This window comes from Algoriphagus winogradskyi, from assembly GCF_900182815.1.
GTDB classification, from domain to species: domain Bacteria; phylum Bacteroidota; class Bacteroidia; order Cytophagales; family Cyclobacteriaceae; genus Algoriphagus; species Algoriphagus winogradskyi.
Map to the genome: position 1 here is coordinate 115,344 of NZ_FXUA01000001.1, position 57,671 is coordinate 173,014.

The 57,671-nt window shown below is 40.1% G+C and carries 56 protein-coding genes (2 of these 56 cut by a window edge); 34 read left to right on the forward strand and 22 right to left on the reverse strand.

Annotated features, from left to right (window positions below; genetic code table 11):
- The 6 genes from QOL76_RS00515 to QOL76_RS00540 form a co-directional block, all read left to right on the forward strand.
- Nucleotides 1-888, forward strand: the 3' portion of a protein-coding gene (locus QOL76_RS00515; RefSeq protein ID WP_283411059.1) for a serine hydrolase domain-containing protein. The gene continues 195 nt to the left of window position 1, outside the view; 888 of the gene's 1,083 nt are visible here — the last part of the coding sequence; its start codon lies beyond the left edge, outside the window; the stop codon is at nucleotides 886-888.
- 136 nt (nucleotides 889-1,024) lie between these two features.
- Nucleotides 1,025-1,957 (forward strand): aldo/keto reductase, encoded by a 933-nt coding sequence (locus tag QOL76_RS00520; protein WP_283411060.1) that lies wholly within the window; start codon nucleotides 1,025-1,027, stop codon nucleotides 1,955-1,957.
- A 295-nt stretch (nucleotides 1,958-2,252) separates the two neighbouring features.
- A complete protein-coding gene (locus QOL76_RS00525) occupies nucleotides 2,253-3,272 on the forward strand; it encodes a zinc-binding alcohol dehydrogenase family protein (RefSeq protein ID WP_283411061.1) in 1,020 nt (339 codons plus the stop codon).
- Between the two features lie 4 nt (nucleotides 3,273-3,276).
- Nucleotides 3,277-4,092, forward strand: a complete 816-nt coding sequence (locus QOL76_RS00530) for a sugar phosphate isomerase/epimerase family protein (RefSeq protein ID WP_283411062.1) — start codon at nucleotides 3,277-3,279, stop codon at nucleotides 4,090-4,092.
- Between the two features lie 239 nt (nucleotides 4,093-4,331).
- On the forward strand, nucleotides 4,332-4,673 hold the full coding sequence (locus tag QOL76_RS00535; RefSeq protein ID WP_283411063.1) for an L-rhamnose mutarotase: 342 nt from the start codon (nucleotides 4,332-4,334) through the stop codon (nucleotides 4,671-4,673).
- Nucleotides 4,674-4,741: 68 nt separating this feature from the next.
- Nucleotides 4,742-5,302 carry a mycothiol transferase gene (locus QOL76_RS00540; protein WP_283411064.1) on the forward strand — a complete coding sequence of 187 codons (561 nt, stop codon included), beginning with the start codon at nucleotides 4,742-4,744 and terminating at the stop codon, nucleotides 5,300-5,302.
- A 62-nt stretch (nucleotides 5,303-5,364) separates the two neighbouring features.
- Here QOL76_RS00540 and QOL76_RS00545 read toward each other — a convergent pair whose 3' ends face one another.
- The 3 genes from QOL76_RS00545 to QOL76_RS00555 form a co-directional block, all read right to left on the reverse strand.
- On the reverse strand, nucleotides 5,365-6,750 hold the full coding sequence (locus QOL76_RS00545; RefSeq protein WP_283411065.1) for an arginine decarboxylase: 1,386 nt from the start codon (nucleotides 6,748-6,750) through the stop codon (nucleotides 5,365-5,367).
- Nucleotides 6,751-6,868: 118 nt separating this feature from the next.
- Nucleotides 6,869-7,303, reverse strand: coding sequence for a hypothetical protein (locus QOL76_RS00550; protein WP_283411066.1), 435 nt, complete (start codon nucleotides 7,301-7,303; stop codon nucleotides 6,869-6,871).
- Nucleotides 7,304-7,435: 132 nt separating this feature from the next.
- On the reverse strand, nucleotides 7,436-8,584 hold the full coding sequence (locus QOL76_RS00555; protein WP_283411067.1) for a methionine aminotransferase: 1,149 nt from the start codon (nucleotides 8,582-8,584) through the stop codon (nucleotides 7,436-7,438).
- A gap of 326 nt (nucleotides 8,585-8,910) precedes the next feature.
- Between QOL76_RS00555 and rocF the strand changes: the two genes are divergently transcribed.
- The 7 genes from rocF to QOL76_RS00590 all read left to right on the forward strand — a co-directional run bounded on the left by rocF (nucleotide 8,911) and on the right by QOL76_RS00590 (nucleotide 15,036).
- Nucleotides 8,911-9,861 (forward strand): arginase, encoded by a 951-nt coding sequence (gene rocF, locus QOL76_RS00560; RefSeq protein ID WP_283411068.1) that lies wholly within the window; start codon nucleotides 8,911-8,913, stop codon nucleotides 9,859-9,861.
- Nucleotides 9,862-9,919: 58 nt separating this feature from the next.
- Nucleotides 9,920-10,324, forward strand: coding sequence for a GxxExxY protein (locus QOL76_RS00565; RefSeq protein ID WP_283411069.1), 405 nt, complete (start codon nucleotides 9,920-9,922; stop codon nucleotides 10,322-10,324).
- A 67-nt stretch (nucleotides 10,325-10,391) separates the two neighbouring features.
- On the forward strand, nucleotides 10,392-12,182 hold the full coding sequence (gene argS, locus QOL76_RS00570) for an arginine--tRNA ligase (RefSeq protein WP_283411070.1): 1,791 nt from the start codon (nucleotides 10,392-10,394) through the stop codon (nucleotides 12,180-12,182).
- Nucleotides 12,183-12,184: 2 nt separating this feature from the next.
- The gene (locus tag QOL76_RS00575) at nucleotides 12,185-12,772 is read left to right on the forward strand and encodes a glutathione peroxidase (RefSeq protein WP_283411071.1); all 588 of its coding nucleotides are present in this window, start codon (nucleotides 12,185-12,187) and stop codon (nucleotides 12,770-12,772) included.
- Nucleotides 12,773-12,791: 19 nt separating this feature from the next.
- Complete coding sequence (locus QOL76_RS00580) at nucleotides 12,792-13,712, forward strand: 1,4-dihydroxy-2-naphthoate polyprenyltransferase (RefSeq protein ID WP_283411072.1); 921 nt, start codon at nucleotides 12,792-12,794, stop codon at nucleotides 13,710-13,712.
- A 64-nt stretch (nucleotides 13,713-13,776) separates the two neighbouring features.
- Nucleotides 13,777-14,628 carry a universal stress protein gene (locus QOL76_RS00585; RefSeq protein ID WP_283411073.1) on the forward strand — a complete coding sequence of 284 codons (852 nt, stop codon included), beginning with the start codon at nucleotides 13,777-13,779 and terminating at the stop codon, nucleotides 14,626-14,628.
- Nucleotides 14,629-14,682: 54 nt separating this feature from the next.
- A complete protein-coding gene (locus tag QOL76_RS00590; protein WP_283411074.1) occupies nucleotides 14,683-15,036 on the forward strand; it encodes a translation initiation factor in 354 nt (117 codons plus the stop codon).
- On the opposite strand, the gene QOL76_RS00595 is transcribed toward QOL76_RS00590, so the two are convergent.
- The 3 genes from QOL76_RS00595 to QOL76_RS00605 all read right to left on the reverse strand — a co-directional run bounded on the left by QOL76_RS00595 (nucleotide 15,037) and on the right by QOL76_RS00605 (nucleotide 21,969).
- Complete coding sequence (locus tag QOL76_RS00595) at nucleotides 15,037-15,930, reverse strand: transglutaminase family protein (protein ID WP_283411075.1); 894 nt, start codon at nucleotides 15,928-15,930, stop codon at nucleotides 15,037-15,039. It abuts the gene before it with no gap.
- 113 nt (nucleotides 15,931-16,043) lie between these two features.
- Nucleotides 16,044-18,584 carry a circularly permuted type 2 ATP-grasp protein gene (locus QOL76_RS00600; protein WP_283411076.1) on the reverse strand — a complete coding sequence of 847 codons (2,541 nt, stop codon included), beginning with the start codon at nucleotides 18,582-18,584 and terminating at the stop codon, nucleotides 16,044-16,046.
- A gap of 40 nt (nucleotides 18,585-18,624) precedes the next feature.
- Nucleotides 18,625-21,969, reverse strand: coding sequence for a transglutaminase family protein (locus tag QOL76_RS00605; RefSeq protein WP_283411077.1), 3,345 nt, complete (start codon nucleotides 21,967-21,969; stop codon nucleotides 18,625-18,627).
- A gap of 249 nt (nucleotides 21,970-22,218) precedes the next feature.
- Between QOL76_RS00605 and QOL76_RS00610 the strand changes: the two genes are divergently transcribed.
- From QOL76_RS00610 to QOL76_RS00630, 5 genes are all read left to right on the forward strand, one after another.
- Nucleotides 22,219-22,893, forward strand: a complete 675-nt coding sequence (locus QOL76_RS00610; RefSeq protein ID WP_283411078.1) for an ROK family protein — start codon at nucleotides 22,219-22,221, stop codon at nucleotides 22,891-22,893.
- Between the two features lie 194 nt (nucleotides 22,894-23,087).
- Entirely contained in the window at nucleotides 23,088-24,365 is a 1,278-nt protein-coding gene (locus tag QOL76_RS00615) for a serine hydrolase domain-containing protein (protein WP_283411079.1), read from the forward strand.
- A 235-nt stretch (nucleotides 24,366-24,600) separates the two neighbouring features.
- A complete protein-coding gene (gene mnmA / locus QOL76_RS00620; RefSeq protein WP_283411080.1) occupies nucleotides 24,601-25,815 on the forward strand; it encodes a tRNA 2-thiouridine(34) synthase MnmA in 1,215 nt (404 codons plus the stop codon).
- 203 nt (nucleotides 25,816-26,018) lie between these two features.
- Nucleotides 26,019-26,726, forward strand: a complete 708-nt coding sequence (locus QOL76_RS00625; protein ID WP_283411081.1) for a pseudouridine synthase — start codon at nucleotides 26,019-26,021, stop codon at nucleotides 26,724-26,726.
- A 53-nt stretch (nucleotides 26,727-26,779) separates the two neighbouring features.
- A complete protein-coding gene (locus QOL76_RS00630; RefSeq protein ID WP_283411082.1) occupies nucleotides 26,780-28,252 on the forward strand; it encodes a M28 family peptidase in 1,473 nt (490 codons plus the stop codon).
- Between the two features lie 532 nt (nucleotides 28,253-28,784).
- On the opposite strand, the gene QOL76_RS00635 is transcribed toward QOL76_RS00630, so the two are convergent.
- The 5 genes from QOL76_RS00635 to QOL76_RS00655 form a co-directional block, all read right to left on the reverse strand.
- Nucleotides 28,785-29,318, reverse strand: a complete 534-nt coding sequence (locus QOL76_RS00635; protein WP_283411083.1) for a hypothetical protein — start codon at nucleotides 29,316-29,318, stop codon at nucleotides 28,785-28,787.
- Nucleotides 29,319-29,463: 145 nt separating this feature from the next.
- On the reverse strand, nucleotides 29,464-30,750 hold the full coding sequence (locus QOL76_RS00640; RefSeq protein WP_283411084.1) for a NupC/NupG family nucleoside CNT transporter: 1,287 nt from the start codon (nucleotides 30,748-30,750) through the stop codon (nucleotides 29,464-29,466).
- A 289-nt stretch (nucleotides 30,751-31,039) separates the two neighbouring features.
- Complete coding sequence (locus QOL76_RS00645) at nucleotides 31,040-31,636, reverse strand: bifunctional nuclease family protein (RefSeq protein ID WP_283411085.1); 597 nt, start codon at nucleotides 31,634-31,636, stop codon at nucleotides 31,040-31,042.
- A 6-nt stretch (nucleotides 31,637-31,642) separates the two neighbouring features.
- Nucleotides 31,643-32,611: an electron transfer flavoprotein subunit alpha/FixB family protein gene (locus QOL76_RS00650; RefSeq protein ID WP_283411086.1), complete on the reverse strand. Its 969-nt coding sequence runs from the start codon at nucleotides 32,609-32,611 to the stop codon at nucleotides 31,643-31,645.
- A 34-nt stretch (nucleotides 32,612-32,645) separates the two neighbouring features.
- Complete coding sequence (locus QOL76_RS00655) at nucleotides 32,646-33,383, reverse strand: electron transfer flavoprotein subunit beta/FixA family protein (RefSeq protein ID WP_283411087.1); 738 nt, start codon at nucleotides 33,381-33,383, stop codon at nucleotides 32,646-32,648.
- A gap of 74 nt (nucleotides 33,384-33,457) precedes the next feature.
- Here QOL76_RS00655 and QOL76_RS00660 point away from each other — a divergent pair, with 74 nt between their 5' ends.
- Both QOL76_RS00660 and QOL76_RS00665 read left to right on the forward strand, forming a co-directional pair.
- Nucleotides 33,458-33,790 (forward strand): tetratricopeptide repeat protein, encoded by a 333-nt coding sequence (locus tag QOL76_RS00660; protein ID WP_283411088.1) that lies wholly within the window; start codon nucleotides 33,458-33,460, stop codon nucleotides 33,788-33,790.
- Between the two features lie 111 nt (nucleotides 33,791-33,901).
- Nucleotides 33,902-34,387, forward strand: a complete 486-nt coding sequence (locus QOL76_RS00665) for a hypothetical protein (RefSeq protein ID WP_283411089.1) — start codon at nucleotides 33,902-33,904, stop codon at nucleotides 34,385-34,387.
- Here QOL76_RS00665 and QOL76_RS00670 read toward each other — a convergent pair.
- Nucleotides 34,384-35,382, reverse strand: coding sequence for a zinc-binding dehydrogenase (locus QOL76_RS00670; RefSeq protein WP_283411090.1), 999 nt, complete (start codon nucleotides 35,380-35,382; stop codon nucleotides 34,384-34,386). The genes QOL76_RS00665 and QOL76_RS00670 overlap by 4 nt on opposite strands.
- Before the next feature lie 121 nt (nucleotides 35,383-35,503).
- Complete coding sequence (gene dnaB, locus QOL76_RS00675; RefSeq protein ID WP_283411091.1) at nucleotides 35,504-37,084, reverse strand: replicative DNA helicase; 1,581 nt, start codon at nucleotides 37,082-37,084, stop codon at nucleotides 35,504-35,506.
- Nucleotides 37,085-37,409: 325 nt separating this feature from the next.
- Between dnaB and QOL76_RS00680 the strand changes: the two genes are divergently transcribed.
- Nucleotides 37,410-38,765, forward strand: coding sequence for a UDP-N-acetylmuramate--L-alanine ligase (locus QOL76_RS00680; RefSeq protein WP_283411092.1), 1,356 nt, complete (start codon nucleotides 37,410-37,412; stop codon nucleotides 38,763-38,765).
- 2 nt (nucleotides 38,766-38,767) lie between these two features.
- Nucleotides 38,768-39,571, forward strand: a complete 804-nt coding sequence (locus QOL76_RS00685) for a 3'-5' exonuclease (RefSeq protein ID WP_283411093.1) — start codon at nucleotides 38,768-38,770, stop codon at nucleotides 39,569-39,571.
- A gap of 32 nt (nucleotides 39,572-39,603) precedes the next feature.
- Here the strand turns inward: QOL76_RS00685 and QOL76_RS00690 are convergent, their stop codons facing one another.
- On the reverse strand, nucleotides 39,604-39,969 hold the full coding sequence (locus QOL76_RS00690) for a hypothetical protein (protein ID WP_283411094.1): 366 nt from the start codon (nucleotides 39,967-39,969) through the stop codon (nucleotides 39,604-39,606).
- 102 nt (nucleotides 39,970-40,071) lie between these two features.
- Entirely contained in the window at nucleotides 40,072-40,863 is a 792-nt protein-coding gene (locus QOL76_RS00695) for a M48 family metallopeptidase (RefSeq protein ID WP_283411095.1), read from the reverse strand.
- 82 nt (nucleotides 40,864-40,945) lie between these two features.
- Here QOL76_RS00695 and QOL76_RS00700 point away from each other — a divergent pair, with 82 nt between their 5' ends.
- On the forward strand, nucleotides 40,946-41,452 hold the full coding sequence (locus QOL76_RS00700; protein ID WP_283411096.1) for a DUF4442 domain-containing protein: 507 nt from the start codon (nucleotides 40,946-40,948) through the stop codon (nucleotides 41,450-41,452).
- Between the two features lie 64 nt (nucleotides 41,453-41,516).
- Here QOL76_RS00700 and QOL76_RS00705 read toward each other — a convergent pair whose 3' ends face one another.
- Entirely contained in the window at nucleotides 41,517-42,248 is a 732-nt protein-coding gene (locus QOL76_RS00705) for a carboxypeptidase-like regulatory domain-containing protein (protein ID WP_283411097.1), read from the reverse strand.
- Nucleotides 42,249-42,380: 132 nt separating this feature from the next.
- Between QOL76_RS00705 and QOL76_RS00710 the strand changes: the two genes are divergently transcribed.
- Nucleotides 42,381-43,259: a glutamate--tRNA ligase family protein gene (locus tag QOL76_RS00710; RefSeq protein WP_283411098.1), complete on the forward strand. Its 879-nt coding sequence runs from the start codon at nucleotides 42,381-42,383 to the stop codon at nucleotides 43,257-43,259.
- Nucleotides 43,260-43,410: 151 nt separating this feature from the next.
- Here QOL76_RS00710 and QOL76_RS00715 read toward each other — a convergent pair whose 3' ends face one another.
- The 4 genes from QOL76_RS00715 to QOL76_RS00730 form a co-directional block, all read right to left on the reverse strand.
- Nucleotides 43,411-44,892, reverse strand: a complete 1,482-nt coding sequence (locus tag QOL76_RS00715; protein ID WP_283411099.1) for a S10 family peptidase — start codon at nucleotides 44,890-44,892, stop codon at nucleotides 43,411-43,413.
- A gap of 85 nt (nucleotides 44,893-44,977) precedes the next feature.
- Complete coding sequence (locus tag QOL76_RS00720; protein ID WP_283411100.1) at nucleotides 44,978-45,679, reverse strand: potassium channel family protein; 702 nt, start codon at nucleotides 45,677-45,679, stop codon at nucleotides 44,978-44,980.
- Nucleotides 45,680-46,474 (reverse strand): PhzF family phenazine biosynthesis protein, encoded by a 795-nt coding sequence (locus QOL76_RS00725; RefSeq protein ID WP_283411101.1) that lies wholly within the window; start codon nucleotides 46,472-46,474, stop codon nucleotides 45,680-45,682.
- Between the two features lie 2 nt (nucleotides 46,475-46,476).
- On the reverse strand, nucleotides 46,477-46,983 hold the full coding sequence (locus tag QOL76_RS00730; protein WP_283411102.1) for a DinB family protein: 507 nt from the start codon (nucleotides 46,981-46,983) through the stop codon (nucleotides 46,477-46,479).
- A gap of 77 nt (nucleotides 46,984-47,060) precedes the next feature.
- Between QOL76_RS00730 and QOL76_RS00735 the strand changes: the two genes are divergently transcribed.
- The 4 genes from QOL76_RS00735 (at nucleotide 47,061) to QOL76_RS00750 (ending at nucleotide 51,429) form a co-directional block, all read left to right on the forward strand.
- The gene (locus QOL76_RS00735; protein ID WP_283411103.1) at nucleotides 47,061-48,407 is read left to right on the forward strand and encodes a M20/M25/M40 family metallo-hydrolase; all 1,347 of its coding nucleotides are present in this window, start codon (nucleotides 47,061-47,063) and stop codon (nucleotides 48,405-48,407) included.
- Nucleotides 48,408-48,505: 98 nt separating this feature from the next.
- Nucleotides 48,506-49,048, forward strand: a complete 543-nt coding sequence (locus tag QOL76_RS00740; protein WP_283411104.1) for a ferritin — start codon at nucleotides 48,506-48,508, stop codon at nucleotides 49,046-49,048.
- A 200-nt stretch (nucleotides 49,049-49,248) separates the two neighbouring features.
- Nucleotides 49,249-50,259 (forward strand): hypothetical protein, encoded by a 1,011-nt coding sequence (locus QOL76_RS00745; RefSeq protein WP_283411105.1) that lies wholly within the window; start codon nucleotides 49,249-49,251, stop codon nucleotides 50,257-50,259.
- 72 nt (nucleotides 50,260-50,331) lie between these two features.
- Nucleotides 50,332-51,429, forward strand: a complete 1,098-nt coding sequence (locus tag QOL76_RS00750) for a formylglycine-generating enzyme family protein (protein WP_283411106.1) — start codon at nucleotides 50,332-50,334, stop codon at nucleotides 51,427-51,429.
- Between the two features lie 71 nt (nucleotides 51,430-51,500).
- Here the strand turns inward: QOL76_RS00750 and QOL76_RS00755 are convergent, their stop codons facing one another.
- Entirely contained in the window at nucleotides 51,501-52,091 is a 591-nt protein-coding gene (locus tag QOL76_RS00755) for a riboflavin synthase (RefSeq protein ID WP_283411107.1), read from the reverse strand.
- A 111-nt stretch (nucleotides 52,092-52,202) separates the two neighbouring features.
- On the opposite strand from QOL76_RS00755, the gene QOL76_RS00760 reads away from it, so the two are divergent.
- The 5 genes from QOL76_RS00760 to QOL76_RS00780 all read left to right on the forward strand — a co-directional run bounded on the left by QOL76_RS00760 (nucleotide 52,203) and on the right by QOL76_RS00780 (nucleotide 55,526).
- The gene (locus tag QOL76_RS00760) at nucleotides 52,203-52,865 is read left to right on the forward strand and encodes a protein-L-isoaspartate(D-aspartate) O-methyltransferase (protein ID WP_283411108.1); all 663 of its coding nucleotides are present in this window, start codon (nucleotides 52,203-52,205) and stop codon (nucleotides 52,863-52,865) included.
- 133 nt (nucleotides 52,866-52,998) lie between these two features.
- Nucleotides 52,999-53,517, forward strand: coding sequence for an acyl-CoA thioesterase (locus QOL76_RS00765; protein WP_091696788.1), 519 nt, complete (start codon nucleotides 52,999-53,001; stop codon nucleotides 53,515-53,517).
- A 99-nt stretch (nucleotides 53,518-53,616) separates the two neighbouring features.
- Nucleotides 53,617-54,183: a hypothetical protein gene (locus tag QOL76_RS00770; RefSeq protein WP_283411109.1), complete on the forward strand. Its 567-nt coding sequence runs from the start codon at nucleotides 53,617-53,619 to the stop codon at nucleotides 54,181-54,183.
- Nucleotides 54,183-54,500 carry a DUF3817 domain-containing protein gene (locus QOL76_RS00775; protein ID WP_283411110.1) on the forward strand — a complete coding sequence of 106 codons (318 nt, stop codon included), beginning with the start codon at nucleotides 54,183-54,185 and terminating at the stop codon, nucleotides 54,498-54,500. The genes QOL76_RS00770 and QOL76_RS00775 overlap by 1 nt, the downstream gene beginning before the upstream one ends.
- Before the next feature lie 3 nt (nucleotides 54,501-54,503).
- Nucleotides 54,504-55,526 carry a hypothetical protein gene (locus QOL76_RS00780; RefSeq protein ID WP_283411111.1) on the forward strand — a complete coding sequence of 341 codons (1,023 nt, stop codon included), beginning with the start codon at nucleotides 54,504-54,506 and terminating at the stop codon, nucleotides 55,524-55,526.
- Between the two features lie 6 nt (nucleotides 55,527-55,532).
- Here the strand turns inward: QOL76_RS00780 and rfbA are convergent, their stop codons facing one another.
- Nucleotides 55,533-56,393: a glucose-1-phosphate thymidylyltransferase RfbA gene (gene rfbA, locus QOL76_RS00785; RefSeq protein ID WP_283411112.1), complete on the reverse strand. Its 861-nt coding sequence runs from the start codon at nucleotides 56,391-56,393 to the stop codon at nucleotides 55,533-55,535.
- 205 nt (nucleotides 56,394-56,598) lie between these two features.
- Here rfbA and QOL76_RS00790 point away from each other — a divergent pair, with 205 nt between their 5' ends.
- Nucleotides 56,599-57,671, forward strand: partial view of a glycosyltransferase gene (locus tag QOL76_RS00790; protein WP_283411113.1) — the 5' portion only. Its footprint extends 208 nt past the window's final position; only the first 1,073 of its 1,281 coding nucleotides appear in the window; the start codon lies at nucleotides 56,599-56,601; the stop codon falls past the right edge of the window.

Here is a 57,671-nt window from a genome sequence, read left to right on the forward strand (position 1 = left end):
GGGAAGGCAAACTTAGAACTCAATGTCTCCATGACTCCCGCAAATGTCTTTGAAATTGGTTCCATGACTAAGCAGTTTACTGCCATTTCTATTTTGATGCTACTGGAGCAAGGAAAGCTTCAGCTTGATGATGAAATCACGAAATTTATCCCAGACTACCCTACTCAAGGCAAAAGAATCACAGTCCATCATCTGCTAACTCACACATCTGGAATAAAAAGCTTCACCAGTATGAAGTCTTTAAGAGCTATCGAAAGGCAAGATCTTACTCCTACCGAACTGGTGGATTTCTTCAAAAACCAACCGATGGATTTTGAGCCCGGAGAGGAGTTCAAATACAACAACTCAGGCTATGTGGTTTTGGGATATATCATCGAAAAGCTATCAGGAAAAACTTTTGCTGATTTTGTCCAAGACAATATTTTTCAAAAACTCGGAATGAATTCTTCCCAATACGCCAGCCATTCCCAGGTCATAGAAAACCGAGCCTATGGTTATCATCAAAAAGACAATTATGTAAATAAGAATTACATCAGTTTGAGTTTGCCGTATTCTTCCGGCTCGCTGATGTCCACCGTAGATGACATGCTCAAATGGAATGAAGCGCTCAAAAAGAATTCGCTTATCAAAGCAGAAACCAAGGCCAACGCTTTTGAAAATCACACCTTGAACAACGGCGACAAGATCAATTACGGCTACGGCTGGCATATCAGCAATATAGATGACTCCCCAAGTTTAGAGCATGGTGGAAGTATTTTCGGCTTCAAATCCATGGGAGTCTATTTACCCGAAGAAGATATTTATGTGATCGGATTTAGCAATTGCGACTGCAATTCGCCTACTACTTTGACTAGAGATATTGCTCACCTTACCTTGGAGAATTTTTAGCTACCAGATTAATTTATATGTTCTATTGAGATCATCTCTGCAACAATCTCCTGATCCTTATGAATTGAATTTCCCTCCTCACAAAATCTCCATATATTGGATTTGTAAAGTAAAAAACCCTACTATAACCTTATTTATGGAATACAGAAAGTTAGGAAACACTGGTTTGGACCTTTCCATTCTAGGATTTGGAGCGTCGCCTATGGGAGATGTTTTTAATGTTTCTGACGAAAAAGACGGTTACCGAGCCGTAGCCTATGCGATCGACCATGGTGTGAATTTTTTCGATGTCTCTCCATTTTATGGCCTTACCCTGGCAGAAAAGCGACTTGGAAATGCTTTAGAAGGAAAGCGAGACAAAGTAATTTTAGCAACTAAATGTGGGAGATATGACTTAAAGGAATTTGATTTCTCCGAAAAGCGAATTCTCAAAAGTGTGGATGAATCTCTTGCCAGACTGAAAACAGACTATATAGATGTACTTCAGCTCCACGACATTGAGTTTGTGGAAAAAGAACAAATTCTTAATGAAGCCTGGCCAACCTTAGTCAAACTCAAAGAATCCGGAAAAGCACGATTCATAGGGATCACAGGTTTACCGGTAAACTACCTTGCTGAAATCACGAGAAACATAGACGTGGACACAGTTCTATCCTGGGCACATTATAATTTGCTGGAGGATGAAATTAACCGTGAACTCGTGCCACTTTCCAAGAAGAAAGGCTTCGGTCTGATGAACGCTGCACCTTTGATGCAACGCATTCTATCGGATGCTCCATTGCCAGAATGGCATCGTTCTCCGCAAGCAATGAAGGATATGCAATCCAAACTCTTGGCTCTTTGCGCTAGCTATGGAGTGAAGCTAAGCGATGTGGCTATTCGCTACGCCTTGGATCATCCTGATATTTCTACCACAATCGTAGGGATGTGTGATTTAGCCACCATCACCCAGAACGTAGGCGTGATTGATTTCCGAATTCCTGATGGACTTTTGGAAGAAATCGAAACGCTTGTCGCTCCAGTCAAAAACCAAATGTGGTACGAAGGGAAACTTGAGAATAATATATAAGCTGGGAGACCGAAGACGGGAGACGGAAGTGGCGTTCATCGCAAACAACGGAGAGCCTGTCCCGATTCGTCGGGAAGTGAAGCGATCTTAATGAGCTAATGAAATTGCTTCGTACCTCGCAATGACGGAAGAGTAAGACAATCTGATTGTAAAAAGTAAAATATGTCAAGACAAATCAGGTATGGTTACCATTCCTTCGGTCTTCGGTCTCCCGTCTTCCTGCCTGTCAATCAAATAATAGAAGGTTAATATTATAATATAAGTCAAATACAAAAACCTATTAAAACCAAACCTCATGAAAGCATTAGTACTTACAGATATCGGAAAAACTGAACTCCGTGAAGTAGCAAAACCAAGCCCAAATGCTGGACAGGTTCTCCTAAAAGTCGGCATGGTTGGCTTTTGCGGAGGTGATCTGAATAGTTACAGAGGTCTTTTTCCGCTACAGGAATATCCAAATATCCTCGGACATGAAGTGGGGGGAACTATAGAAGAACTGGGAGATGATGTGCCTGAAAGTATAAAAGTCGGAATGAAAGTGACGGTTTACCCTTACTTGAATTGCGAAAAATGCATCGCTTGCCGTAAGGGAGCCCGCAATGCCTGCAAGGAAAATAAGACCATGGGCGTACGTCGCCCTGGTGCCATGTGCCGATACATTGCCTTGCCTTGGCAAGATGTGTTTCCTTCGGAAAAATTATCTCTTCGGGAATTAGCTTTAGCGGAGCCGCTAACAGTTGGTTTTCACTCTGTGAATCGCGCAAAGGTTACAGCTCAGGATCGAGTGGCAGTGATTGGTTGTGGAATTGTAGGATTAGGCGCAATAGCATCAGCCGTGAATATAGGAGCTGAAGTGATCGCCATTGATCTGGACGACGCAAAGCTAGAAATCGCAAAAAAAATCGGTGTAAGCCACACCATTAATCCCAAGAAGGTGGATCTGCACCAAACATTGCAGGAAGTGACTACGAACGATGGTCCAGATGTAATCATTGAAGCTGTGGGCAGTCCGATCACTTATCGACAAGCTGTAGAAGAAGTTGCTTTTACTGGTCGGGTTGTCTGCATTGGCTACGCAAAAGCACCCGTGGAATTCAATACTTCCCTATTCGTTCAAAAAGAAATAGAAATTCTTGGTTCAAGAAACTGTACCACCGAATTCCCTGAAGTTATCAACTATTTGGAACAAGGAAAATTCCCAGTGGATGAAGTAATCAGCAAAGTGGTGACCATCGACGAGTCTGAAAAAGCGCTGGCAGACTGGGCTCAGGACCAACAAGGGATAATTAAAATAATGATTGATTTTGACAAATAAGAAAATGATAAAATCCTGCGTAACGATTGCTCTAGTACCTGAAATTAAAAGTGGACCTTGGATTTTTTGGGAAGACCTGGAAACTGGAATGGAAAAAGCTTCCCGACTTGGATTCGATGCAATAGAACTTTTCACAGCTTCGGCGGACGCGATTGCAATTCCAAGACTAAAAGAACTTCTTGAAAAATATAACTTAGAACTCGCTGCTGTAGGAACTGGCGCCGGAAAGGTAATTCATGGCCTGACCCTAACTGACCCGGATTCAAAAATTAGAGAAAAAGCCATTTCATTCATCTCTGATATGATTGACTTCGGAGCAACTTTCGGAGCTCCAGCAATTATTGGCTCAATGCAGGGAAACATCTTACCCGGAAACGAACGGGAAGAAACCATGTCTTGGTTGGCAGAAGGCTTGAATCAATTAGGCAAGCAAGCCGAATCCAAAGGAGTTACACTGATCTACGAACCCCTAAATCGCTACGAAACCAACTTGCTCAACACCATTGAAGATGGTTCAAAATTCCTAGAAAGTCTGGAAACCAAGTCTATAAAACTTCTGGCCGATCTATTTCACATGAATATTGAAGAAGGGAACTTAGAAGAAAGCATCCTGAATTGGGGCAAATACATTGGGCATGTTCACTTTGCAGATAGCAATAGAAGACCTATTGGTTTTGGACATACTTCGATGAAGGAAATAGCCGAGGCGCTGAAAGCAGTTGGTTACACTGGATATGCTTCGGCAGAAGCTTTTCCCTACCCTAATCCTGATGAAGCTGCCGAGCAGACGATAAAGGAGTTTAGGAAATGGTTTAGGTGATTTGAGATTTGAGATTTGAGATTTTTGAACCTCCATCCTATAATAAATGGTATGAACTAGAAATCCCCCTTGCCCCCTTTGACTAAGGTTTCGATTCCAAATACGACAAGAAGTCCAAGGGGGAGCCACCTAAATCCTGATTTTAGTTTCAATCTCTAATCTCCTTTCTCAAATCTCTTGATTCTAGATTCTTGAATCTAATATCTTAAGTCTAAAGTCTTAAATCTAAAACATAAAAAATGAAACGTTTCGCACTAACACTAGACCTCATTGATGACGAGGAATCTATCAAAGAATACGAGCAGCATCACGCTCCAGGCGCTGCCTGGCCCGAAGTGACACAGCACGATATAGATGCTGGAATTCTGAATATTGAGATTTTCCGCACGGGCAATCGCATGTTTATGCTGCTGGAAACGGTGGATGAGTTTGATTTCGAAGAAAAAGCAAGGTTTGATGCTACAAATCCCAAAATAGCTGAATGGGAAGCTTTTATGTGGAAATACCAGCAACCGATTCCTTGGGCTAAGCCTGGAGAAAAGTGGGTGCTGATGAATAGAATCTTTAAGTCTGGAGCCTAATTAACAATAATTGATTAGCTGATTTCTCATTTAATTGGCATTTTGCTGACTCACACACTTTTATCCTTATGAAAAAACTTTCTCTTTTATTCTCCCTGGTTTTGCTCAGTTCAACATTGCTCTTTGCCCAAAACACGATGAACCCTCCAAAAGGATATGATCATGATACAGGAATAATGGTTTCTATGCTAGAAAACCTTAGAGCAAGAATTATTCATAGTACCCAGGGACTCAATCAAGATCAGACAGATTTCCTCTTAGATGAGAAAGCCAACCGAATCGGAGCAATGATTATGCACTTGGCCGCTACGGAAGTTTACTACCAAGCTTACACTTTTGAAGGCAGAGGATTTAATGAGGAAGAAAAAGAGAAATGGGAAACTGCTTTGAACCTAGGCGATGAGGCAAGAGCTGAATATGTAGGAAAACCAATCCAATATTACTTGGATATATGGGCGCAGGTTCGCCAAAAATCCTTGGAAACCCTTAAAGAAAAAGACGATAAATGGTTTGCTAAACTTGCTAAAGGCGGGCAAACTGACAATCATTGGGCTTGGTTCCATGTGATGGAACATCAGGCAAATCACATGGGGCAAATCAATATGCTAAAAAGTCGATTACCTGAGTAATCCTTAAAATCTCTTATAAACAAAAACGGCTGCTAATTAAATTAACAGCCGTTTTTTTAGTTTTAGTATCCCAGAGTTTTTAACATACTCTCCTCAGTTTGGTCTTCTGCGAAAAGTCGATGGGTAACATTTCCGTCCTCATCTCTATCAATCAACACATGTTTCGGTGCTGGAATCAAACAATGCTGGATTCCACCATATCCACCGAGAGATTCCTGATAAGCACCTGTATGGAAGAAACCTAAATACTGAACTTTCTTCTCAGGTTTTGGGAGGTAAATATTGAATTGGTGAGCTTCTGAATTATAATAATCCATGCTATCACAAGTCAAGCCACCGAGATTGATGTTATGATACTCAGCATCCCAGTTATTTACGGCTAACATGATGTATTTCTGGTTAAGACCCCAGCTATCAGGCAATTGCGTAATAAATGAGCCATCTATCATATACCAAAGCTCCTTGTCGTTTTGCAGCTTTTCTTCCAAAACTGAATAGAGTACAGCTCCACTCTCTCCTACTGTATAGCTTCCAAATTCCGTGAAAATATTTGGTTCGTCCGTGTTGTTTTTACCACACATCCACTTGATATTCTTCACGATTTGCTCCGCCATGTATTGGTAGTCATAATCGAAAAAGACATTCGTCTTGATCGGCCAACCGCCTCCAATATCCATGGAATCCAATGTTGGTGAGATCTTTTTCAAATCCACATATTTCTGGATAAAGCGCGTCAGTTCAGACCAGTAATAGGCGGTATCCCGAATACCTGAATTGATAAAGAAATGCAGCATTTTCAGGCTTACATTCGGATTATCCTTGATTTTATCTTCGTAAAGCTTGATGATATCATTGTATCGCACACCTAATCTAGAAGTATAAAAACCAAACTTTGGCTCCTCATCTGCTGCGATTCTGATCCCCACCTGGAAAGGCACTTTCACATGCTCCAGGTAATAATCGATCTCTGTCAAATTATCCAAAACAGGCACGCAGTTCACGAAACCGTCATTGAGCAACTCCGTGATGTATTGCTTATAAAGCTCACGCTTGAAACCGTTACAAACGATATACGTATTCTTAGTGATTTTTCCCTGAGCATAAAGACTTCTTACCAAAGGAATATCAAAAGTCGAGGAAGTCTCGATATGAATGTCATTTTTTAGCGCTTCATTCAGCACAAAGCTGAAGTGAGAAGACTTGGTGCAATAGCAATAAGTATAATTACCCTTATAATCGTGCTGCTCCATTGCATTCTTAAAATACGTCTTTGCGTTCTGAATACTTTCAGAGATTTTGGGCAAATAAGAAAGTTTGAGCGGAGTACCATAGGTTTCTATGATCTCCATCATATTCACTCCATTGAAATGCAGTTCATTGTTTTCAACTTTAAATTCCTTGGTTGGAAAATCAAATGTCTGCTCAATCAGATCCTTGTATGTATTCATTTGCAAAAATAATTGGTGTTAAAGCCCTACAAAAATTGCTTTTTATCGGATGAATTCAAATGAAAAAGGGACAAATCCCTGAAGACTGTCCCTATTATTAATGAATTGTAATGATTTCTTAATTTACTGCTGAATCCATCATTGCATTTTGTAGCAAAAATTGTTCGGATTTAAATTGATTTCTGTTCACAATCACCTCTTTCAGTACTTTTTTGAATTTCACTTCATTTTGCAAATGCAAAATCAACTGTGAAAAGAAAAGAGACACCTCAGTCTGACTGGATATTGGATAGTGAAAATAAACCGTTTTTTCAGAAGAAGAGAACCGCAAGTTCAAACTTGCTGGCTTTCCCGCTTCACTTAAGCCCCTAAATAACGGGTATAAATACTCAAAATCCTGCTCAAAGCTGCACATCCCTTGCATTACCATTCCAGCTTTTTGATTGAAAATCTTCACGATTTCCTTCTGATTAGCTGATACTTTAGAAAATCCATTGGCCAATACATTCACCTGTTCTATTGATGAAGGTTTTATTTGTGATAATGCGCTCATTGTTTTGAGTTTTAGAATTAAACTATAAGCCAAATATAGAAGTGATTTTCGTATTATCCTATATTCCCTATAATATTTATAGGGTTATTAAATAAGGCTAATACATTCATCCATAACAGACTGATTATTAGACTATAATTTAATTTCTTTAAGTTTATCCAAAGCCACATAAAGCTCTGAATCCTTCTTTGCGAAGCAAAATCTAAGAATTTTGTGATCTTTCTTATTAGAGAAAAACACGGAGATAGGGATGCTCGCCACTCCTATTTCCTTGGTAAGGCGAACAGACAAATCATAATCTGATTCTTTGGAAAGATGTGCATAGGACACCATTTGGAAGAAGCTTCCTTGGGCTGGGGTAAACTTAAAAGGGCTTTCCTTAAGTCCTTCACAGAACAAATCCCGTTTCTGCTGGTAATAATCAGGAAGAGTCAAATAACGAGATGGCTCAGCCAAGTAATCTGCCAAAGCATATTGTAATGGAGTAGCAGTGCTGAAAGTCAAAAACTGATGAACCTTTCGGAATTCTGCGGTGAGTTGCGGTGGGGCCAAACAATAACCAATCTTCCAGCCCGTCACATGAAAAGTCTTCCCGAAAGAGCCACATACGAAAGTTCGGTCTCTCAAAGTAGGATGGGTTACTAGTGACAAATGCTTTCTTCCATCAAAGGTGATATGCTCATACACTTCATCACTAACAACTAAAATATCTGTGTCCTGAATCAAATCTGCAAGGGTATCCAAATCCTCTTGTGTCCAAACGTAGCCACTTGGATTGTGCGGGGTATTCACCATGATCAGGCGTGTTGTATCTGAGATTGCTGATTTCACCTTTTCCCAATCCACAGAAAAATCAGGCATTTCAAGCGGGACATATACAGGAATTCCTCCGTTCAATGCTATAGCTGGAGCATAAGAATCATAGGCTGGATCAAATAAAATAACTTCATCTCCCCGCCTCACAACAGCCGTCACCGCCGCATAAAGTGCTTCAGTAGCTCCAGAAACAACGGTTACTTCATTTTCTGAATTTAAGTCAACGTCATAGACCAGCTTAGTTTTATCAGCAATCCGCTCACGCAAAACAGGTATCCCACTCATCGGCGCATACTGGTTAAAACCCGCCTTCATGTATTTATTTACCAAGTCGAGTAATTCAGGATCACATTCAAAACCAGGGAAACCCTGCGAAAGATTAATAGCTCCACAATCACTTGCAAGCTTGGACATTACTGTAAAAATTGTGGTCCCTACGTTGGGAAGTTTAGATAAAATAGGCATAGTTCAAAACTATTGATTTTGAAGTAAAATCTTATAATTCGTCTTGATTTCCCGCCGATGTGCGCAACTAAATACCGCAGATTTACGCCGATTTAACTAATGGAAAATTCAGACTTACTAGATTATCAGATCTGCAGAAATCTTCTACCCTTCTCCGCGGGAATCTGCGGGAAAAACCAGAATCTAACAAATTGGCATTTCTATAATTTTAAAATTTGAACTTTGTCCATTGTCAATTGAACTTTGATTATTGATCATTTAAAGGCATTTTTAACTACTTTTGCCTTCCATTACCCAACCCACTATAACTTTAAATTCCTCTTAGAATGCGTGATATTAAATTAGTAGAAGTACGGTCAGAGATTGCCGCCGGAACCCGTGGAGCAAGCATGGGTATAGATGCTTTGAAAATTGCCAGCTTAGATAAGAAGTCTGACTTCTTCACACAGTTTGACCCTATCAACGTTCCTGACGCGAATAACTACCTATGGAAAGGCAACAATTTCCCACATGCTAAATACATCGATGGCGTTTATCAGGTTTTGAAAAATGTCTATTCCACGATCGAATCTTTACGTATGGAGAAAAAATTTCCTATCGTTTTGGCGGGAGACCACAGCACTGCGGCAGGCACTATCATGGGCATCAAAGCTGCCGATCCTGATAAGCGTTTAGGAGTGATTTGGATTGATGCACATGCTGATTTACACACACCATTCACCACTCCTTCCGGAAATATGCATGGAATGCCCTTGGCGATGGTTTCTCAATTGGATAATTTGGATTGTCAGGTGAATGAACCCTCAGAAGAGACTTTGGCTCTATGGAAACGAATCAAGGCTATCGGCGGTGAATCTCCAAAAATTGATCCCAAGGATATCGTATTCATCACGGTACGAGATACCGAAGCACCAGAAGATCATCTGATCAAAAATTACGGAATCAAAAATTTCAGTACTCAGGAAGTCCGTTCAAAGGGGATTGATCAAATCTCTGCTGAAGCGTTGGAAACGCTGAAAGATTGCGATCAAATCTATATTTCCTTTGATGTGGATAGTTTGGATAGCTCCATCTCTGTGGGTACTGGTACTCCGGTGCCAGATGGCTTGACTGTACAGGAAGCGATAGAACTTAATGTCAAACTGATTCAGGATAAGCGAGTATGCTGCTGGGAAATCGTAGAAGTGAATCCTACCCTTGACTCGGAGAATCTAATGGCCGAAAACGCATTCGAAGTTCTAGAAGCAACAGTAAAGTCTTTGGTAGATAATTTCTAGGTTTATTAACCGCAAAGTGCACGGAGTTTTGCGCAGAGTACACTGAGTAAAAACACTTATGATTGACGAAGATCTCATACTTGAAAATGAAATTGCCACACGGGTTATTGGCATAGCAATAGATGTCCATCGTCAATTAGGGCCTGGACTTTTAGAGAATGCATATAAGCAAGTTTTAGCCTTTAAACTCCAGAAAGCTGGTATTTTTGTAGAAGTAGAGAAAAAAATGCCATTAGAAATTGATGAAATTAACTTAGACGTTGGCTACATAATTGATATTTTGGTGGAAAGGAAATTAGTTTTGGAATTGAAATCAGTTGATATACTCAACGACGTTCATTTTGCCCAAACGCTTAACTACGTAAAAATCGGAAAATACAAATTGGGTCTGCTTATTAACTTTAATGTTTCCCAACTAAAATATGGAATTCAAAGAGTTGCTAATACGAAACCCAGAATATAAATAAAAACATAAAATGAATCAATTGCGCCCTCTGCGAAATCTTTGCGTGCTCTGCGGTTAAAAAAATATGAACATACAAGAATCAATACATAACGGCATACAGCTTGCCTTTCAGAATATCTTCAATCACGATCTGCCTTTGGAGCAGATCAGCCTCGCTCCTACGCGGAAGGAATTTGAAGGAACTTACACCTTCGTGGTTTTTCCCTACCTGAAAGTGTCCAAAGCAACTCCTGAGGTCACAGCAAATCTAATCGGTGAATACTTGAAAGAAAACGTAGCTGAAGTTGCTGGTTTCAATGTAGTAAAAGGCTTCCTGAATCTAGAACTGAACAACATGATCTGGGTGGATGTTTTCCAAAAGCTATTTGCCAACGAAAACATAGGCCAACTTCCTGCAAACGGTCAAAAGGTGATGGTGGAATATTCTTCTCCTAATACCAATAAACCTCTTCATCTTGGTCACCTCAGAAATAACTTTTTGGGATTTTCGGTTGCAAACATCCTGGAGGCAAATGGGTACGAAGTCATAAAAGCCAATTTGGTAAATGACCGAGGAATTCACATTTGTAAGTCTATGGTAGCATACCAGCATTTCGGGAATGAAGAAACTCCAGAATCCTCCGGATTGAAAGGTGACCACTTGGCTGGAAAATATTATGTGATTTTTGACCAGAAATACAAAGAGCAAATTGCTGAATTGAAGGAGAAAGGTCAATCTGAAGATGAGGCTAAAAAGAATGCTCCTTTATTCCTTGAAGCGCAGGAAATGCTTCGCAAATGGGAGGCAAATGACGAGGAAGTTGTCTCGCTTTGGAAGCAAATGAATACCTGGGTTTACGCTGGTTTTGAAAAGACTTACCAGCGCATGGGAGTTAGCTTTGACAAGTATTACTACGAATCTGATACGTACCTTCTAGGAAAAGACATAGTTACCGAAGGGTTAGAAAAAGGAGTATTTTTCAAAAAAGAAAATGGCTCGGTTTGGGTGGATTTAACTGATGAGGGACTGGACGAAAAACTGGTTCTTCGCGGTGATGGAACCTCTGTTTACATCACCCAAGATATGGGTACAGCTGATTTGAAGTACGATGATTTTGGAATAAGCAAGTCAGTATATGTAGTTGGTAATGAGCAAGATTACCACTTTGATGTTTTGTTTAAGATTATGCGTAAACTAGGCCGTCCATATGGAGAAGGACTTTACCATTTATCATATGGCATGGTAGATTTGCCAACAGGTAAAATGAAGTCCCGAGAGGGAACCGTAGTAGATGCTGATGACTTGATGCAAGAGATGGTGGACACTGCCGCACAGCATACCAAAGAACTTGGTAAAATTGACGGCTTCAATGAGGAACAGGCAGCTGAACTCTATGAAACTCTAGGAATGGGTGCTTTGAAATACTTCTTGCTAAAAGTGGATCCTAAAAAACGAATGTTGTTCAACCCGCAGGAATCCATAGAATTCCAAGGAAATACCGGGCCATTTATCCAATACTCCCATGCTCGAATTGCTTCAATACTAAGAAAAGCTGAACAAATTGGTGTCGAATACAAACAAGCGGACTTCTCTAAAGTTAATAAAGTAGAAGAGTCAGAATCAAGCTTGATTTACCTATTGAATGATTTTGAAAAGAAAATATCCCAGGCTGGATTGGATTATTCCCCTGCCATTTTAGCACAATACCTTTTCGATTTGGCGAAGGAATACAATAGATTCTATGCGGATCTTCCTATATTTCTTGAAAATGATCCAACCATTCTTGCTTTCCGAGTGGCGCTTTCGGCTCATACCGCAAAGACCCTCAGGAAAGGAATGCAATTACTTGGAATCGCAGTACCCGAACGAATGTAACTATGAAGAATTTACTATTTCTAGGCTGTTTTTTGTTGCTCATGAGTGCCTACTCTATAAGCAAAACTTCTGTTTTAAAAGCTAAAAACACCTCTATTGATAAAGAAGTTATGGCTCCATCATTCTATGAATTCTCCATGAAAGACCTAAATGGTGAAATGGTTGATTTTAGTTCCTTTAAAGGAAAGAAGGTGATGGTAGTCAATGTCGCTTCCAAATGCGGATATACTCCGCAATACGAAGAATTGCAGAAGCTTTATGCAGAGCATAGTGACAAAATCGTGATTTTGGGCTTCCCTGCTAACAATTTTGGAGGTCAAGAACCTGGATCAAACGAAGAAATCAAATCTTTTTGCTCTGAAAACTACGGTGTGACATTTCCAATGTTTGAGAAAGTTTCTGTAAAAGGATACGACAAGCACCCTATCTACAGATGGCTTTCGGATGCTAAGCAGAATGGCTGGAACAACGAAGAACCTAGCTGGAATTTTTGCAAGTACATCCTAAATGAGGAAGGCGAACTCATCAACTATTTTCCTTCCAAAGTATCTCCATTGGATCAGGAAATAATAGATCTTATAAATGCCTAATTAGAAGATTTCGGACTGAGTGAAACAAGCTATTCAAACAAAAAAAGAAGCCTGGCTGCATGCGGTCAGGCTTCGTACATTACCACTAGCCCTAGCAAGTATCTTTGCAGGTTCTTTTTTGGCAGTATACAAAGAGGTTTTTCGTTGGGAGATTTTATTACTCGCTTCATTGACCACTATCTTTTTGCAGATTCTGTCAAATCTTTCGAATGACTATGGAGATACTATTCATGGGGCTGATCATCAGGATCGCCAAGGCCCGATGAGAGCAGTACAATCTGGTTTGATTACTTTACCTGAAATGAAAAAAGCGATGTATCTCTTTGGGGCTTTGGCATTGATTTCAGGTCTGCTTTTGCTCTATTTTGCTGTTCAGGATTGGGTGCTTTTCGGAATATTTTTGGGATTAGGGCTGGCTTCCATCTGGGCTGCTATTTCTTACACTTCAGGAAATAATCCCTACGGATATGCAGGATTGGGAGATATTTCGGTGTTTATTTTCTTTGGTTTGCTCGGTGTTTTTGGCACCTTTTTCCTCCATAGTTTGACTTGGGATGATTCCATAATTTGGATTGGAATTGCTTTAGGGCTTTTCAGCACAGCTGTGTTAAACATCAATAACATCCGTGATATTGAGTCAGACACCACTGCTGGGAAAAAATCTATTCCAGTGAGAATCGGAAGAAAAGCTGCAAACATTTACAATTGGTTTTTGATTTTAGGGGGGAATTACTGCCTGTTGATATTTGCCTTTGTCACCAAAGAATGGACTACTTTATTGGCTTTAGCGCTTTTCCCGCTAATGATCCGAATTGGTATAAGTGTACAGAAAGGAAAGGATTCAGAAGCTATTGATCCCAATCTCAAAAAAATGGCACTTAGCACCTTGGTTTGGGTGATATTATTCGGAATTGGTTTAGTTTTTTTAGGAAAAAGCTGACAAAAGTCCTTTTCTATTCTTTTAAATAAGGGTAATTTGGGGTAAACCAATGAACTCAGCTATTATGACAAAAGTACTTGTGCCTTACGATTTTTCAGAGCAAGCAAATAACGCCCTGAATTTTGCTACCAACATATCATCCAAATTTGATCATGTGGAAATTATGGTATTACACGTAGTTGAAGTACCTAGTTCTTCGGGTATGGGAACTATGGGTGGTGGCGAAGTGATGCCTGAAATGGAAAGCCAAATGTTCTTCATTGAACTGATGGATAGACGCAAGGAGCAATTCAAAGAACTGGAAAATAAGCATGCAGGAAGCAAGTATGGCTTCAGTACAAAAATCGTATTGGGCAATGCTTTTCAAAATATTTCTTCGGCTATTATAGATGAAGATCCTGATTTGGTAATTATGGGATCAAAAGGCTCCGATGGAATAGAAGAGGTATTAATAGGAAGTAATACTGAAAAAGTGGTAAGAACTTCCCATTGCCCTGTGATGACCATAAAAGCAAATACAAATCCAGAGAAAATCAAGAAAATAGTTTTCGCAAATGATTTCAGAGAAGGTCAGGACGAATTAGCCAAACGCATAAAAAATCTTCAGGAATGGTTTGACGCAGATCTTTATTTAGTGGTGATCAATACTCCTGGAAGCTTTGAAACTACTCGGGAATCTGCTGCTAGGATTAAATATTTTGTTAACAAATACGAAATAAAACACGCAGTGGCGGAGATTTACAATTCAGATTCCGAGGAATCTGGCATTGTAGAATTTGCAGAAGATATCGATGCCGACCTGATCGCAATGGCTACTCATGGTCGTACAGGTCTTGTTCATTTATTTACCGGAAGTATTGCCGAGGACGTGGTAAACCATGCCAAGCGCCCTGTTTGGACATTTAAAGTAAAATAATTCAAAAATTTAGTAACGAATACCTACTCTTCGGGGTGGGTATTTTCATTTTATATGGCGAAAAAAAATAACGATTGGAAAAAACGCGATGGTGTCGTGTATTCTACTAGCGATGATTTTGAGTTTCAAACTGGAAATGATGAAGACGAAGATACACTGCCTGCAAATCAGCAAAACTTAAAAGTGTTACTTGACAAAAAAGCTAGAGCTGGCAAAAAAGTCACGCTAATTGAAGGTTTTATAGGTAGTGAGGAAGATTTAAAAGAGTTGGGGAAAATGCTCAAAAACAAATGTGGTGTCGGTGGATCTGCTAAAGACGGAGAAATCCTGATTCAAGGTGATCACAGAGACAAGATAGTCCAAGTCCTTCAATCCGCAGGGTACAAAGCCAAAAAGTCCGGAGGATAATCACCCATTGATTACCTCTTCCTCCAAATTCCTCACATCTACACTCACCTTCATCTCCTGCTCACTACCACTGTACACAATTCCTTTTAAGGGTGTGACATCTGCAAAATCACGCCCTACGGCAACACGAATGTGCTTATCATTAACCAGAAGGTTATTTGTTGCATCAAACTCTATCCATTCATGGCCCGGAACATAAATAGCAATCCAGGCATGAGATGCGTCGGCTCCGATCATTTTAGGCTTGCCAGGAGGTGGTAAAGTCTCAAGATACCCACTTACATACCTTGCTGACAATCCAATTGACCTCAAGCATGCTAAAGAAAAATGTGCAAAATCCTGACACACTCCCTTTTTGTGTTTAAACACTTTCTCAAGCGGGGTACTGATATCAGAAAATCCCGGAGTAAAAGCAAAGTCATTGAATATTCTTGTATTCAAATCAAGCATAGCTTCCATTATAGGACGTCCTGGAGTGAAGGATTTTAAGGTATAATCACTTATCCCATCTATGAAGTTTACATGTTTTGACTCCAAATAATATTGTCTAACATCCGTAGAAGTCTTTGTGGAATGAAGCAACTCCACCACTTTTTCCCAAGGCATAGTATCAGTAGGTTTGATTGAAACCCAAGCTGGAGAAGATAGCTCAACAACACTTTTGGAAGTCACTGTGAGATTCTTGTGCGATCGTTCTACTGAAAAATAAAGGTATTTATTTCCAAAAAAATCTACTCGCTCTATCTCCGTGCTAGGCTTTGGACTGATCTCACAAAAGTATTCTTCAACATTCTGAAAAGGGAGATCAGGCGGAATCTGAAACATCAAATTATGACATAGAACCGCTGGGAAATCATAGATATAATTAGTGATATGTGTGACCTTATATTTCATGCGTCTAGACTGAATTTCTTATTTTTTTTGCACTACCATTAACAAACTTCATTTGAGAAAAGCACACATTAATATGTTTAACCTGCAGATTAATACTGGAGTTAGGCTCGATTTCATATCTCCGGAATAACAGAAGATTGAATCATACTGTACCTGGTATCTGTATGACTAAAATATTTTTCATAAATAGAATCCGAAGTTTCATGCAATAGCCCAATGATTTCATCCAACAGCACGCGCAGCTCCACAAATTCCTGAGTAACAACATTAGGAATAGATATCACATCAATATCGCATAACCTGATTTTGGTGATAGCTTGAAGTAACTTCTTTCGCTCTATGCTAAAAAGCTCCTTTTCATCTTGATTAGGAAGGGTTTTCAAGTGATTATCAATTTCCGACAGCTGGTATATCAATGATCTGGGGTTATCCTCATGCAAAATCAATAGACTCAAAACACCATGCATTTCCAGATTAGAACGATAGCGATACCTGTAAGTCACCAAACTTTCATTGCAGCGTAGTGTATCCTCCATCAACTCTTTGTTTGACTCAGAATCAAAAGACTTGGTTAACATTCCTTTTAGGATCAGACAGTTGTTAGACGCAGACTCTATAAATCTTCCAATATTTAGCAAATGCCAAGTCGGCTCTCGGGTCATGTTATCAATATTCAATCCGTAAAAAGCCATTAATTTCACCACCATGTTATCTAAGCTTTGATAAGCTTGCATTAAGGTGGTGTCGGAATCCCGCATTTTAGTAAGTTCTTCGGAAATATTGTCCAGAATTCTCCACGTATCCAAACTCAATCTATCTCTTACAGCATATGCATTGGTAAGAAAAGACTGGATTGAATAGGCCAGGCTTCCAGGTTTCTTTACGTCGTGTACCAAAGCCAGTAACTGAGCCTCTGGATTTTTCAAATTCTTTTTAGTCGTAAACCCTGGCATTGTCCCAGTCATGACGGTGAGCGTTTGAAGCAAAGTGCTTAAAACTGGATTCTCATGAACATGAATATCTTCATCCGCTTCATTGTATGAAAGAAGCGTCATTCGCATCAAGCGTACCGAATAGGCTGAGCGTTCCAAATACCTTCCTAGCCAAAATAATCGTTCGCCAGTGCGACTTGGGAGTACATTTCTTACCAAAGGCTGGATTTTAATCGCTTTGGCAACTGGCGCAGGTACTTCTTTTCCTTTACCTAAAACCCAAGTATCCTTGCTGATTCCTCCTGTTTGATTTGAAACCAAAAAAGCCCCCTTCTCAGGAGAACTCCTCGATAAGCCACCAGGCATCACTTTATAGTTTTTATTTTCAGTGTCAGCAACTACATAACTTCGAAATACAGCATTTCTAGCTACCAGCTTATTGTTAATCCAAGAAGGTGTGGTAGAAAAATCAACCATTTCCTGCCCCACAAACATGTAAGGGCTACTTCTGATTTCCCGTTTTAAGTTTTCTATTTCCACCTTGCTAAGGTTACCACCAAAAACAGATTTCTTGTGTGTACCTCGATAGATATTTCGAATCACTAAAGATTCAATATGCTCAAACACATATTTCATCTCAGTTGGCTGACCGCACCACCAAGTTGCAACTGAAGGCAAAATCAAATCCTGCCCCAGCAAATGCCTACTAATTTTCGGCAAGAATGCCATTAAGCCAGGATTCTCTAATACCCTGCATCCTAATGGATTAATCACCAATACTTTTCGCTGTCGCACGGCCTCCATCAATCCTACTACTCCCAAGTGAGAGTCATTTTTCAACTCCAGAGGATCACAAAAAACATCATCAACTCTCCTGATAATTACATCTACTTTCTCTAGGCCTTTAATAGTCTTCAGCCACACGTAACCATCACTTACGGTGAGGTCTTCTCCAAAAGCAAGGGTAAATCCCATAAAGGAAGAAATGTAGGCATGCTCAAAAAAGGTCTCGTTAGTAGGGCCGGGCGAAAGCAAAACTACCCTAGGGTTTTCCTTATTGTTAGTAGTTAAATTACTTAGTGTGTTTTTGAAGGTTTGATAATAGGAGGTAATTTTACGGGCATGATTTTCACGGATTAGATCAGGAAAAACCCGTGTCATTGCTGCTCTATTTTCAAAAGTATATCCAGAACCAGAAGGAGCATCTGTTCTATCGTGAAGCACCCACATTTTGCCATTTGGACCACGAGCTAGATCGGAAGAGTACTGGATAAGTTGCTGCTCACCATCTAACTTGATGTTATGCGCTTGTCGCAAAAAACCTCCGTGATTATAGATCAATTCAAAAGGAATACGCCCCTCCTTTATCAAGGTCTGATCTCCATATAAATCACTTAAAATCAGATTCAAAAGTTCTGATCTCTGAAGTAAGCCTTTCTCTATTCCTTCCCACTCTTCATTACTGAATACCATAGGAACAGGATCCAACATCCACGGTCTATTCATCCCATTGGGATCACCATAGACATTGTAAGTCACGCCATTTTCACGTAATTGACGACCAACCTCCTCATGAAATTGCCCCATACGTTCAGTTCCTATCTGATCGTAATATTTGGCAATTTTCTCCCAATGAGGATGGATTTTACCTTGGTCGGTTGCCATTTCATCCAAAAATGGCGCATTATTGAACATTTTGTCAATAAGATAAGACTCAATCATATCGCAAAAATGAACTTATTGCAGGTGAAATAATAAACAATTATCGTTTTTTATACCGCCTGAGATCCATAGTATAGGGAAATTCAGGATTAATAATCTCAGCAGTCGCTTCATAGTGTCTTTGGCCTTCTGATTTAGTAATGTAACGACCCGATTTATGGTCTTCTTGTACAGCAGTCTTTGCTTCATTTGGTGTAGGCGTAATTGTATGGCCAAAATCGAAGAACCGGGAAATTCTCCGCGCTTCAGCCTCGTTGCTGTTAATCGGGAAATTATCATAACTCCTGCCTCCTGGATGCACTACATGATACTGGCAGGCTGCCACAGATTTCTTTGTCCAAGTATCATACAAGTCAATCACTAATGGAGTATCAATCCCTATTGTAGGGTGCAACGCAGAAAAAGGCTGCCAAGCCCGATAGCGGATTCCCGCTACAAACTCGCCTTGCACTCCCGTATTTTTCAGTGGAATTCTATATCCATTACAAAGCAAATGATATCTGGAATCAGTCAAGCCTGTGATTTTGACTTGTAACCTTTCCAATGAAGAATCTACATATCGAGCTGTTCCGGAGCTCGACATCTCCTCTCCCAACACATGCCAAGGCTCGATCGCCATCTTCATATCTATATGAATATCATCCGATTGAAGCTCTCCAATAAAAGGAAAACGGAAGGAGAAGAATGGGTCAAACCAAGCAATATCAAAATCATAACCAGCCACTTTTAGATCATTGACCACTTCCAGCATGTCCTTTTCACAATAGTGTGGAAGCAAGAATTTGTCATGCAATGAAGTCCCCCATCGCACGAGTTTGTGATCGTATGGCTGTTTCCAAAACCAGCTCATCAAGGCCCGGATTAACAGCAACTGCACCATGCTCATCCGATAATGCGGCGGCATATCAAAGCCTCTGAATTCCAAAATACCCAAGCGACCACTACTGGAATCGGGAGAATAAAGCTTGTCAATGCAAAACTCAGCTCGATGTGTATTTCCGGTAATATCAACCAGCAGGTTTCTGAAAATCCGATCTACCATCCAGAATGGGATCTCATTTTCAGTACCATTGGGAACTTGCTGGAAAGCCAATTCCAACTCATAAAGCATATCATCTCGTCCTTCATCTACTCTTGGAGCCTGACTAGTTGGACCAATAAATTGAGTAGAAAATAAATAGGATAATGCAGGGTGATGTTGCCAATACGTGATAAAACTCTTCAACACATCAGGCCTTCTCAGCAAAGGACTGTTTTCAGGCGAGGAACCTCCAAGCGTAATGTGATTTCCCCCACCTGTGCCGGTATGCTTTCCATCTACATTGAATTTTTCAGAAATGAGACGGGATTCACGGGCTTTTTCATAAAGCACTTCGTAATTATGTGTCACCTCTTTCCAGCTTTTTGCAGGCTGTACATTCACTTCAATTACCCCAGGATCTGGAGTAATCATCATTTTTTCTATACGCTTATCCGAAGGAGGATCGTATCCTTCGATTAGAATCGGAACTTTGAGCTTCTGAGCGGCCCTTTCTATCGCATTCACCAAATCCAGGTAATGCTCTAGGTAAGATACAGGAGGTAAGAAAACGAAAAGCTTTCCCTCTCTAACTTCCGCCACCAAAGTCGTCTTGAAAATCCGCTTGGAATTGATAGGCTTAAGTTTGGCCGCTTTAGAACGTGTTTTGGAAGGAAGTGCACCGACTTCAGCAAACAAATCATTCTGTGGCTTGATTGGCTCATCTTTTGGATCCGTATATTCAATGGAGTCCAAGGGCAATCTCAAACCTGCAGGAGAATTCCCTGGTACTAGATAAAGTTCTTTAGAACGGAATTTCCAGCGACAACTTTGCCATCTATTTTGATCATATTCCCACTCCAATGGAATCGAATAGCCCACAGGCTTTCCCAGTCCTTTTTTGAGAAGCTTGGCTAACTTTTGCCGCTCCAAAGAAGATTTGAGGTTATATTTTGCAGGGTTGATATTCACAGGGACTTTTCCCTCCTGCCAGATAAAGTAAAAAGGGTCTTCGTATAAAGGAGTAATATTGAGCGGATCTACATTTAGTTCTTTGACCAGATTATTAATGAAAGTCTTTGACTTTTTGTGGGTCAGCTTGTAATCCTTTGACAAATCAGCCATCAACGCATCATTTTTCCACATCGGAATACCATCCTTTCGCCAGAAACAAGCTAATTTCCACCTAGGCAAAGGCTCTCCGGGATACCATTTTCCTTGACCATATTGCATCAAAGCTCCGTTACCAAACTCTCCTTTTAGCTTGTGAAAAAGTATATTGGATAAACTCCGCTTGTGTTCGCCATCAGCGTCTGTATTCCATTCAGGAGCATCCTGATTATCTACAGACACAAAAGTAGGCTCACCTCCCATGGTCAGCCGCACGTCATTTGCTTCTAAATCCTCATCCACCTTATCTCCTACTGACAGTATTTTTTGCCACTGCTCTTCAGAATAAGGTTTAGTCACCCGAGGTGTTTCTTCTATTCGAGTCACTTCATTTTTGAAGAAAAACTCAGTCTCCGCAGGTTCAGCCATGCCTGTAATAGGTGCTGCATCCTGAGGACTTGGTGTACAAGCCAATGGTATATGCCCCTCCCCTGCAAACAATCCAGAAGTGGAATCCAAGCCTATCCAGCCAGCTCCCGGCACATAAACTTCCGTCCAAGCATGCAAATCGGTAAAATCCTCTTCCGGACCAGATGGACCATCCAATGATTTCTCATCCGATTTCAACTGAACTAAGTAACCAGAAGCAAATCTTGATGCCAATCCCACGTGTCGCAAAACCTGTACAAATAACCATGCAAAATCACGGCAAGAGCCTGATCCCAAAGTCAATGATTCTTCACAAGATTGCACACCTGGCTCCATTCGCACATTATAGCGCAATTCCTGGTTGATCATAGTGTTGATCGCTACCAGATAATCCACCGTGATGATATCCTTCGTCATCAAAGTTTTGGCCCTATCTACCAATTTCATCAAAAGCGGGTCCGATTCTTTGATCTCCAAATATGGGCCCAGCTGCTTCTTTACACTCTCATCGTACTCAAATGGAAACTTATCAGCATAATCTTCCACAAAAAAATCAAAGGGATTTATCACCACCATATCAGCGATTACTTCCACATCAATTTCAAAATATTTGACCTTTTCAGGAAAAACAATCCTAGCCAAGTAATTGCCAAAAGGATCCTGCTGCCAATTGATAAAGTGATTTTCTGGTTTGATATTCAAAGAATAACCTTTGATATGTGTGCGTGAGTGCGGAGCAGGTCGCAAACGGATCACCTGAGGCCCCAAACTTATATTCTTTTCGTATTCGTACTTGGTATAATGCCGTATGGCAACTTTGATAGACATAGGATAGGTTTAATATGCTGTTTCAAAAAGATTCAAATCATGACGTGGTCAAAAATGATTTGGGTTATCTGGGCGCTGGTATTACTTGTAATTTAAAGTAAGAATTGAGAGATCACAGCATTTGATTGAAGAAAAATCAAATCAGTCCAATATTTAATTTGTTTTATCAAAATGCTAATTCTTATCAAAAATTCAGAATTGAATCAATTTCTTCTTCGGTAAGTAAACATTTATATTTAGTTTCAGTGGATGAAAAAAAACAACCCGAAAACTCTTGTCATTGATATTGGCGGTTCTAATGTCAAAATACTTGCAACAGGTGCTGCAGAGCGCATAAAAATTCCTTCAGGCTCAGATTTTTCTCCTGAACAAATGGTGGAACTGGTTAAAGAAAACGCTTCAGAATGGGAATACGACAGGATCACAATGGGTTTTCCGGGAGTAGTCAAAGAAAACAAGATAGTATCCGAGCCAGTTAACCTTGGAGAGGGATGGAATAAATTTGACTTTCAGGCTGCATTTAACTGCCCTATTAAATTTATAAATGATGCAGCCATGCAGGCTCTTGGTAGTTACGAAGGTAAAAAGTTGCTCTTCTTAGGCTTCGGAACTGGATTAGGCACCGCCATGGTCATTCACAATACGATATTACCCTTAGAAGGCGGGCATCTTCCTTTCAAGAAAAAGACCTTCGAAGAATATGTTGGAAAGGAGTATCTGACGAAGAGCGGATCTAAACGATGGGAGAAAAACGTGCTAAAAACCGTGGAATATTTCAGAGCAGCATTTCAACCTGATGACGTATTATTAGGCGGGGGAAATTCAAAATTGTTAACAACAATTCCTGAGGGATGTAGATTGGGTACAAATGAAAATGCCTTCAAAGGCGGTTTCAAGTTCTGGGAAGAGGATTTTAAGTTGTAAGATTTTGACTTAACTCATAATCGCAGTATGAAAGCGCAACGCCTTACATTCTCACTCCTTGGATAAACGTGTTTTTATCAGCCTGAGCAAAATCAACAGCTATTAATTACTGTTTCGTCTGCCGTTTGTTTTTTCGTATTTTTCTATCTGATTGGATTTAAACAATCAATTACCTAATCCCAAAATCCAAACCTATGAAACATCTATTCCTCTATGCCTTTGCGATCTTAATTTTTTCAAGTTGTGAGAAAAAGAATTCACAAAACACCACTGAAACTCTCCTAGTAAATGAGCAGGTCCGGGCAAGAATTGACTCTACCCTATCCAGCTTCGTAGAAAGCGGGAATCTAGCCGGAGTCTCTGCCTTGATTTTTGAAAAAGACCAGGAGGTTTATTACAATGCATTTGGCTATGCGGATCGGGAAAATCAGGTAAAAATGGATAGAAATACGATTGTGCAGATCTATTCCATGACTAAGCCGATCACTGGCACGGCATTAATGACACTTTACGAAGAGGGTAAATTCCAGTTGGATGATCCGCTTTCTAAGTACGCACCTGAGTTTGCTGATATGAAAGTGTATGACGGTGTAGATGAAAATGGAAACATCAAACTCGTAGATGCTGACAGACCGGTTACCATCCGTGATATTACACGCCATACCGCTGGCTTTCCAAACCGAGCTGATATTCCTGGTTTGAGTGAGATTTTGGCAGAAAAAGACCCAAGAAGTTTTGAAATCGATTTGAACGCAATGGCCAAAAGAATCGGTGAAATTCCTCTTTGGTTCCAGCCAGGAACTCAATGGGAATATGGTCAATCCGTAGATGTTCAAGCTTTTTTGGTAGAAAGAATAGCTGGAGTACCCTATAAAGAATATGTACAAACTCATGTTCTTGATCCACTTAAAATGAACGACACAAGATATTTCGTTCCTGAATCGGACAGGGCAAGAATGTCTGCTTCCTATAGAAGAACCGGTGAAGGTCAACTCGAGCAAATGCCAAATGAGGAAGCACATCGATTCAATATCAATGAATGGCCTCTTACTCCAGGTGGATTTGGATTTACTTCTACTTTGGATGATTACATGACTTTTGCCAGAATGTTGGTTCGCAAAGGGGAATTTGGGGGTGCTAGAATCCTCAATCCAGAAACGGTAGAACTAATGAGCACCAATCAACTTCCTGATTCAGTTACCGAAAGATCCTGGCTTCCAAGCAAGGGGAATGTGGGGTTTGGAATTGACTTCGCAGTACGAGTTGCACCGCCAAAAAGTGCCGCGGAGATTAATGGGACGGTTGGTGAATTCTTTTGGGATGGGGCTGCCAGTACACTGTTCTGGGTGGATCCAGTGAATGAAATCACAGCTGTCCTGTTCGTCCAGCTTTTTCCTTACGATCAGATCAAGCTTCATAAGAAGTTTAAAGATGCTGTATATGGCAAATATCAGCCTAGCGTCTCTAATTAAAATCAGCTAACCCACCGTTCAAGTCATCAGGATCGTTATAAAATCTTTGCTCATTACATTTCTCTTGCCGTCGTTCGTATCATCACGAACGACTTTTTTGTTTGAGTACTTTAAACAAATCAGAGAACAGTAGATTTCCCTTAACTTTGCGCGAAGCAGAACCATTTTCTAATTAAATGTTGTTCTACACTCATTGTAACCTAATGGACCTTGAATCCATTACTTATTACAGCGCATGAAGACAAGACCAAGAGTAGTAGTCGGCCTCTCCGGAGGGGTCGATAGTTCCGTCGCCGCTCACCTACTCATCGAGCAAGGCTACGAAGTCATCGGGATGTTCATGAAGAACTGGCACGATGAATCTGTCACAATTTCCAATGAATGTCCATGGATGGAAGATTCCACCGACGCAATGCTAGTGGCAGAAAAGCTGGGAATTCCATTTCAAGCCATAGATCTCAGTGAAGAATACAAGGATAGAATCGTGGATTATATGTTTGCAGAATATAAAGCCGGCAGAACTCCCAATCCTGATATTCTTTGCAATAGAGAAATCAAATTCGATATTTTTCTAAAAGCTGCCGAAAAGCTTAAGGCTGATTTCGTGGCTACTGGTCACTATTGCCAGAAAGGCGAAACCATAGGAGCTGATGGAAAAACAGCCTATCAGCTGCTTGCAGGAGCCGATCCCAATAAGGATCAGAGTTATTTTCTGTGCCAATTGAACCAAAGTCAGTTAGCCAAAGCACTCTTCCCTATTGGGCACATGCAGAAGCCTGATGTCCGGGCAAAAGCCAAAGAAATGGACTTGATCACTGCCGATAAAAAGGACAGTCAGGGACTTTGCTTTATCGGAAAAGTACGCTTGCCAGATTTCCTTCAGCAACAACTGAAACCTAAAAAAGGTAAGATCATACAAATTCCGGAAGACTTGGCAATCTATCAAAATCAACTAATTCCTGCTGGAATTGCTCCAGAAGACTACGATCAGGAGACCTTGGATGCGATTTCTCTTCCAACTCACTATTCTCAAGATCAAGGAAAAGTTTTGGGTGAGCATAACGGTGCCCACTATTTCACTGTTGGCCAAAGAAAAGGGCTACACGTCGGTGGGACAGGAAAGCCTTTGTTTGTGATTTCAACCGATACACAAGAAAATGTGATTTACACAGGACTAGGAGAAACCCATCCCGGACTACTTCGTGATGGTTTATTTGTGAAGACTGAAGATATCCACTGGATCCGCGAGGACCTGAAACTAAACGTTGGTGAGTCTAGAAGGTATGATGCTCGCATTCGCTATCGTCAACCGCTAAGTGGAGCCACCTTGATTCAAAAAGAAAATGGCCTCTATGTCATCTTTGATCAACCTCAAAAAGGAGTAGCTTCTGGCCAGTTTGTAGCTTGGTATGATGGAGAGGAAAGTATTGGATCAGGGACGATATTTTAAGATTTAAGATTTACGATTTACGATTTACGATTTACGAGGCTAATGAAATGTGAGACCTTAAGTTCAGTTCATTAGCCTCTTTTTAACTAAAAAAAATCCCCCTAACCCCCTTTAAAAGGGGGAATAGCTAAACCTGAACCTCAATCATTACATTCAGATAGCCATTATTTTAAATTCTTCATTCATTCATTTTAAATTCCCCTGTGTTAGAAATCCTCTTTGAAGACGAATACCTTATTGCCATCAATAAACCTTCGGGTTTGCTCGTTCACCGAACTTCCATCGCAGCGGAGGAAACGGTATTTGCTTTACAAATGTTACGCGATCAAATTGGACAGCACGTTTCCCCTGTTCATCGCTTGGACAGACCGACCAGTGGAGTTTTACTATTCTCTAAGAAAGAAGAAATATTGCCTTTACTTAAAGAGCAATTTTCAAATCGATCAGTCCAAAAAACCTACTTGGCTATTGTCCGTGGAATTCCTGGAATCAAATCAGACCTGATAGATCATCCGTTGACCAGCGAGCGCTCCAATAAACTGCAGGAAGCGCAAACCCAATATAAAGTAATTGCTGAAGCGGAAATCCCATTTGATACAACAGGGAGATATCCGACTAGTCGCTATAGCTTACTGGAACTAAAACCTGAAACTGGGCGCACGCATCAGATCCGTCGTCATTTAGCTCACCTGAGGCATTATATTTTGGGGGATAAAAAACATGGTGACAATAAGCAAAACCAGTTTTTCGAGAAGCAATTTGGGATGGTGAACCTGCTATTACATGCTAAAAGACTTGAATTCATTCACCCTAATTCTAGCCAAAAAGTATCTATTGAAGCTTCACTTCCTCTTCATTTCCATGAAACCTTGAGCATTCTCGGTTTGTCACAACTTGATTTAGAGGGTTAAAAGTCAGCTTTTCCCCAAATTCAATTACTTTAGAACATAAATCGATCAAACATATGAAAAAACCCCTGTTAGGAATAAGCCTTTTACTATCAGTGACTTTTGCGGCAGAAGCGCAAAAGAAGAAAATTGATAAAAAATTCAATGAAACAGCTGCAATAGCTGACCTCACTTATTTAGCATCAGATGAATTGAAAGGAAGAGATCCAGCGGCACCAGAAATGGCAATGGCCTACAATTATATATCAATGCAGTTGCAAGATGCAGGCGCGCAACCAGTTCCAGGCGCAGATGGCTACTTTCAAAATATTCCTTTCATGATGTCTTCTCCTCCAAGTAAAGGTGAAATCAAATTGAAAGATTCGGTTTATTCCCAAGGTAAAAACATGCTTGTCATCAATGGTGATGCGATTTCCGGGAAATACGAGTTAGTGGACGTTGGTTTTGGACTTGCTGATGATTTGGAGGGGAAAGACCTGAAAGGCAAAATCCTACTGACCAATGTAGGCGCTCCAGATCGTATGAGTCCCGCTGATTTGTTTGCCTTAGGTAGCGAGAAAGCTAAACTTGCCGAAGCTGCTGGGGCGATTGGAGTCATTGAGCGCTTCAATATTCCATCTATTCCTTGGCCATTAATTGTCAACTACCTCAATCGAAGTCAGATGGTCATAGATAATGGCGAATCAAGCAAAATGCCATACATCTGGATCGAGGATGTGAAAAACACGCTTAAAAATCAATTGACTGCAGGAAAAGTTGAGGCAAATCTTTTAGTAGAAGGCAAGAATAACACTCCTGTGGAAGGTAAAAATGTACTCGCCTGGATTGAAGGATCAGACAAAACGCTGAAGGATGAATTCGTAATGCTATCTGCGCATTACGATCACGTTGGAATTGGAACACCAGATGCAAGTGGCGATTCCATCTACAACGGTACTCGTGATAATGCGGTAGGTACGGTAGCTGTGATGAATGCAGCTAAATTCTTTGCTAAAAACCCTCCAAAAAGATCTATCCTTTTAGCACTGTGGACTGCAGAGGAAAAAGGGCTTTTAGGCTCAGCATATTTTGCAGAAAACCCATTGATTCCTTTGGATAAAATCATTTACAATCTCAACATTGACGGTGCGGGCTACAATGATACCTCAGTAATTACAGTGATCGGATTGGGCAGAACTACCGCAGATGACTTAGTTTCTGAGGCTGTTGCAGATTTTGGTTTGAAAGCCATCGCAGATCCAGCTCCAGAGCAAGGACTTTACGACAGATCAGATAACGTAAATTTCGCCAAAGAAGGGATCCCTGCTCCTACTTTCAGCCTTGGGTTCACAGCTTTTGATGATGAGATCAACAAATACTATCACAAAGCTGGTGACCATGTAGATTCCATGGATTTGGATTATGTGACGCTTTATTGGAAATCATTTATCCTTGCTGCGCAAAATATCGCCAACGCCGAAAAGCAACCAGTGTGGGTTGCAGGTGATAAGTACGAGGAAGCAGGTAAAAAGCTTTATGGGGAAAAGTAAGTCCTTTTGCTTGTAAGTTGTAATTTCTGTAAGAGGTAAAAAGTGAGAGGTGGTAAGTTGGATCCTGATGGATTCAATTTACCGCCTCTTTTTATGGATTATAGACTGTTTTACGGTTCGTTCCTTTGGCACTCAGGAGAATCTTTGGATAATTTATAAACCCAGAATTTCATTCTGGGCTTTTAAAGATTGTGCCTTCAGCCCAATACTCATCATACTTTCCCAGTAATATCATTCCACTTTCAACTAATTCAGATTCCGAGAAATTGCCAAAGGCAATTACAATAAAAGCCCCGAATACAGCGAAGCGAAATTCGGGGTTTGGTCAAGAAATTAGATGCGCAAGAGTGCTAAAGGCACGATCGGTAAATAGAAAGTATATCCAAATTTAGATAAATAGCTCTTGGGGTTTTACGCTAATTTTGTATCAAAAAAAGGTTTCTACACGAATGATAAATTCTGAATGATCAAATTTGTTATTCCCTAAATCGAAAAAAAAATCTGATTTCAATGAATACAAAATTCTACCATTCTATTTTAAGATTTGATTCTGATTAAGGTTTATCACAAAAACGCGAGTATTTTCCTCATAAAAATCTCCGAATCCCAGAATTATTTCATCTTTCCAATTTTCAAAGTATTTGTTAGCCTGTTTTGACTTACTGAAATTTAAAAGCCTTAAGTAAATAAGTTTCTCACCTTCACCATTAATGAATCCGACATATTGTCTATTAAAGTTCCGGTATTGACGTTTTGTATCTGTTTCCTCGATTGCTTTTTTCCATTCATTAACCTCATCTTGAGTCAAGGGATATTTCTCACGAATAGCGGAAAACTTATCTTCCATATAATTCAACAAATTCCCATATAATATTTCTTCTGATTTTTCAACATCCTCAACTGAAGGCTCATAAAAGCCTCCCAAATTAAGCTGCAAATCTACCCTATCCTCTTCGGAAAAAATCACCCCGATTCCATTGTAAAAAGCAGGTAAACGCACGAGGTTTTGAGCTTGGCTACAAAAACTACCTACAAAAACAAATAAAAAAAACATCACATTTTTCATAAGCCTTTAAGCCCCCAACATTTGTCTGAAAATGAAATAGTTAAGAGTAGTTCATTTCAACATTAAAAAGCGTCTTTATTTCCCTAATTCTTGACTCTAGATTCTAAAGTCTTGCGTCTTGATACTTGAGTCTAATTTTATTTATCTACCCAAACAGCATCCCCGCAATCGTAGCCGTCATCAGGCAAGCAAGTGAAGCAGCAAGCAGCGATTTAAGTCCTAATCGGCTAATATTTGCTTGTTGATTTGGAGCGATGATGGCGATTCCACCTAACTGAATTGCTATAGAGCTAAAGTTAGAGAATCCGCACAGCGCATAAGTAGCGATAACTATTGACTTGGCGCTCAAGCTTCCCATTTCCTTCATTTCCGAAAGGCTGAGGTAAGCAACAAATTCATTGATCACAGTTTTTTGCCCTAGTAAACTCCCTACTTGAAGCGTATCTGCCCACTCTACTCCTATCACCCAAGCAAATACTCGGAAGACCTGGCCAAAAAGATATTCCAAAGAAAACCCCTGAAACTGGCCTCCAGTGGTTCTTACTACAAACTCATTTAATCCTGTAACATCACCTAAAATTCCCATCAACAAATAATTGACAGCTGCGATCACTGCGATAAATGCCAAAAGCATTGCTCCCACATTCAACGCAAGTTTAAGACCCTCAGAAGCGCCAATCGACATGGCATCAATCAAGTTTACACCCATCGCTTCTTCGTTTACCTCAAGCTTATCCTGCACTCTTTCCTTTTCTACCTCTGGAATAAACATCTTGGACATCACAATCGCCGCTGGAGCGTTCATGATACTTGCACCTAAAAGATAAGCTGCGAATCTACTTTGCTCCTCTAAGCTGTCACCGCCTAGAAAGGCCACATAACCAGCCAAAACTCCACCTGCAATAGTCGCCATTCCCCCTGTCATTAAGCACATCAATTCAGATTTACTCATTTGAGGGATAAATGGACGAACTAACAAAGGAGCTTCTGTTTGCCCTAGAAAGATATTTCCTGCAGCGGACAAACTTTCAGGTCCAGAAAGCCTCATAGTTCTAGCCATTACCCAAGCTATTCCGAAAACTACTTTCTGAAGTATTCCTAAGTAATACAATCCAGCAGAAACAGTGGAGAAGAAAATGATGGTGGGAAGAACCTGGAAAGCGAAAATGAAACCATAGCTATCTCCAGCTAAGTCCCCAAAAATAAATGCTGCCCCGTCACGACTAAAGCTTAGAAACTTTACAAACCCACGGCTAACCATCGCAAAAGCACTTTCCACAACAGGAACTTGGGTAATCAAAAAGCCAAAAACCAGTTGTAGCAAAATTCCGATTCCAACTAATCTCCAGTCGATTTTCTTTCTATTGCTTGAAAAAATAAAAGCCACCAAAACGATGACGGCCAGTCCAAAGACCCCTCTTAAGTAATCCATTCAGTAATTATTGCAGATAAGGCCTAAAAATAAGGAACACAGGATCATAAAACAATCCTGCATTACGAGGTTAAGCTATAAATTGAGAATTAGGGGAAAATAGTGAGCAGTGATCAGTCGCAGTTCACATTTCGCTACCTTTCAATATTAGAGAAATAAGTTGTTATGGGTACCTAATTTTGCTTAATGTCCGGCTTCTGGAGAAGCATAACAACTGTGCTCTTTGCGCAATCCGTTGCGAATACTGCAGTCAAAAAAAAAGCCCGAGCTAGCTCGGGCCATTATGGAATTAGTTTCTCTTGTTGATTTCATCCCGAATACGAGCAGCTCGCTCATAGTCCTCATTGTTTATCGCTTTATCAAGCATCTGGTTGAGCTTATCTAAGCTGAAATCTTTCAGTGAAGGCTCTTTTTTAGTTGCGAACTTTTGAGTGGAAGGTTTTGGCTCCTTTTTCTGGTCCTTACTTTCTACTTCATAATGCTCAACTGCCCCTTCGGACATAGCCTTTTCAGTACAAAATACAGGACTTCCAAATCGTATCGCAATCGCTATGGCATCAGAAGGTCTAGCATCTACATCTGTCTCAATTTTGTCTCCTTTACACTGTATCTTAGCATAATAGACACCTTCTTTCATGTCAGTTATTACGATCCTTTCAATATCGAAATTGAACCCAGATGCAAATGACTTAAATAAATCATGCGTCATGGGACGATTTGGAACAATCTTTTCGATTTCTAAGGCGATCGCCTGAGCTTCAAACATACCGATCACGATCGGCAAACGTCTTGCTCCACCAACTTCCCCTAACACCAAGGTAAATGACCCGGATTGGGAATGATTGGACGAAAGTCCTAAAATCTCAAGTTCTATGAGTTTTTCCACAAAAATTTATAATTCAGCTTTAAATGCTTCGTTTAATTTTGGCACAACCTCAAAAGCATCGCCTACGATTCCGTAATCCGCAGCTTTGAAAAAAGGAGCATCAGGATCCTTATTAATGACAACAATACACTTTGAAGAATTTACTCCTGCAAGATGTTGAATAGCTCCTGAAATTCCTATCGCTATGTACAAAGTTGGAGCGACTTTTACACCAGTTTGCCCTACGTGCTCATGGTGAGGTCTCCATTCCAAATCAGAAACAGGCTTCGAACAGGCAGTTGCTGCACCAAGAATCTTTGCCATTTCTTCTACCATTCCCCAGTTTTCTGGACCTTTCAAACCTCTACCTCCTGATACCACAATATCTGCTTCTGGAAGTAATACGTCGCCCGTAGCTCGTTCAGTAGATGTGATTTTAGAAGCAAAATCAGCGTCTTCCAGAGCCACATCAAAAGTCTCAACTTGAGCATCTGCTCCATCCTGTTTCAAATCAATTGCATTCTTCTTGATTGCAAGGATTTTATTTTCAGTCGTCACAGATGTTTCTGCAAAAGCCTTTCCTGTATAAATACTTCTTTTCACCACATATCCCCCATCAGTTTTTGGTAATTCTACCACGTTGGATACCAAGCCTGCTTTAAGTTTAATTGCAAGTCTTGCTGCAACAGCATCTCCCAGTGATGATTTAGCTAAGACCAAGGTTTTCGCTCCTATGAGATTGTAGGCCTGAGCTACTGCAGAAGCATGCGCCTGTATCACTCCAGCATCCAACTTACTTTCTGCACCGTGCATCACTTTAGCCGCACCAGCTTTACCTACTGCTGCAAGCTCTTCGTTACCGATGGTGCCAAGAGCTACTGCTACCACATCTCCTTCTCCAGTTTGTGCCGCTAAAGCATTGGCAAAAGAGACAGCCTCAAGACTCGTCTTTTTTACTTTTCCTTCAGCTTGTTCTATATATACTAAAATTGACATAATATCCTAATTTATAACAAGTTATTGGGTTTCATTAAAGCACTTTCGCTTCATTTTTCAAAAGCCTGACAAGCTCTGCTACATTGTCTTTATCGACCAATTTCACAGCTCCCTTGGCAGGTGGCAGCTCGTACTTGCTTGCTTCAGCTTGAGTCTCCTGAGATACTGGCTCCACTACATTCAAAGGCTTAGTTCTAGCAGACATGATCCCACGCATATTTGGGATTTTCCACTCTGCGATAGGCTCTTGACAGCCAGCAATCAGCGGAAGGCTTGCTTCCAACATTTCCTTACCACCTTCAATTTCTCTGGCCATTTTCACGGTAGAACCATCGACATCTAGTTTCATCACTGGCGAAAATGAAGGAATACCCAACAACTCTCCTACCATGCCATGAACCATTCCTCCGTTGAAATCAATGGATTCTCTGCCCATCAATATCAAATCATATGCTCCTTCTTTGGCGTAATGTGCAATTTGCTGCGCTACGAAATAAGAATCTTTCGGAGCAGAGTTTACTCTAATCGCTTCATCAGCCCCTATTGCTAAGGCTTTTCTTAAAGTCGGATCAGAATCCGCTTCTCCTACATTCAAAACTGTTAACTTTCCACTCGCTTGATCTCTCAATTCAACAGCACGAGCCAAGGCATAATCATCGTAAGGGCCAATAATATATTGAACTCCCGTAGAATCAAACTTGGTATTGTCGGCCGTAAACTGAATCTTGGAGGTAGTATCAGGTACGTGGGTGATACAAACAAGAATCTTCATTGGTTTAGAATTAGATTATTTTAGATTTATTTCTCGTGAAAATAACAGTAAGCACTTAATTAAAAAAACTATTGATGAGCAATCTGGACAGGATACAGTTACTAAGACAATTTACCGAAGAAGAACCTGAGAATCCATTCAACTGGTATGCTTTGGCAATTGAATTCCGTGAATCGAATCCGGAAGAAGCCCACAATCTCTTCGCAAAGTTACTTGCTGAACACCCAACTTACCTTGCTACTTACTTTCCGGCAGCTCATCTCTATGCAGAAATGGGTGATTTAGAGCAGTCTAAACTGATTTTTGAGAAAGGAATTGTGCTATCACGGGAGCAAAAAAATTTGAAGGCTCAGCAGGAATTGCAGAATGCTTACCAAAATTTTCTCTTTGAAAATGACTTGGATTAAGACTTATAAAAATTAAAAAATAGTACTAAAATCATCTTAAAAGTAAGCAATACTTAATTTGTTATTCTTAGTTTTATATGACCTATATCAAAAAAATAACCCCTCTATTCCATGATCACCCAACAAGAAATGCTGGCTCATTTTCTTCCAATTTTAGAAAAAAGCGGTAAGCGCTACAAAAAGAAGAGTTTGATTCGAGCTAAAAAAGCCAAACCGGGTCAGTTGGTAATTACCAAAACATCTGACGGGGAAGAAACTCGAAATATTGCTGGGGTGGGCGATTGGCTGGTGGAAAATCAAACAAGTGTCAATGAGCTGTATTTAGTAAAAGCAGAAACTTTTGAAAAAAAATACACTATAATACAAGCCTTAGAACAAGGATGGGGATGCTACCAGCCTAAAGGAGAAATCTTAGGCATAATAGTGAGTGAAGCGCATTTTAAAGATTTAGGAGTAAGCAAACCATTGAAGTTCCAGGCTCCTTGGAAGGACAGTATGATCGCAAAACCCGGCGATATGCTAGTAGTCCCACTTGATAAGGACGAAATCTATAGAATAGCCAAAAAGGAATTCGGCGAAACCTACGTGGAGATTTAAGGAATCAAAACGATTTTACCCATTTGCTTCCCATCTCGCATTCGATCAAAAGCCTCTTCAGCTTGATCAAACTTGAAAACCTGATCTATGATTGGTTGTATTTTTTTCTCGTTGACAAATGAAACCATATTCATAAAGTCCAGATCTGAACCCATCGTGGTTCCCATTATTTTGAGCTGGTTCCAAAAGATTTTTCGAGCTTCCAACTTAGTAGGATTGCCAAGAGTAGCTCCGTAAAAAACAATTTTCCCACCTGGTTTTGCAACTTGAATCAGATGATTTAACGTATCGCCTACAGCTCCATCTATGATCAAATCAAAGCCATCGGTATCTTCATTAGCTTTTGTTATCCAATTGTGATCCAAATAATTAAAGGTATTTGAAACACCCAAAGCTTTAGCTTTCTCTAGTTTCTCAGGACTGCTACTGCTTGTGGACACATTCGCGCCAAGAGCCATTCCAAACTGTACTGCAAACTGAGCTACTCCTCCACCAAACCCAGTAACCAATAAGTTCTCTCCGGGCTGAATCTCACCTTGGTAGGTAAGTGCCCTGAATGCTGTTAATCCTGCAAGTGGCAAAGCCGCGGCTTCTTCCCATGTCAAATGTGCTGGTTTGGAGTAAAGTCGATCTACGGGAACAATTATAGATTCAGCCAAAGTCCCATTTCTTGGCATACCCAAAATCTCAAAAGAAGCACTTTGGACCTTTTGATTATCACCCCAATTTAACGCTGGATTAATAATTACTTCTTTCTGTAAAAGCTCATAATCAACACCCTCTCCTATCTCACTCACTATTCCAGCTCCATCCGAACCTAGAATTACACCATCTCTTAGGTTTGGATATAAACCTTGCCTACACCATTCATCCCGGTGATTTAACGCAGCAGCTTTAATCAGCACCCGTGCTTCTCCCGGAAGCAAATTTCTGGTCTGAACTTCGGTCAGTAATAGTTTTGATGATTGAGAGCTATTTAGAGTTAGTGCTTTCATAGGATTATAATATGTTTTTAAGAGGTCAGACAGCCTGTCCCGATTTTTCTTCGGGAGAATCTCGCAATTATAACCACCCCAGTCTGTATGTCTTTCTCGTCGTACTCGATTTTATACGGTATTAAAATGCATCTTCTGAGTTATTTCTATTTAAAAGATCTTCACCATCATCACTGTTTGCCTTGCTTTGAAGCTTAATCGTATTCCCAGAGTCAAACTCAGAAATCCCACTTGATTGGGCAGCAAATGTAGGTCTGTAAACAGCATTTCCACCTTGTGGATCTTGCATATTACCAAACCCATCCAAATCCTGAAACTTAGTGTATCTACCGATAAACCTCAATCTTACTGTATCCAAAGAACCGTTTCTGTGCTTGGCGATAATTACTTCTCCAACTCCCTGAGTGGAATTCCCATCTTCATCCTCGGTGATCCCATAATATTCAGGACGGTAAAGGAACATAACCATATCGGCATCCTGCTCGATGGCTCCCGATTCCCTCAAATCCGAAAGCTGTGGTCTTTTATCTCCACCTCTGGTTTCCACCGCTCTGGATAGCTGTGAAAGTGCAATTACTGGAACCTCAAGCTCCTTAGCGATTTTCTTAAGGGCTCGGGAAATACTCGCAATTTCCTGCTCTCGGTTACCTCCTCCGCCACTTTTGGAGTCACCAGACATCAGTTGCAAGTAATCAATTACAATCATCTGAATATCGTGCTGAGCTTTTAGTTTTCTACATTTTGCACGAAGCTCAAGTATAGATAGCGCAGGCGTATCATCTACGAAAAGTGGCGCTTTGGAAAGCTTGGCAGTCTTGTGAACCAATTGTGCCCACTCATGGTCTGCAAGTGTTCCTTTTTTGATTTTTTCAGAGTCCAATTCAGCTTCAGATGAAATAAGACGATTCACCAACTGAACAGAGGACATCTCCAGGGAGAAAATAGCTACAGGGCGACTGTGATCCACGGCTGCATTTCTTAAAACTGAAAGTACAAAGGCCGTTTTACCCATCGCAGGTCGAGCTGCAATAATTACCAAATCTGATTTTTGCCAACCAGAAGTAACACGATCTAAGGCCGTCAAACCAGAAGGAACACCCGTCAGACCATCTTTTTGTCCTTTTCTGGCTTCCAGCTCTATAATCGCCTCGCGCATGATGGACTTCATGTCGGAGTAATTTTTCCGGATATTCTTTTCAGATATCTCAAAAAGATTTTGCTCCATTTTATCCAGTAACTCAAAAACATCCGTAGTCTCCTCGTAAGCATCTTTTTGAATATCAGAAGCGATCCGGATCATTTCACGCTTGATAGATTGCTCTGTGATAATCCTTGCGTGGTATTCAATATTGGCAGCAGAAGCTACTTTGGAGGTCAGTTCAGTCACATAAAAAGCGCCTCCGGCAATCTCCAAGGTGCCACTTTTGCGAAGCTGAGAAGTAACTGTTAGCAAATCTATAGGCTGGCTTTCTGTAAACAGATCGAGAATTGCCTGAAAAATAACCTGATGAGAGTCTTTGTAGAAACTCTCAACCTTCAAAATATCAATCACATTGGTCAACGCATCTTTCTCCAGCATCAGCGCACCAAGTACAGCCTCCTCAAGATCAATGGCTTGCGGCGGAACTTTCCCTAGCATAGAAGAATTTTGATGAGTTGGCTTATTTCTGGTGATACGGGGATTGCTGCTTTTCTCGGTCATAGAACAAATGTATTGTGAAAAAGGCAAGAGTTTTGAACAACTTCTGCCAGAGTTATCAACATTTAAACTCCTCAATAACCAAGCCTCGAAGAGAAAATCAACCTATTATTTATTCCAGAAATCCCGCCTCATTTCCGATTATTAGAGATTAATTCAGACTCTCAGGTAGTTGCATTCATTGGAATAATAAACCCAAAATCTGTTTAATTAACCCGTCAAAATTCAATAACCAAATAAAATCTTTTGAATTAGAATTGCTATGCCCCTAAGCTGCCAATAATTATTTTTAAGTTTGGAGTGTAATTCCCACTCCTTATTTTACCCAATGAATAAATATCACTTTATAGCCGTCGGTGGAGCAGTGATGCACAATCTAGCCTTAGCTCTGGTTCAAAAAGGCTATCAGGTCACTGGTTCAGATGATGAAATCTATGAACCTTCACGTACACGATTAGAAAAAGCCGGCATTTTACCTGCTGAATATGGCTGGTTTCCCGAGAAAATCACTGCTGATTTAGAGGGTATAATTTTAGGCATGCATGCTCGCATAGATAACCCTGAGCTAGTAAAAGCCCAAGAATTGGGAATTCCTGTATACTCTTTTCCAGAATTCATTTTCAATCAAAGCCAGAATAAAAAGCGGGTCATCGTAGCTGGCTCTCATGGAAAGACCTCTATTACTTCAGTGATTTTGCACGTACTGAAAAATCAAAATGTAGATTTTGATTACTTGGTAGGTGCCCAGATCGAAGGTTTTGATTTGATGGTGAAACTATCAGATGCACCAGTAATCATTATAGAAGGTGATGAATACCTTACTTCCCCCCTAGACCGAACGCCGAAGTTCTTCCATTACAAACATGACATTGCTTTGGTGAGCGGAATAGCCTGGGATCATTACAATGTGTTCCCTGACTTCAACGAGTATAAAGAGCAGTTTAGTAAATTGATGAATCTGACTCCTGATTCTGGGGAGTTAATTTATTGCGAAGCTGATCCTTTGGTGAAGGAAGCTGCTGAGAAAAGCACAATTTCAGCCAAGAAAACTCCTTATAAAGCTCATCCAGCAATTATCAAAGATGGAAAGACCTTTTTGCAAACAGATATTGGTTTAATTCCAATTTATATTTTTGGAGAGCACAATCTGCAAAACCTTCAAGGTGCTATGGATATTTGCCTAGCCTTGGGATTGACGAAGGAGGAGTTCTACGAAAGCATTCAGACTTTTAAAGGTGCGGCAAAACGTCAGGAACTATTGATGGAAACAGCTAACTCAAGTCTATTCCGGGACTTTGCCCATGCACCATCTAAATTGAAAGCAACCGTATCTGCCGTAAAAACTCAATTCCCTGAAAGAAGACTGATTGCTGTACAGGAATTACATACGTATTCCTCTCTGAACAAGGAGTTTTTGCCAAATTATGCCAAATCAATGGAAGCTGCTGATCTGGCAATTGTGTATCTTGATCCTCATGCTGTAGCTTTGAAAAAGCTAGAGTTGATGGATGAAAACACGTTAAGAGAAGGCTTCCAGCGATCAGATTTAAAATTATTTACAGATAGCAAAAGCCTGAAAGAATTCCTTTTGGCGCAAGACTATACAAATTCCAACCTACTTTTGATGAGTTCAGGATCCTACGACAAAATGGATCTGGAGCCGATTAAAGCTAAATTTAAATAACCATGCAGTTAAACCTGAAGAATTCCGTTGCATTTTTTGATCTGGAAGCTACTGGAATCAACATCTCTACAGACAGAATCGTGGAGATTTCCATTGTGAAAGTGAAGCCTGATGGAGGTCAGGAAATCTATACCAAAAAGATCAATCCTACTATTCCCATTCCTTTGGAATCCTCCCTCATCCATGGCATTTATGATAAGGATGTGAAGGATGAAAAAACTTTTAAGGATTTGGCTAGAGAGATCTATCAGTTCATCGGCCAGTCCGATTTGGCAGGCTTTAACGTCCTAAAATATGATATCCCGCTTCTGGTTGAAGAATTTCTGAGAGCTGGAATTGAGTTTGACTTAGATAAGAGAAACCTTCTGGATGCGCAGAAGATCTTTTTCATGATGGAAAAAAGAAATCTGACTGCAGCTTACAAATTCTACTGTGGCAGAACACTTGAAAATGCCCACAGTGCCGAAGCTGATACTTTGGCTACACTTGACGTATTCAAAGCCCAAATAGAGCGCTACGTAGGTGAGGAAATGGAAGATCTCCAAGGCAACAAATTGGGAGTCATCGAAAATGATATGAAGAAACTTCATGATCTCCTCAATGAGAAAATGGTAGATCTAGCCGGAAGATTTGTATTCAATAACGAGGGTGTGGAAGTTTTCAACTTCGGCAAGCAAAAAGGAACTCCGGTAACCCAAGTCCTGAAAGATGAGCCGGGATATTACGATTGGATGATGCGCGGTGATTTCCCACTGGATACGAAACGAAAACTTACTCAGATCAAACTGAGAGGATTTAACCAATAACAAAAAACCCGGAGGTGACTCCGGGTTTTTTGTTACTTTGAATAGATCGTTTTCAATTTGATAGATTGGTCTATAAACTCATCGTAAGTCAATCCTAAATCAGCTAATGCAAGATCTCCATTGCAATTGTAAATTGCAGGTGGACTCGCGCTCAAATTATCCTGAAGCAGGATATAGACCGAAGAACTATATTTCATTAATTCTACCGCGTAATAGCCTCCAGGTTGCACTTCTGCCTTAGCTACAAATTGGTCGAGCCAGACAAAATCAGCTTTGTCACTATTGTCACAAGCAAAAAGAATTTCATCCAACGAGTACTCTACACGGGTAAGTTTTTCTTCCTCACATCCTGCTAATACAAAGGTCAGCCCACAAAAAACAAGGACCGGCTTATTCATCTTTATATAGTTTAAATTGACTTAACTACTCTATTAAATTGAGGTAACCTAAAAAAAAAAAACGGACCTAAGCCCGTTTTTAAATCAAAATATCTCTTGAGTCTACTCTTTGTAAAACTTCAATGCCTCAGGCATATGTTTATTGAGCTTGTCAATTCTTGTCTGTGATGCTGGGTGAGTAGATAGAAACTCAGGTGGAGCTTGACCATTTTCATTGGCTAGCATTCGCTCCCAGAAGATCGGTGCCTCACGGGGATCGTATCCAGCGATAGCCATAAAAGTCAATCCTAATTCATCAGCTTCTAGCTCATGTTTTCTTGAGAAACTTAACATCCCCAATTCACCGCCAATTCCTACAGACTGTAGAAAAATCGCTTGAGTCATTGAAGGATTTTGCCCAATTGCACTTGACAACACACTCACGCCTAAATTAGCAACCATACCATTAGACATACGCTCTGCTGAGTGAGATGCCACTGCATGAGCAATTTCATGCCCCATCACAACTGCAATACCTGTTTCAGATTGAGTTAGCGGCATTATTCCCGTGTAAAATGCTACTTTACCTCCTGGCATACACCACGCATTAACTTGATCACTTTGGAGCAAATTAAATTCCCATTCGAATGAGTTTGCTAGCTCTTGATAACCTTGGGAAGCTAAGTAGCTTTCCACTGCCTCTGCCATACGCTTCCCCACTTTGAGAACTTTTTGCCCGTCAGCAGTATTCGTAACGACTTTATCTTCTTTTAATACCTGATCGTATTGTTCATCTACTAGTGGTTGGATCTCTTCGTTTGAAACCAATGCAAGTTGATTCCTACCTGTTAAAGGCACTTTTGCACAGGAATAGAGTATTAATCCAGCGCAAAAAACTATTGCTATTTTTTTCATGGTGGTTGTTTTTTTCTTCTCTAGATTCAAATTAAATACCAGAAAACAATTTTCACTACTTTAAGCTTTCGATTAAAGAAATATGAACGACAAAGAAACCCATTCTTCATTAAAGCCCGCTGCTTTAGCCTATCAAAAAAAAATGAACAATCCATTTTATTTCTGGTTTGGCATGTTGATTAAACTGCCGTCAGCGATTTTTTGGAAGTTTCGGATAAAGGAATTGGATGCAGAAAAGTGCACTGTAACCATCCCCTATACATGGAGAACACAGAATCCTTTTAACTCTATTTACTTTGCTGCAATGGCCGGGGCAGCAGAATTAAGTACCGGTGCATTATGTCAATTGGCAATCAGCGGGTTGGGAAAATATTCCATGCTTGTGGTAGATTTTAAAGCTGAATACTTTAAAAAAGCGAATCAAAAAATCACATTTACATGTGAACAAGGACAAGAATTATTCGCTCTTCTTGCCTCTTTAAAGCCAGAAGATACGGGAAAGTTGACAATGATATCTTCCGGTAAAAATCCACAAGGGGAAGAAGTAGCGAAATTTTATGTGACTTGGTCATTTAAGAGAAAATCTTAATTATGAAGAGCCCACAGACAATGTCTTCGGATTCTAGGTGACTTAATTCCCCTCAAAAGAAAGATTAATTATTCCAGCGGCTTTCTCTATCAATAAACTCACTAAGTGTAGCATAAACGCGGTCTTTGCTCCAGTCCAGAAATTCATGATAGGCATTTCCTTCATTGAATCGAATGATAATTCTATCCCACTGTGATCGCTCAAGCTGATATTTCACCATGAGATTTTGACGAATTGAATCTGATTCAACTACAGCATAATATCCGGCTCTCCTCCGCATCCACTCTTGTTTTTTCTGATATTCACGTTCTTGTCTTGCCCGTTTGGTCAATGAGGACAAAACCCCGGCAATTGCAACTCCTCCATTCGGAGAATTAAGATATCCTGCACTTATTCCACCCTTTGTAGAAGGGGCTTTCTCCTCATCAGGATCAATAAGAGTTAATTTCCCATCCTTGAACCTAAAAGCATAAGGTTCAGATTTCACCTCAAAAGTAGGGAGAAACCGTGCCCTGTCCTGAATTTGAAGTATTAAAAAGGTTTCTTCACCCAAAGGAAAACTTTGGTCAATAAATCCAGGGAAGGAGATTTTCAAAGTATCACCAATGTTTCCTTTCACGGAGAAGTATCCACGTATATTGGTTATAGATGAGCTTTGAGTGCCTAGCACTTCAACTTTCACTCCTTCTAAATATGTTTTATCTGTTGCATCCAGCACATTTCCCGAATAAGTTCTCTGCGCGAGAATAGCTGGGAGGAAGGCAAAATATAAAACGACTAGGAATCTGAATTTCATAAAGGCCAAAAATAAGAAGGCTTTTGGTAGCTAATGAATATATGGAAGTTAAAGAAGCTTAAGAGTAAAATCAAAAATTACTGGAAAAGTGCATCTACACATTCTTTGCTCTATTCTATTTAATTTCGCCAAATGAATTTCAAGCTTACACGATTTGCCCCTACTCCCAGTGGATATTTGCATCTGGGAAATCTTTATTCGTTTTTGGTGACAAAAGCCTTGGCTGAAGAAACCGGAGCTAAGATTCTTCTAAGAATTGATGACCTGGATCGAGAGCGATATAGAACCGAGTACGTTCAGGATATTTTTGACACGCTGGATTTCATGGAAATCAGCTATGATGTGGGGCCAAAAACCGTTCAGGAATTTGAGCAAGAGTGGTCTCAGATTCATAGAATGAACAATTACTTAGAAGCGTTGGATAAGATCCGTGAAAGAAAATTGGTCTTTGCCTGTGACTGTACCCGTAAGAAGATTCAACAACTAGATTCTTCCGGTTATTATTTAGGTCATTGCCAAGTCCGAAATATACCATTGGAGCGAGCTGAAACTTGCTGGAGAATGGATACTTTCGATACCGATTTTATCAAAATCAAAACCTATTTCGAAGGGGATAAATCCTATGTACTTCCGGAAGATTCAGCCTTTTTTATTGTAAGAAAGAAAGACAAACTTCCATCATATCAATTAACTTCTGTGGTTGATGATGTGACTTATGGAGTGGATCTGATCGTAAGAGGAAATGATTTGCTAGGCTCGACTTTAGACCAACAAATAGTTGCCAACGGACTCGATCTCACCTCCTTTCAGGAAGCAATCTTTCACCATCACCAACTTTTGAAAGGACCTAAAAAGAAAAAGCTCTCCAAATCAGAAGGCGCCACTTCGATTCAGTTTCTAAGGAAAGAAGGAAAAAAGCCATCTGATATATACCAGATTTTAGGTGAGATGATAGGCTCCCAAGAACCTTGGATTGATTTTGAATCATTCAAAAAACATTTAGTAATCTAGACAGATTGATAAAAAAGAAAGCCGAAGATGTCTTCGGCTTTCTTATTGACTAATCGAATTAATTACATCAAGAGTAAAGTGATAAAAGCACTGCAGAATTCTAAACTGAACTAGTGAATCTACTTCGGGCTTCCATCATCTGTGTTCCCGCTTAATCATACTTTGCTGGCATATCTGGCGCTACCATTGATTTCTTGATAAACTGGCGAATATCCTCATTGGAGGTCTCCAAATCCTCAGCTCTTAGGTACATCATATGCCCACTTCTATAGCCTTTCCACGAAAGTCTGTCTGCCAATCTACCTGATGGATCCATTTGCCAATGGTTGTATTTTGCATTGAAATAATCGGTACCTCCGTCATAATAACCTGACTGAGTCATGACATGCAAGTAAGGGTTTTGACGCATCGCATCTGCTAAATCATATCCCGTATTTTCATTAGAGCGATTCCAAGGGTGAACAGGGCCGAAAAGATTGTAGGTCAAATCTGTTTTGTAATTGAGATTCTCTCTCACATAAATCTGGAAAGATGGAGCAAAAGCATGATTCCAGGATGACAAAGCTGGATCGAAATCAGGTCTAGAACCTGTTCCTGAATTGTCAAAGCCCTTATATCTACTATCTAATCTGCCTATTGTCATGCCTTTGTCTCTAAGCAATTCCTTCCAGAAAAAATTGGTAGGAATCAAAAGATTGTGTTCGAGTACTACATCCTTTTTCAAACCAGAGTACAATGCATACTTGGTAGCAATCGCATCTCGCTCGGAGGCTGTCAACATTCCTCCTTTCACTACAGCTGGTATTAATTCTTTGATGGTAAAGGCTTCCACTTCCGGGAGGAAATCTTCCAAATCCTGGCTCTGAAGAGATGCATCCAAGGCTTTATGATACCAAGCGGTCGCTGCATAATAAGGAAGGTAGTTAGAAGTATGAATTGGTGCTCCTCGCTCGATTCCTAACTCTGTAGGAGAAACCATAATAACACCATTGAAATACATCCAATGTGAATTTTGCAGCTGTGCTACAAGACCTGCCACACGGGTAGTGCCATAGCTTTCTCCGATCAAATACTTTGGCGAAGCCCAGCGATTCTGACGGGTTACAAATGTGTTTACCCAATCAGCCAAATAGCGGATGTCAGAGTTTATCCCAAAGAAAGTAGAGCGATCTACTTCTTCATCTACAATTCTGGAATACCCCGTATTTACAGGATCTACATACACGATATCAGCTACATCAAGAATAGAATGTGGATTTGACTTGGTGCCGTATGGCTGAAGTGGATAGCCCTCATCATCAATATTCAGGACAACTGGGCCAGTGTAAGCAATATGCATCCAGATAGAAGCCGATCCTGGGCCGCCATTGAAAGAAATAACAAGCGGTCGAGTAGTCTTATCCGATACGTCTGTACGCTCATAAAAGGTATAGAACAAAGATGCAATAGGCTTGCCTTTCTCATTCCAAACAGGTTGGGTTCCAGCTGTTGCTTTGTAAGGAACCTTCTTCCCTTTAATTGTAGTCTCATGGGTAGTAACTACTGCTGACTCAATTTCTATATGCCGCTCCTGCTGCGCAAAAACAACAGAAAGCAAGGCCATAAAAATTAATGTTAAACTAAATCTTCTCATAAAGTATGGGGTATAAATATTCGATTTTGAAACTACAAATTGTAAAGGCATTCCTGAAAAAAATTACATAAATGGGCATATTTAATTAAGCCTTACTAGCCGAAACAAGTCTGGCAATTACTACGGCTGGATACAAAATCCCTATGGTAGAAAGGAATACTGAAAGCATTTTTGACATCACCTGAATTGGGTATATATCTCCAAAACCTACGGTAGTCAGGGATACTAAACTGAAATAAATATATAGGGCGAAATCCTTGTCGATTCCTTCTAAAACTACATCTCCACCAATGCCAGAACCAGTCGTCAGATAGATTATCTCAAAAACAAAAGCTCCTAAAATAGCAACCAATAAATAGACATTAATAGCTCCAATAACTCTATAAATATTTACTTCATCATTTCGAAATAATAACCTGATATTCAGAAATATAAAAACCAACATATTCATAATACCCACGATTCTCTCAGCCAAGTAAAACTCAAAGTCGTAATTTGAAAAACGAAGTATTCTTAAGCCTAATTGAGTCAAAAATAGAATGGTGGTCATTCCTACCAAAAGCTTAAATCTAGATGACCAGATACCGGTAAAAAATAAAAACAGAAAGACTGTATTTACAAACAATTCATGTACATGCCCATATTCTATAAGAATTGGCAGCACAAATACTGTGAAAAGTAGGATAAGGAGTAGCACCCCAAAACTCGCATCTGTCAACCAATACTCAGTAAAGGAATTGATAGCGTATTTTACTTGCCTCCTCTTTTTATTTACAAAATGATTCATTTAAAATTCAATTTCTCCAGACAAAACTTTAATAGCTTGCCCTCTGATAATAACTCTATCTTCTCTTTTTTCTAAATGTAGCACCCCTCCTCTTTTACTGGCCTGATAAGCTTTCAAAGTACTTTTGCCACTTCTCTGATTCCAGTAATCCATTAATGCACAATGAGCAAATCCAGTGACGGGATCTTCATCAATCCCTACATTAGGTCCAAAGAAACGGCTATAAATATCGAAGGATCCCTTTCCATAAGCAGTGATAATTATTCCTTCTTCACTATGCTGTTTCACAATTGAAAAATCAGGAGAACAAGATGCTATTGCATCAGCATCTTCAAGCTCAAAAATCCAATTCTTTTTCAATTTAGCAGCTTGCGAGATTTTTGCCCCAAAGAAATTATCTACAAAAAAAGGATGCTTTGCCACTGTAGTAGGGATCAAAGGAAAATCCATCTCAAGCCACTCTCCATCGCTTTTCACTTTAAGTTCACCACTGAGGGTCTGAAATCTAATCGTTTCACCAGCTTTTGCCCAACCGGATTTCAACATCCAATAAGCAGATGCCAAAGTAGCATGCCCGCAAAGATCAATTTCGAGAACTGGGGTAAACCAGCGCAAAACAAAAGAATCTGATTCAGAGGTCCGCTGGACAAAAGCAGTTTCACTCAGATTCATCTCCATAGCAATAGTCTGCATCTGATCAGCACTGAGTTCATGATCCAATAAGCAAACAGCCGCCGGATTTCCCGAAAAGACCTTATTTGTAAAAGCGTCTACTGTGGTGATAGCTAATTTCATGATTAATATCGCTCTATTAAGATATTTAAATGATGGATAAAATGTCCAGGAATGATCCAAAACAATGCCCTTGGAGTGATCGGATTACCATTGGCAGTTCCAACAAGATCTAAGGTATCTTCATGTAAGGTCCGAATTAGGGAAACTAAAGCCATCCTTTGACTTACAAAATCATCAAGCAGGTTTTCAATTGGAACGTGACCAAATCGTGCATTAAGCACATAAGGATCCTGATCAAAACCCGGCAATGAGGATTTCTCCCCTCTAGCAAAACAAAGCGCCCGGAAAGTCATTATTCTTTCAGTGTCAATAATGTGTCCAAGTACCTCTTTAGGTGTCCACTTACCTTCAGCATAAGGTTTTTCTGACCAAGCAGTGCCCTTCTCATGAAATAGTTTCAGAAGAGAATTGGATTGATTTAAAACCTGCTCTTCATAGTTATTTCCTGTGACAAGATTCAGGTAGGTTGAAAAAAAAGGCGAATAATCACCTTTTTTAGGTTGATCCATGGTTTTCATGTAAAAATGCTTTGGGAGGAATATATATGCAATAAATTTAAGTCATTAGTATAAACCACCTCAACATCATGCATAAAAAATTACTCATTGCCGTTCTGGCCCTTTGCAGTCAAGCAGCAATTTCTCAAACTACCATAATCCGAAATCCGGAAATTGCTCAAATGATCTCTGAGATTTCTTCGGATTCTCTCGAGCATCATGTACGATCATTGGCCTCTTTCAATTCCCGTCACACTTTAAGTACGGATGAAAAAGATGGTATGCCTGCAGCCCAGCGCTACGTACTTTCAAAATTCAACCATTTTGCAAAACAGTCCGGTGGCAGAATGACAGCAGAAATCGAAAAATTCACCATTCCAGCTGATAATCGTAGAATAACCGCTGATTCTCCTGGAGCAAACGTAATAGCTACTCTGAAAGGGACTGACCCAGCAGACACCCGCATATTTATCCTTTCTGCACACATGGATTCCCGCAACAAAGACGTGATGGATGCAGTAGGAGCTGCTCCTGGCGCAAATGACGATGGAAGTGGAACTGCAGCGGTAATTGAATTAGCTAGAATTATGGCTTCTCACGAGTTTTCTGCAACTATCATGTTTGTGGCTTTTACCGGTGAAGAGCAAGGCTTGAAAGGTGCTACCTACTTGGCAGATAAAGCAAAGTCCGAAGAGTGGAATCTGGCGGCTGTGCTAAACAACGACATAGTAGGTAATAGCAGCTCATCTGAAACGCTTATCAAAGACAACCTAAAAATGAGAGTTTTTTCAGAAACTATTCCTGCCGCAGAAACAGAACAAGAAGGAAATATCCGTCGCTATACGAATGCCGATAACGATAGTAAATCCCGTCAGCTAGCTCGCTACATCAAGGAGCAAGGAGAACGCTACGTTGACCAATTCGAGGTAAAATTGATTTACCGTGCTGATAGATTCTTACGTGGCGGAGATCAAACTCCTTTTGCAAGGAATGCTTTCACAGCCGTGCGAATGTCTGAAATGAATGAAAACTTTATCCATCAGCATGAAAATGTCCGAGTGGAAGATGGAATTCATTATGGCGATTTGCCTGAATACATGGATTTTGAATACCTGCGAAAAGTGTCAGCGGTTAACCTAGCCTCTTTGGCCTCTTTGGCCAATTCTCCTGACCAACCCCAAGAAGTGAAAATAGATGTTCGTGGCCTAAGTAATAAATCCACATTACTGTGGGAAGCACCAGAAATAGGCAAAGCAAAAGGTTATTATGTGTTAATGAGAGAAACTTCATCTCCGATGTGGGAGCAAAAATTCTGGACTACAGATACTTCTTTGACCTTGCCATATTCCAAGGACAACTACTTCTTTGCTGTACAATCTGTCTCTGAATCAGGTGCTGAAAGCCTACCTGTCTTCCCTACTCCACTTTCCAGATAAGGTAAATTCTTAATTAAATTAATTCCAAATTCAGCTAAAAACGTAGCAATGGGAACCTCATTGGTTATATTTAGTTTACTATATGAAACACTATAACTATGAAAGCTAAAGAAATCGTAACGCTACAGCGTTCATTGCTTGTCGATACAGAGAAACTGCTCAACAAACAGGTAGAAATGGAAGGTACTTCCTCTGCCTACTACTTATCCATGGCATCTTGGTGTCATATGATGGGTTATGAAAATTCGGCGAAATACCTCTATACTCATGCAGACGAAGAGAGGATGCATATGATGAAGATATTTCAGTACATCAATGAAGCTGGTGGACACGCCATTCAGCCTGAGATTACAGGGATTAGGCATAATTTCAATTCACTAAGAGAAATCTTTGAATTGATCCTTGAGCATGAAATCAACGTGACCAGATCTATCAACAATATTGTGGATCATGCATTTTCTAAAAAGGATTTTGCAACGTTTAGCTTTATGCAATGGTATGTGACCGAGCAAAGAGAAGAAGAGACAATGTCAAGAAGAGCTCTAGAACTTTTCGATATAATTGGTGAAGAAGGAGTTGGATTGTGGACTATTGATCAAGAACTTGGTAAGCTACATGCAGCAGCCCATCCTACAGCTTAAATTTTAAAGCGACTTTCGAGTCGCTTTTTTTTTGACTATATTCTCCCATATATCCAATAAAACTCAATATATTCATATCATCCTCTGACTATCAGCAGGTTGCCCTTGCTACTTTTGTATAGGTAGATTTTTTCTTATTCTACTTTCCTATATCTTAATGAAGATTTAACATCTTCGATCCCTTAACACCCCTAGTTGCTATGAGTTTTAACAAGAGTCAAGCGGCATTTTTCCAAGCTATCAAGCTTTCTTTACCTAGTTACAATTCTCTGGTTGACGAGATAGCTGAGATTTTAGAGATCAGTATAGATAGTGCTTATAGAAGGATTAGAGGTGAGAAATTACTTGATTTTACCGAGCTGGAAACACTTTGTGGTAGATTCAATATCTCTCTTGATACCTTCTTCAACCTGCAATCCAATAGTATTCTATTTCAGGGTAATCAAAATGATTATCAAGAGAATAGCTTTATGAGATGGATGGAAGATGTTTATGCACAGTTGAATCTGGTCAATAGCTTTTCTAAAAAACACATCTATTGGCTGGTTAAAGACATGCCTCCTTTTCATCATTACTATCACAAGGAATTAGCTGCATTCAAATTCTTTTTCTGGAGAAAATCGATCTTGTTCAATGAGAGCCTGAAAGACACTAAGTTTTCTATTGACGACAATTCCTATGATCAGTTTGCAGAAATCACCCAGAAAATCCTTAAAGCGTATCATAAAATCCCTACAACTGAAATCTGGAATATAGAAGGAATAAATATTACCCTCCGCCAAATTGAATTATATCATGAAATGGGAATTATGACTTCTACGAAAGACACAATTTTTCTGTATAACTGCATGATGGAGGTGATTGACAACTTGGAGAAAATGGCAGAAAAGGGTAAAAAGATTATCCCAGCCCATCCTGAAATGGAAGGAGCAGATTACAATTTTTTTGTAAATGAATTTATTATTGGCGACAACACTTTTTTTGCAACAATGGACGAGCAAAAGGTCACCTATTTAAATCACAGTGTCATTTACTTCCATGGAACATCCGACCCTGCTTTTAATAATGCTATGTTCAAAAATCTGGATAATCTGATCAAAAAATCAACCCAGATCAGTGTTGTTTGTGAAAAAGAGAGGAAACAATTCTTTAATAAATTGCGAAAAAAAGTGATAGAACGTATCAACGCAGTACCTCTCGAAGAAGAGTAAATCCTATTACTCAGCCAAATCTTTCGAATAAAGGAAAGAAACCACTACTTTTAAAGCTGAAGTAAGCCAATTATGAACAATTCAATAAAATACAGTTTAGCCAGCCTTGTCTTGGTTAGCACTTCATTTTTCTCCTGTCAGGAAAAAACTTCTGAACAAGTCATAGATGAAAACAAGATGGTTATTGCAAGCAATCCTGAACCTACTAAAAAAATAGAAGGCATGGCTTGGATTCCGGGTGGTGAATTCGTCATGGGAACCAATGAAGTTGATGCCTATTCTGCTGAGAAACCTGCCGTAAACTTAAAAGTAAAAGGATTTTGGATGGACACGCATGAGGTCACCAATGCTGAATTCAAGGAATTCGTAGACGCAACGGGATATGTAACCCTAGCTGAGAAAAAACCAGAATGGGAAGATCTCAAAAAGCAATTACCTCCAGGTACACCTAAACCTGACGATGCACTTTTGGTAGCTGGATCTATGGTTTTCAGCCCACCACCCTACGCTGTCCCTACTCAGGATATTTCCTTGTGGTGGGTGTGGGTTGAAGGTGCTAGCTGGAAAAACCCTGAAGGTCCTGAATCAACTTTGGAAGGACGAGAAAATCACCCTGTAGTCCATATTGCTTTTGAAGATGCTAAAGCTTATGCAGATTGGGTAGGCAAAAGACTTCCTACAGAAAATGAATGGGAATTTGCTGCACGTGGTGGCGCTGCAGGAAAACGCTTTGCTTGGGGAGATGAATTGACTCCAAACGGCCAATACCTAGCGAACACTTTTCAGGGTAATTTCCCAAATGACAACCAAAATCTAGACGGATTTGAGGGAACTTCTCCGGTTAAATCATTTGCACCAAACACATTTGGACTATACGATATGATTGGAAATGTTTGGGAATTGACCGATGATTGGTATGATGCATTGAAATACGCCAGACTTGCTGGACAAGCCCCTAAACTAGATGCCAACATGAATCCTTGCTACAACCCTGATAACCCTTATGCAATGGAGCGTGTAATTAAAGGAGGCTCATATTTGTGCGCTGATAACTATTGCGTGAACTATCGTCCTTCTGCCCGTCAAGGACAGGCTTTTGATAGCGGAACTTCCAATGTAGGATTTAGATTGGTAAAGGACGCAGACGAGAAAGCGCTAAGCATGAAGTAATATAAAATAGATACCAAAAAAGGAGGTTTCTGAATCAGAAACCTCCTTTTTTGATTTTATAGCGGGATAACTCAAAGATACCCTTTTGTAATTCTTTGAATGTACTTTCCTAAGATATCAAATTCCAGATTGACTAGATCACCAGGTTGTAACTGATGAAAATTGGTGTGGTCAAAAGTGTAAGGAATAATAGCTACAGAAAATCTACCAGGCCCCGAATTGAAGCAGGTCAAACTTGTACCATTGATTGTGATTGATCCTTTTTCCACAGTGACATTTCCCAGGCTATGGTCAAACTCCAAATCAAATACCCACGAGCCATTCTGATCAGTAATATTTTTAACATTTCCCACTTGATCCACATGACCTTGCACAATATGTCCATCAAAACGACCATTTGCAGGCATGCACCGCTCCAAATTAACCTTCTTCCCTATTTTCCATTGCGATAGATTTGTCTTCTGAATTGTCTCATCGATCGCTGTTACGCGATAGGATTCCGGAGTAGTTTGCACTACAGTTAGGCAAACACCATCATGGGCCAATGACTGATCTATTTTCAATTCAGAAGCCAGAGAGGATTCCAAATCAAAGTGAACATTGGTGCCATCCTGAGTTATATTATGTATTGTGCCAAAAGCTTCAATAATTCCTGTAAACATAGCGGTAAATTTAACTTTCAAAGTTTCAATGACTAAGCAACAAATGCCCTATTCAAGTTCAAATTAAGCCAAATATTCTTTTATCTTCGACCGCAGAACCATAAAACAACCATGCCCCTACTCAAACTCGAAGACACGTATTTACATAAAGGAAAACGTAGAGCTCTAGTGACTTTGCTACGGGAAAAAGGAATCAAAAACGAGCGTGTCCTCCAGGCTATCAACACATTACCCAGACATTTTTTCTTTGATTCTGCGCTGATTTCACATGCTTACGAAGACAAAGCCTTTCCAATAGGAGAAGGACAAACTATTTCACAGCCCTATACTGTAGCCTTCCAGACCGAACTGTTGGAAATCAAAGAAGGAGACCGAATTTTAGAAATCGGAACCGGTTCTGGATACCAAGGAAGCATCTTACATTTACTTGGGGCAGAAGTATTTACGATAGAATACCAGAAGAAATTATTCGAAGGCACCAAGCGATTCCTCACTAGACTGGGAATAGAAATGCATCTATTCTATGGAGACGGAACGGGTGGTTTGCCTGCCTATGCACCTTATGATAAAATAATTGTAACCGCTGGTGCTCCTGTGGTCCCGGAAGCTTTGATTCAACAATTGAAAATTGGTGGAATCTTGGTCATCCCAGTTGGCGATAAGCGTAAGCAAGCAATGCTGAAAATTACCAAGAAGTCCAGTACCCAAGTTGAGCAAGAAGAATTCGAAGGTTTTGCTTTTGTACCACTTTTGGGAAAAGACGGTTGGGGATGAGGAAATTTCACTTTTGAAATTTTCAATTTGAAATTTCCGGCACACAACACTTCCTCGAAATAATATTCCGATAAAATCAATTCAATGATTTTCTAGCAAAATTTTATTTCTATTTTTGTTAAAATTTAGATTTATGAGCACCAAGAAATTTGCAAGAGAGTCCGCAGTGATCATGACCGAAATGGTCCTTCCAAATGATACCAATACATTGAACAACCTCATGGGTGGTAAACTTATGCATTGGATGGATGTGGTAGCTGCCATTGCTGCTCAAAAGCATTCGAATAGCATCGTAGTGACTGCCTCAGCAGATAATATTTCATTCCAGCAACCAATAGCTCTGGGTAATGTAGTGACGCTAAAAGCTCAGGTAACACGTGCCTTCAACTCTTCCATGGAAGTTTTCATAGAAGTGACCGCAGAAGATATTCCTGCCAATAAAAAGGTGATGACACACCGCGCATTTTTCACATTTGTCGCTGTAAATGAGAATAATAAACCTTCAAGAATTCCTGAGTTAGTTCCAGAAACTCCTGAAGAAATCGAAAACTTTGAAGGTGCTTTGAGAAGAAGACAATTGAGACTAGTATTGGCAAAAAGAATGAAGCCAGAAGATGCCGTGGAATTGAAATCCATTTTCAATTTGGATTGATTAGAATTCAACGGGATAAAAATAACTAGGGGTGATAGAGATATTACCCCTCTTTTTTTGTGTTAAGGCGAATTTTGAGCAATTTCCGACATGGAAAATATGAGTATTCAGGAGCTCCAGCATATCATTACCGAAGATCTTTTTTTCTTCGAAAAAGATCCTAAAGCCGATTTAGCAAAACAGGATTCAATTCACTCTGCAGAAGTAGAAAAACCAAAGACTCTTCCGAAAACAGTACATCTACCGGGTGCAACACCACCCAAAGAAGAACTTAAACCTGAACCCTTGCTGGTTCGTGGCAAATTCGAAAAAGGTATTCTTGTCCTACATGAAGAGGCGCGGTTAAAACCGGAAGTGATGGAAATGTTGGTAAACATGATCAACGCTGTGGGACATTCCATGAATGAAGTTGGGATGCTTTCTTCCGCAGAACTAGAAGGTAGAACCCTAGCTGAGCTTTATGACCTAAATGCACACATCGTTCTTAAGTTCGGGCGTTTAAAACACCCCATCAATGCCTTACCCGCTTCGGATTATCAAGTTCATACAGAAAAGGAAACGGAATACCTTTTCGCAGATGCGCTCACAACAATTTCCGAAGACAAAGCACTCAAAGGAAAGCTTTGGAACACTCTTAAAGTACTATTTAACATTTCTAAAAAATAATGAGCCTCACACCGCAACAACATACCTGGGCAAAGCGCTTTCGTTGGATTTCACTTATTGAAGGTACATCAACGCTAGTTTTATTTTTCATTGCTATGCCTCTCAAATACATGTGGGACTATCCGCTAGCTGTCACTTATGTAGGATCTATTCATGGAGCTCTTTTCATTATTTACATCTGCACGGTTTTTCCGACGGCTCATAAGTTAAAATGGAATTTCAGTAGAACATTCTTTGCTATTATCGCTTCAATTTTGCCATTTGGACCATTTATTTTTGATAGGAACCTAAAAAGCAGTCAACACGTGGAATTGTAAACAATGGCATTAATCAGCAAAAAGAAGCGCATATACCCTATCAGCCCTGGACTACGACGCTACCTGATTAAGTATTCCCGTGAAGTGGATATTCCAATCCACTATTATGAATTGCTACGTTATTCCAGTTCTATTGCACTTTACGATTCAAAGGAACAAGACACTCTTTGGGAAACGGTTTTCTACGATCAATCCGATCGTGAGGAAATTCACCTGAACGTCAAAAAGATCTATGCCCTCCTGAAAGCAGGTGGAGATATGTCTGTCATGGAGCATCTATATGTGGACAGAATTGATCTGTGTGTTTATGGGAATACCCAGCCTTTCCGTGTGAGAATTGTAAACAGAATCAACGATAACTTTGATTACTTCTATGTCAAAAATGCTGATGCGTCACGCGTGTATGGGCTGGAATTTGAGCATTTACTTTCACCAAATAGGATTTCTTACCTCGTTCATCAAAACACATTGATAGAGGAACATATCGCTGGAATTCCTGGAGATAAGTTCATGCGTGCTCACATGACGGATCCGCATTTGAATCCCATTCGATTAGCCAAGGAATTTGTCAAATTCAACGAGCGTTGCTTCGTGAGATTACTTGGAGATATGCACTCCTCTAATTTTGTGATAGACGTTACTCCTGATTTCGAAGAGACTCATTATAGAATCCGGGCAATAGATTTTGATCAGCAATCGTATGAGGGGAAAAAGTCCATTTACCTGCCCCAATATTTTAAGGAAAACAATGTGCTGATTCAATTGGGGATGAAATACATCACTCCGGAATCCATGGTGCAATACCAGAAAGAAGAGCGAGCATTAATTGCTACTCGACTCAAATCTTCCCGGCAAGGCATCTTAGATATATTGCGTTCTATGGAACATGACACGATTTCATTACCGGAGAATATAGCATCCCTGAAAATCGATTTAGCCAAACATTATGGAAATGATAAGTTCCTGGAATGCAAGAACATGGGGCAAATCATGAAAACTAGTCTTGAGGAACTTATTAAGAAATAATTGTTCTTATTTTATCAATTTTCGTAAGTAACCTCCGTAGCCACTTTTCCCTAATTTATCTGCAGCCTGAAGTAGCTTTTCTTCCCCGATAAACCCAGCTCTATAGGCGATTTCTTCGATGCAGCCAATTTTCAATCCTTGTCGCTCTTCTATTACTTCTACGAATTGAGCTGCTTGCAAAAGTGACTGATGAGTTCCGGTATCTAGCCAAGCGGTTCCTCTATTTAGAATAGCAACTTGCAGCTCACCCATTTTCAAATACTCCGTATTGATATCCGTGATTTCGAGTTCACCACGGGGGCTTGGTTTGATTTTCTTGGCAATTTCCACCACTCTATTATCGTAAAAATAAAGCCCTGGTACAGCGAAATTTGATTTTGGATTTTCTGGCTTCTCTTCGATAGAAATTGCTTTCTGATCATCATCAAATTCCACAACTCCGTATCGCTCAGGATCATTGACATGATAGGCAAATACTACTCCACCCTTTGGATTGGTGTGTTCCTTCAGCGTATTGTGAAGACCAGATCCGTAAAATATATTATCGCCCAATATCAAAGCAACATCATCGTCCCCAATAAACTTCTCTCCAATAATAAAAGCCTGAGCCAAGCCATCAGGGCTAGGCTGAACAGCATATTCAAACCTGCAACCAACTTGTGATCCATCACCTAATAATCGCTGAAATGCATCAGTATCTTCCGGTGTAGTAATGATTAGTACCTCAGTAATTCCTGCCATCATGAGCACCGAAAGCGGATAATAAATCATCGGCTTGTCATAGACTGGCATCAGCTGCTTACTTACCGATATGGTCAAAGGATAAAGACGAGTTCCAGACCCACCGGCCAAAATAATTCCCTTCATATAGTTAGTTGAATAAGTTTTGAGTTTCAATTCCCTTTTATTCCAAAAATGGATCCAAATCTATCTACTGCCAATACGATAAATGAGGAATTTTAGAAATAGTCAAGACAATAATCAGAGATAAAAGACAGAAATTAACCTTAGATTAAGGCTTAAAGCTACTGAAAGCCCAATAATTAAAAAAATAAGATAACAAATCTAGAGAATGAAGGTACTTTTTGCGGCTTTGGGAACATGTGGAGATATCGAGCCATTTTTGGCTCAGGCTGAGATTTTTTCTGAGGCGGGTCAGGAAGTTACTTGCCTTTTCCCGGAGCAATTTAGAGAATCCGTGACCCAACTTGGGTATGATTTCATCGGCTTTGACAAAGGATTTCTGGAATTGCTGGAATCCCAAAGTGGCAAAAATATCATGGGAGGCGGAGGAAATGCTTGGAAGCAGCTCAAAAACTATTTCAAACTAGCCAAAAACTCTCTCAGTTTACAACATCTACTGATTGCCCAGCAGCGTGATGCGCTCAACAATCTTAATCCCGATAGAATCGTGTTTCACGCCAAATGCCTGTATTATATTATAGCAGCTATGGCCAATCCGACTCGATTTACTTTTCTCACTCCCATTCCATGCCTCACGCACACCTCTTCAGAATATCCTCACATTGGTTTTGGAAAGTGGAAACCCTTTAGTAAAATCTGGAATTTAAAATCGTATAGCCTCGTAAATGCATCTAGAAGGCTGGCAATGAAGAAATTTATCGGTAAGTATTATTCAGATTTTCCTTCAATTGAAATCAGCAGCAATACCATTAAAGACTTTGAACTTACTCAACTACAAACCATCTATACTGTGTCTCCAGCACTTTTTCCAAGACCAGAGAATTGGCCAGAGACCGCAAAAATCGTAGGCTACTTTTTCAGAAACCAAGTCAAGGCATTTCAGCCAGCCCGAGAGCTGGAAGACTGGCTACAGAAATATCCAAAAGCTATCTTGCTCACTTTTGGGTCAATGAGTAATACTAAGCCTAAAGAACACTCCAAAGCGATCATCAATCTTCTCCAAAAAAACAAAATCCCAACTATTGTAAACACATCTTGGGGTGGCCTCGAGCAAATCGAAAACAGTGAGGAATCCATTTTCTATGTCAATCAAATACCTTACGACTGGATACTTCCACAGCTTTATGGAATTATATATCATGGAGGCTCTGGCACTACGCACCAAGGAGCAGCACATGGCTGTGTGCAAATGATTGTTCCTCACATTATCGATCAATATTT

Excerpts from the sequence above, each read along its gene's own strand:
- QOL76_RS00520 (WP_283411060.1), top strand. The coding sequence starts at position 1,025 with ATGGAATACAGAAAGTTAGGAAACACTGGTTTGGACCTTTCCATTCTA.
- QOL76_RS00525 (WP_283411061.1), top strand. The coding sequence starts at position 2,253 with ATGAAAGCATTAGTACTTACAGATATCGGAAAAACTGAACTCCGTGAA.
- QOL76_RS00530 (WP_283411062.1), top strand. The coding sequence starts at position 3,277 with ATGATAAAATCCTGCGTAACGATTGCTCTAGTACCTGAAATTAAAAGT.
- QOL76_RS00535 (WP_283411063.1), top strand. The coding sequence starts at position 4,332 with ATGAAACGTTTCGCACTAACACTAGACCTCATTGATGACGAGGAATCT.
- QOL76_RS00540 (WP_283411064.1), top strand. The coding sequence starts at position 4,742 with ATGAAAAAACTTTCTCTTTTATTCTCCCTGGTTTTGCTCAGTTCAACA.
- QOL76_RS00545 (WP_283411065.1), bottom strand. The coding sequence starts at position 6,750 with ATGAATACATACAAGGATCTGATTGAGCAGACATTTGATTTTCCAACC.
- QOL76_RS00550 (WP_283411066.1), bottom strand. The coding sequence starts at position 7,303 with ATGAGCGCATTATCACAAATAAAACCTTCATCAATAGAACAGGTGAAT.
- QOL76_RS00555 (WP_283411067.1), bottom strand. The coding sequence starts at position 8,584 with ATGCCTATTTTATCTAAACTTCCCAACGTAGGGACCACAATTTTTACA.
- rocF (WP_283411068.1), top strand. The coding sequence starts at position 8,911 with ATGCGTGATATTAAATTAGTAGAAGTACGGTCAGAGATTGCCGCCGGA.
- QOL76_RS00565 (WP_283411069.1), top strand. The coding sequence starts at position 9,920 with ATGATTGACGAAGATCTCATACTTGAAAATGAAATTGCCACACGGGTT.
- argS (WP_283411070.1), top strand. The coding sequence starts at position 10,392 with ATGAACATACAAGAATCAATACATAACGGCATACAGCTTGCCTTTCAG.
- QOL76_RS00575 (WP_283411071.1), top strand. The coding sequence starts at position 12,185 with ATGAAGAATTTACTATTTCTAGGCTGTTTTTTGTTGCTCATGAGTGCC.
- QOL76_RS00585 (WP_283411073.1), top strand. The coding sequence starts at position 13,777 with ATGACAAAAGTACTTGTGCCTTACGATTTTTCAGAGCAAGCAAATAAC.
- QOL76_RS00590 (WP_283411074.1), top strand. The coding sequence starts at position 14,683 with ATGGCGAAAAAAAATAACGATTGGAAAAAACGCGATGGTGTCGTGTAT.
- QOL76_RS00595 (WP_283411075.1), bottom strand. The coding sequence starts at position 15,930 with ATGAAATATAAGGTCACACATATCACTAATTATATCTATGATTTCCCA.
- QOL76_RS00600 (WP_283411076.1), bottom strand. The coding sequence starts at position 18,584 with ATGATTGAGTCTTATCTTATTGACAAAATGTTCAATAATGCGCCATTT.
- QOL76_RS00605 (WP_283411077.1), bottom strand. The coding sequence starts at position 21,969 with ATGTCTATCAAAGTTGCCATACGGCATTATACCAAGTACGAATACGAA.
- QOL76_RS00610 (WP_283411078.1), top strand. The coding sequence starts at position 22,219 with ATGAAAAAAAACAACCCGAAAACTCTTGTCATTGATATTGGCGGTTCT.
- QOL76_RS00615 (WP_283411079.1), top strand. The coding sequence starts at position 23,088 with ATGAAACATCTATTCCTCTATGCCTTTGCGATCTTAATTTTTTCAAGT.
- mnmA (WP_283411080.1), top strand. The coding sequence starts at position 24,601 with ATGAAGACAAGACCAAGAGTAGTAGTCGGCCTCTCCGGAGGGGTCGAT.
- QOL76_RS00630 (WP_283411082.1), top strand. The coding sequence starts at position 26,780 with ATGAAAAAACCCCTGTTAGGAATAAGCCTTTTACTATCAGTGACTTTT.
- QOL76_RS00635 (WP_283411083.1), bottom strand. The coding sequence starts at position 29,318 with ATGAAAAATGTGATGTTTTTTTTATTTGTTTTTGTAGGTAGTTTTTGT.
- QOL76_RS00640 (WP_283411084.1), bottom strand. The coding sequence starts at position 30,750 with ATGGATTACTTAAGAGGGGTCTTTGGACTGGCCGTCATCGTTTTGGTG.
- QOL76_RS00650 (WP_283411086.1), bottom strand. The coding sequence starts at position 32,611 with ATGTCAATTTTAGTATATATAGAACAAGCTGAAGGAAAAGTAAAAAAG.
- QOL76_RS00655 (WP_283411087.1), bottom strand. The coding sequence starts at position 33,383 with ATGAAGATTCTTGTTTGTATCACCCACGTACCTGATACTACCTCCAAG.
- QOL76_RS00660 (WP_283411088.1), top strand. The coding sequence starts at position 33,458 with ATGAGCAATCTGGACAGGATACAGTTACTAAGACAATTTACCGAAGAA.
- QOL76_RS00665 (WP_283411089.1), top strand. The coding sequence starts at position 33,902 with ATGATCACCCAACAAGAAATGCTGGCTCATTTTCTTCCAATTTTAGAA.
- QOL76_RS00670 (WP_283411090.1), bottom strand. The coding sequence starts at position 35,382 with ATGAAAGCACTAACTCTAAATAGCTCTCAATCATCAAAACTATTACTG.
- dnaB (WP_283411091.1), bottom strand. The coding sequence starts at position 37,084 with ATGACCGAGAAAAGCAGCAATCCCCGTATCACCAGAAATAAGCCAACT.
- QOL76_RS00680 (WP_283411092.1), top strand. The coding sequence starts at position 37,410 with ATGAATAAATATCACTTTATAGCCGTCGGTGGAGCAGTGATGCACAAT.
- QOL76_RS00685 (WP_283411093.1), top strand. The coding sequence starts at position 38,768 with ATGCAGTTAAACCTGAAGAATTCCGTTGCATTTTTTGATCTGGAAGCT.
- QOL76_RS00690 (WP_283411094.1), bottom strand. The coding sequence starts at position 39,969 with ATGAATAAGCCGGTCCTTGTTTTTTGTGGGCTGACCTTTGTATTAGCA.
- QOL76_RS00695 (WP_283411095.1), bottom strand. The coding sequence starts at position 40,863 with ATGAAAAAAATAGCAATAGTTTTTTGCGCTGGATTAATACTCTATTCC.
- QOL76_RS00700 (WP_283411096.1), top strand. The coding sequence starts at position 40,946 with ATGAACGACAAAGAAACCCATTCTTCATTAAAGCCCGCTGCTTTAGCC.
- QOL76_RS00705 (WP_283411097.1), bottom strand. The coding sequence starts at position 42,248 with ATGAAATTCAGATTCCTAGTCGTTTTATATTTTGCCTTCCTCCCAGCT.
- QOL76_RS00710 (WP_283411098.1), top strand. The coding sequence starts at position 42,381 with ATGAATTTCAAGCTTACACGATTTGCCCCTACTCCCAGTGGATATTTG.
- QOL76_RS00715 (WP_283411099.1), bottom strand. The coding sequence starts at position 44,892 with ATGAGAAGATTTAGTTTAACATTAATTTTTATGGCCTTGCTTTCTGTT.
- QOL76_RS00720 (WP_283411100.1), bottom strand. The coding sequence starts at position 45,679 with ATGAATCATTTTGTAAATAAAAAGAGGAGGCAAGTAAAATACGCTATC.
- QOL76_RS00725 (WP_283411101.1), bottom strand. The coding sequence starts at position 46,474 with ATGAAATTAGCTATCACCACAGTAGACGCTTTTACAAATAAGGTCTTT.
- QOL76_RS00730 (WP_283411102.1), bottom strand. The coding sequence starts at position 46,983 with ATGGATCAACCTAAAAAAGGTGATTATTCGCCTTTTTTTTCAACCTAC.
- QOL76_RS00735 (WP_283411103.1), top strand. The coding sequence starts at position 47,061 with ATGCATAAAAAATTACTCATTGCCGTTCTGGCCCTTTGCAGTCAAGCA.
- QOL76_RS00740 (WP_283411104.1), top strand. The coding sequence starts at position 48,506 with ATGAAAGCTAAAGAAATCGTAACGCTACAGCGTTCATTGCTTGTCGAT.
- QOL76_RS00745 (WP_283411105.1), top strand. The coding sequence starts at position 49,249 with ATGAGTTTTAACAAGAGTCAAGCGGCATTTTTCCAAGCTATCAAGCTT.
- QOL76_RS00750 (WP_283411106.1), top strand. The coding sequence starts at position 50,332 with ATGAACAATTCAATAAAATACAGTTTAGCCAGCCTTGTCTTGGTTAGC.
- QOL76_RS00755 (WP_283411107.1), bottom strand. The coding sequence starts at position 52,091 with ATGTTTACAGGAATTATTGAAGCTTTTGGCACAATACATAATATAACT.
- QOL76_RS00760 (WP_283411108.1), top strand. The coding sequence starts at position 52,203 with ATGCCCCTACTCAAACTCGAAGACACGTATTTACATAAAGGAAAACGT.
- QOL76_RS00765 (WP_091696788.1), top strand. The coding sequence starts at position 52,999 with ATGAGCACCAAGAAATTTGCAAGAGAGTCCGCAGTGATCATGACCGAA.
- QOL76_RS00770 (WP_283411109.1), top strand. The coding sequence starts at position 53,617 with ATGAGTATTCAGGAGCTCCAGCATATCATTACCGAAGATCTTTTTTTC.
- QOL76_RS00775 (WP_283411110.1), top strand. The coding sequence starts at position 54,183 with ATGAGCCTCACACCGCAACAACATACCTGGGCAAAGCGCTTTCGTTGG.
- QOL76_RS00780 (WP_283411111.1), top strand. The coding sequence starts at position 54,504 with ATGGCATTAATCAGCAAAAAGAAGCGCATATACCCTATCAGCCCTGGA.
- rfbA (WP_283411112.1), bottom strand. The coding sequence starts at position 56,393 with ATGAAGGGAATTATTTTGGCCGGTGGGTCTGGAACTCGTCTTTATCCT.